General features: G+C 68.0%; 36 protein-coding genes, 2 pseudogenes and 2 riboswitches. Of the genes and pseudogenes, 19 read left to right on the forward strand and 19 right to left on the reverse strand.

Annotated elements, in window-relative coordinates; genetic code table 11:
• Window positions 1–208: 208 nt before the first annotated feature.
• Genes QH195_RS01800 through QH195_RS01810 form a run of 3 tightly spaced genes read right to left on the reverse strand, consistent with a single transcriptional unit; the run spans window position 209 to window position 3,074 of the window.
• Window positions 209–1,174, reverse strand: coding sequence for an alpha/beta hydrolase (locus tag QH195_RS01800; protein ID WP_280434098.1), 966 nt, complete (start codon window positions 1,172–1,174; stop codon window positions 209–211).
• A gap of 57 nt (window positions 1,175–1,231) precedes the next feature.
• Window positions 1,232–2,005 (reverse strand): alpha/beta fold hydrolase, encoded by a 774-nt coding sequence (locus QH195_RS01805; protein ID WP_280434099.1) that lies wholly within the window; start codon window positions 2,003–2,005, stop codon window positions 1,232–1,234.
• A gap of 52 nt (window positions 2,006–2,057) precedes the next feature.
• Window positions 2,058–3,074, reverse strand: coding sequence for a GlxA family transcriptional regulator (locus QH195_RS01810; RefSeq protein WP_280434100.1), 1,017 nt, complete (start codon window positions 3,072–3,074; stop codon window positions 2,058–2,060).
• Between the two features lie 77 nt (window positions 3,075–3,151).
• Here QH195_RS01810 and QH195_RS01815 point away from each other — a divergent pair, with 77 nt between their 5' ends.
• Window positions 3,152–3,745, forward strand: coding sequence for a TetR/AcrR family transcriptional regulator (locus tag QH195_RS01815; RefSeq protein ID WP_280434101.1), 594 nt, complete (start codon window positions 3,152–3,154; stop codon window positions 3,743–3,745).
• A 112-nt stretch (window positions 3,746–3,857) separates the two neighbouring features.
• Here the strand turns inward: QH195_RS01815 and cysC are convergent, their stop codons facing one another.
• Genes cysC through QH195_RS01830 form a run of 3 tightly spaced genes read right to left on the reverse strand, consistent with a single transcriptional unit; the run spans window position 3,858 to window position 7,572 of the window.
• Window positions 3,858–5,696, reverse strand: a complete 1,839-nt coding sequence (gene cysC / locus QH195_RS01820; RefSeq protein ID WP_280434102.1) for an adenylyl-sulfate kinase — start codon at window positions 5,694–5,696, stop codon at window positions 3,858–3,860.
• Window positions 5,696–6,628 carry a sulfate adenylyltransferase subunit CysD gene (cysD, locus tag QH195_RS01825; protein WP_280423008.1) on the reverse strand — a complete coding sequence of 311 codons (933 nt, stop codon included), beginning with the start codon at window positions 6,626–6,628 and terminating at the stop codon, window positions 5,696–5,698. The genes cysC and cysD overlap by 1 nt, the downstream gene beginning before the upstream one ends.
• A gap of 32 nt (window positions 6,629–6,660) precedes the next feature.
• The gene (locus tag QH195_RS01830) at window positions 6,661–7,572 is read right to left on the reverse strand and encodes a helix-turn-helix domain-containing protein (RefSeq protein ID WP_280423007.1); all 912 of its coding nucleotides are present in this window, start codon (window positions 7,570–7,572) and stop codon (window positions 6,661–6,663) included.
• A gap of 81 nt (window positions 7,573–7,653) precedes the next feature.
• On the opposite strand from QH195_RS01830, the gene QH195_RS01835 reads away from it, so the two are divergent.
• From QH195_RS01835 to QH195_RS01845, 3 genes are read left to right on the forward strand one after another with little or no spacing between them, the layout of a single operon-like run.
• Window positions 7,654–8,817 carry a hypothetical protein gene (locus tag QH195_RS01835; RefSeq protein WP_280434103.1) on the forward strand — a complete coding sequence of 388 codons (1,164 nt, stop codon included), beginning with the start codon at window positions 7,654–7,656 and terminating at the stop codon, window positions 8,815–8,817.
• Window positions 8,817–9,593, forward strand: a complete 777-nt coding sequence (locus QH195_RS01840) for an SDR family oxidoreductase (RefSeq protein ID WP_280423005.1) — start codon at window positions 8,817–8,819, stop codon at window positions 9,591–9,593. The genes QH195_RS01835 and QH195_RS01840 overlap by 1 nt, the downstream gene beginning before the upstream one ends.
• Before the next feature lie 14 nt (window positions 9,594–9,607).
• Window positions 9,608–10,780 carry a sulfotransferase family protein gene (locus tag QH195_RS01845; protein WP_280434104.1) on the forward strand — a complete coding sequence of 391 codons (1,173 nt, stop codon included), beginning with the start codon at window positions 9,608–9,610 and terminating at the stop codon, window positions 10,778–10,780.
• A gap of 134 nt (window positions 10,781–10,914) precedes the next feature.
• On the opposite strand, the gene QH195_RS01850 is transcribed toward QH195_RS01845, so the two are convergent.
• Window positions 10,915–11,583 (reverse strand): PaaI family thioesterase, encoded by a 669-nt coding sequence (locus tag QH195_RS01850; RefSeq protein WP_280434105.1) that lies wholly within the window; start codon window positions 11,581–11,583, stop codon window positions 10,915–10,917.
• Between the two features lie 220 nt (window positions 11,584–11,803).
• On the opposite strand from QH195_RS01850, the gene QH195_RS01855 reads away from it, so the two are divergent.
• The 3 genes from QH195_RS01855 to QH195_RS01865 all read left to right on the forward strand — a co-directional run bounded on the left by QH195_RS01855 (window position 11,804) and on the right by QH195_RS01865 (window position 14,597).
• Complete coding sequence (locus tag QH195_RS01855; protein ID WP_348536862.1) at window positions 11,804–12,262, forward strand: thioredoxin family protein; 459 nt, start codon at window positions 11,804–11,806, stop codon at window positions 12,260–12,262.
• Window positions 12,259–13,677: a serine/threonine-protein kinase gene (locus tag QH195_RS01860; RefSeq protein ID WP_280434106.1), complete on the forward strand. Its 1,419-nt coding sequence runs from the start codon at window positions 12,259–12,261 to the stop codon at window positions 13,675–13,677. Before QH195_RS01855 ends, QH195_RS01860 begins: the two co-directional genes overlap by 4 nt.
• A 98-nt stretch (window positions 13,678–13,775) precedes the next feature.
• Entirely contained in the window at window positions 13,776–14,597 is an 822-nt protein-coding gene (locus QH195_RS01865) for an IclR family transcriptional regulator (RefSeq protein WP_280423001.1), read from the forward strand.
• A 305-nt stretch (window positions 14,598–14,902) separates the two neighbouring features.
• Here the strand turns inward: QH195_RS01865 and QH195_RS01870 are convergent, their stop codons facing one another.
• The 3 genes from QH195_RS01870 to QH195_RS01880 form a co-directional block, all read right to left on the reverse strand.
• Entirely contained in the window at window positions 14,903–16,600 is a 1,698-nt protein-coding gene (locus QH195_RS01870; protein ID WP_280434107.1) for an FAD-binding dehydrogenase, read from the reverse strand.
• Window positions 16,601–16,669: 69 nt separating this feature from the next.
• On the reverse strand, window positions 16,670–17,353 hold the full coding sequence (locus QH195_RS01875) for a heme oxygenase (biliverdin-producing) (RefSeq protein WP_280434108.1): 684 nt from the start codon (window positions 17,351–17,353) through the stop codon (window positions 16,670–16,672).
• A gap of 136 nt (window positions 17,354–17,489) precedes the next feature.
• Window positions 17,490–19,574 (reverse strand): threonine/serine ThrE exporter family protein, encoded by a 2,085-nt coding sequence (locus QH195_RS01880; protein ID WP_280434109.1) that lies wholly within the window; start codon window positions 19,572–19,574, stop codon window positions 17,490–17,492.
• A 340-nt stretch (window positions 19,575–19,914) separates the two neighbouring features.
• Here QH195_RS01880 and QH195_RS01885 point away from each other — a divergent pair, with 340 nt between their 5' ends.
• Window positions 19,915–21,846: an acyl-CoA dehydrogenase gene (locus QH195_RS01885; protein ID WP_280434110.1), complete on the forward strand. Its 1,932-nt coding sequence runs from the start codon at window positions 19,915–19,917 to the stop codon at window positions 21,844–21,846.
• 75 nt (window positions 21,847–21,921) lie between these two features.
• On the opposite strand, the gene QH195_RS01890 is transcribed toward QH195_RS01885, so the two are convergent.
• The 3 genes from QH195_RS01890 to QH195_RS01900 all read right to left on the reverse strand — a co-directional run bounded on the left by QH195_RS01890 (window position 21,922) and on the right by QH195_RS01900 (window position 25,189).
• Window positions 21,922–22,689 (reverse strand): phosphatase PAP2 family protein, encoded by a 768-nt coding sequence (locus tag QH195_RS01890; protein ID WP_280434111.1) that lies wholly within the window; start codon window positions 22,687–22,689, stop codon window positions 21,922–21,924.
• A 138-nt stretch (window positions 22,690–22,827) separates the two neighbouring features.
• The gene (locus QH195_RS01895) at window positions 22,828–23,718 is read right to left on the reverse strand and encodes an NERD domain-containing protein (RefSeq protein WP_280434112.1); all 891 of its coding nucleotides are present in this window, start codon (window positions 23,716–23,718) and stop codon (window positions 22,828–22,830) included.
• A gap of 64 nt (window positions 23,719–23,782) precedes the next feature.
• Complete coding sequence (locus QH195_RS01900) at window positions 23,783–25,189, reverse strand: DUF2252 domain-containing protein (RefSeq protein WP_280434113.1); 1,407 nt, start codon at window positions 25,187–25,189, stop codon at window positions 23,783–23,785.
• A gap of 651 nt (window positions 25,190–25,840) precedes the next feature.
• Between QH195_RS01900 and QH195_RS01905 the strand changes: the two genes are divergently transcribed.
• The 7 genes from QH195_RS01905 to gcvP all read left to right on the forward strand — a co-directional run bounded on the left by QH195_RS01905 (window position 25,841) and on the right by gcvP (window position 33,015).
• On the forward strand, window positions 25,841–26,482 hold the full coding sequence (locus tag QH195_RS01905) for a CDP-alcohol phosphatidyltransferase family protein (protein ID WP_280434123.1): 642 nt from the start codon (window positions 25,841–25,843) through the stop codon (window positions 26,480–26,482).
• A gap of 42 nt (window positions 26,483–26,524) precedes the next feature.
• On the forward strand, window positions 26,525–26,923 hold the full coding sequence (gcvH, locus tag QH195_RS01910; protein ID WP_280434114.1) for a glycine cleavage system protein GcvH: 399 nt from the start codon (window positions 26,525–26,527) through the stop codon (window positions 26,921–26,923).
• Between the two features lie 150 nt (window positions 26,924–27,073).
• The gene (gene odhI / locus QH195_RS01915; protein WP_030520553.1) at window positions 27,074–27,559 is read left to right on the forward strand and encodes an oxoglutarate dehydrogenase inhibitor Odhl; all 486 of its coding nucleotides are present in this window, start codon (window positions 27,074–27,076) and stop codon (window positions 27,557–27,559) included.
• Between the two features lie 62 nt (window positions 27,560–27,621).
• A complete protein-coding gene (gene ftsR / locus QH195_RS01920) occupies window positions 27,622–28,425 on the forward strand; it encodes a transcriptional regulator FtsR (RefSeq protein WP_280425134.1) in 804 nt (267 codons plus the stop codon).
• 200 nt (window positions 28,426–28,625) lie between these two features.
• Entirely contained in the window at window positions 28,626–29,099 is a 474-nt protein-coding gene (locus tag QH195_RS01925; RefSeq protein ID WP_068037750.1) for a bifunctional nuclease family protein, read from the forward strand.
• Window positions 29,100–29,274: 175 nt separating this feature from the next.
• The gene (locus QH195_RS01930) at window positions 29,275–29,853 is read left to right on the forward strand and encodes a MerR family transcriptional regulator (RefSeq protein ID WP_280425140.1); all 579 of its coding nucleotides are present in this window, start codon (window positions 29,275–29,277) and stop codon (window positions 29,851–29,853) included.
• Between the two features lie 93 nt (window positions 29,854–29,946).
• A riboswitch (glycine riboswitch) is annotated at window positions 29,947–30,046 on the forward strand.
• 4 nt (window positions 30,047–30,050) lie between these two features.
• Window positions 30,051–30,146: riboswitch (glycine riboswitch) on the forward strand.
• A 52-nt stretch (window positions 30,147–30,198) separates the two neighbouring features.
• Entirely contained in the window at window positions 30,199–33,015 is a 2,817-nt protein-coding gene (gene gcvP, locus QH195_RS01935) for an aminomethyl-transferring glycine dehydrogenase (RefSeq protein WP_280434115.1), read from the forward strand.
• A gap of 431 nt (window positions 33,016–33,446) precedes the next feature.
• On the opposite strand, the gene QH195_RS01940 is transcribed toward gcvP, so the two are convergent.
• From QH195_RS01940 to QH195_RS01950, 3 genes are all read right to left on the reverse strand, one after another.
• Window positions 33,447–35,117, reverse strand: a complete 1,671-nt coding sequence (locus tag QH195_RS01940; protein WP_280434116.1) for a VWA domain-containing protein — start codon at window positions 35,115–35,117, stop codon at window positions 33,447–33,449.
• 200 nt (window positions 35,118–35,317) lie between these two features.
• Complete coding sequence (locus tag QH195_RS01945) at window positions 35,318–35,566, reverse strand: WhiB family transcriptional regulator (protein ID WP_033242055.1); 249 nt, start codon at window positions 35,564–35,566, stop codon at window positions 35,318–35,320.
• A 27-nt stretch (window positions 35,567–35,593) separates the two neighbouring features.
• The gene (locus QH195_RS01950) at window positions 35,594–36,142 is read right to left on the reverse strand and encodes an HNH endonuclease (RefSeq protein WP_280434117.1); all 549 of its coding nucleotides are present in this window, start codon (window positions 36,140–36,142) and stop codon (window positions 35,594–35,596) included.
• A 700-nt stretch (window positions 36,143–36,842) separates the two neighbouring features.
• On the opposite strand from QH195_RS01950, the gene QH195_RS01955 reads away from it, so the two are divergent.
• On the forward strand, window positions 36,843–39,020 hold the full coding sequence (locus QH195_RS01955; protein WP_280434118.1) for a malate synthase G: 2,178 nt from the start codon (window positions 36,843–36,845) through the stop codon (window positions 39,018–39,020).
• 594 nt (window positions 39,021–39,614) lie between these two features.
• On the opposite strand, the gene QH195_RS01960 is transcribed toward QH195_RS01955, so the two are convergent.
• A complete protein-coding gene (locus tag QH195_RS01960; RefSeq protein ID WP_280434119.1) occupies window positions 39,615–39,746 on the reverse strand; it encodes a hypothetical protein in 132 nt (43 codons plus the stop codon).
• Between the two features lie 517 nt (window positions 39,747–40,263).
• The gene (locus QH195_RS01970) at window positions 40,264–40,998 is read right to left on the reverse strand and encodes an SDR family NAD(P)-dependent oxidoreductase (RefSeq protein WP_280434120.1); all 735 of its coding nucleotides are present in this window, start codon (window positions 40,996–40,998) and stop codon (window positions 40,264–40,266) included.
• A gap of 113 nt (window positions 40,999–41,111) precedes the next feature.
• Between QH195_RS01970 and QH195_RS01975 the strand changes: the two genes are divergently transcribed.
• Window positions 41,112–41,759: a TetR/AcrR family transcriptional regulator gene (locus tag QH195_RS01975; protein ID WP_280434121.1), complete on the forward strand. Its 648-nt coding sequence runs from the start codon at window positions 41,112–41,114 to the stop codon at window positions 41,757–41,759.
• A gap of 302 nt (window positions 41,760–42,061) precedes the next feature.
• Here the strand turns inward: QH195_RS01975 and QH195_RS01980 are convergent, their stop codons facing one another.
• Entirely contained in the window at window positions 42,062–42,673 is a 612-nt protein-coding gene (locus tag QH195_RS01980) for a TetR/AcrR family transcriptional regulator (protein ID WP_280434122.1), read from the reverse strand.
• Between the two features lie 154 nt (window positions 42,674–42,827).
• Between QH195_RS01980 and QH195_RS01985 the strand changes: the two are divergent.
• Window positions 42,828–43,274 (forward strand): annotated as a pseudogene (locus QH195_RS01985) (pyridoxamine 5'-phosphate oxidase family protein); the annotation flags it as partial.
• A gap of 76 nt (window positions 43,275–43,350) precedes the next feature.
• A pseudogene (locus QH195_RS01990) lies at window positions 43,351–44,273 on the forward strand (amino acid permease); the annotation flags it as partial.

Consider the following 44,273-nt stretch of genomic DNA (forward strand, 5'->3'; position numbering starts at 1 on the left):
TGCGTGTTGGGGGGCTGGGGCGGGGGGCGGGGGGGGCGGCGCCCTCGCGGGGGGGGGGGGCCGCGCCCTCTGGCTCCCCCCCCCCCCCCCCCCCCCGTGGCCGGGGCGTCAGCGGCCGCGCCGCGCGAACGACCCGATGGCCGACGCGTCGCCGATCGCTGCGGAAAATCCGCCGCAATGGCTGCCGCGCCCCTCCCCTCGGGGCCGGTCAGACGGTGTGCAGTGCGTCCCGCAGCACCGAGACGGCCTGGGCGACCGCGGCCTTGGCGGCCTCGGTGCCGTGCATCGAGTTGACCATGACGAAGTCGTGGACGATCCCGCCGTAACGGGTCTGGATCACCGGTACTCCCGCGTCCCGGAGTTTGCCCGCGAACGCTTCACCCTCGTCGCGCAACACATCGGCCTCAGCGGTGATCACCAGTGCGGGCGGCAACCCGGTGAGCTGCTCGCGGGTGGCCCGTAGCGGGGATGCGGTGATCTGTGCGCGATCGGCTGCGCTGGTCGTGTACTGGTCCCAGAACCATTGCATGCCCTCGCGGGTGAGGAAATAGCCCTCGGCGAACTGCCGGTAGGAGCCGGTATCGAAGGCGGCATCGGTGACCGGATAGAAAAGAACCTGCTGGACGAAGGAGATATCGCCGCGTTCCTTGGCCATCAGTGTCAGCGCGATGGCCATATTGCCGCCTACGGAATCGCCCGCGACGGCCATCCGCGCCGGATCCAGCCCCTTGTCCGCGCCGTGCTCGCGCACCCACTGGGTCACCCGGTAGGACTGTTCGTTGGCGACCGGATAACGCACGTCGGGGGAGCGGTCGTATTCCGGGAAGACGACGGCCGCGCCGACCCCGACGGCGAGGTCGCGCACCAGCCGGTCGTGGGTGTGGGCGTCGCCGAAAACCCATCCCGCGCCGTGGGTGTAGACGATCACGGGCAGCGGGCCGGAAGTGCCGGGCGGGGTGACGATCCGCGCGCGTACCGAGCCGGTGGGTCCGCCTTCCACGGTGATCCACTCCTCGTCGACCTCGGGCTTGTCGATGGGCGCATCCTGGACCGAATCCACCGCCTTCCGCCCTTCTTCCGGCGGCAATTGGTAGAGGAACGGAGGTTGTGAGGTCGCGTCGACGAACTCCTGGGCGGCCTGCTCCAGGGAGATGTTGTGCGGATTGCCGGTCATTGTCGGTCTACCTTTCGAGAGTGGGTCGGGTGTGGTGCGGTGCCGGGGGAGGGGAGCTCAGGCGATTTCGCCGAGTGCGCCGGTGATGACCCGGACGACCTCGTCGGGATGGGTGTGCATGACCAGATGCGGCGCATCGATCTCCACGACCTCCCGTAGCGCGGCACGCCGATACCCGAATCGCTCGACCTCGGGATTGATGGTGTGGTCGGCCGCGGAGACAATGCCCCAGCCCGGCGTGGTCTTCCAGGCCGCGACAGCGGCGGGCTCACCGAAGGCGGCCGCCGACAGCGGCCGCTGGGAGACCGCCAGGGCCTGTGCAGTCAGGGGGTCGAGGCCCGCCGCGAAAACGGCCGGGAAGGCCGCGGGATCTACCCATACATCGGTGCCCGATTGGCCGGCCCCGGTGGAATAGGGCGTGTAGACGAGGTGCGCGGCCAGATCGGAATCCGGGAACCCGCCCTGCAATTGTCCGAGACTCTCGCCTTCTTCCAGCGCGTAACCGGAGACGTAGACCAGCCCGGCGACATTGTCCGACACTCCGGCGACCGTGATGACCGCGCCGCCGTAGGAGTGCCCGGCCAGCAGCACCGGGCCGTCGATCCGCTCGACGAAGGACGCTACGTAGGCCGCGTCGGCGGCCAGACTACGCCCGGCCACCGGAGGCGCGGCGACCCGATGGCCGGCCGCCAGCAACCGTTCGGTGACCGGCTGCCAGCTGGACGCGTCGGCGAACGCGCCGTGAACGAGAACGATGGTCGGTGCGGGGGACATCGGAAGCTCTTCTCTGTCGCTGTCGGCGGCGCCGTTCAGGGCGCCCGACAACAGCATCGTCGGGGCAACCTCGTTCGCGCCCCCCGTTACCGGCCGTGAAACCCCCCGATCAGGACGCGGCGGCGGATATCACGTCCGCGGTGGGCCTGCCCGTCCCGGTGGAGCGGAACCGCTGCTGATATTTGCGCGGTGAGATACCGAGCCGGGCCACGAACGCCCGCCGCAGCGCTTCGCTGTTGCCGTAACCGGCCGCCATCGCGGCCTCGGTCACGCTGTGGCCCGCGTGCAACAAATCGCGCGCGACGCCGAATCGGATGAAGGCGACGTACTCGGCGGGTGAGTGCTGGAGTTCGGCGCGGAACAGCCGGGTGAGGTGCCGGATGCTGACTCCGGCGTGGTCGGCGAGTGTCGCGACGGTATGCGAGTACGCGGGGTCCGCACAGATCAGATCGACCACCTTGCGCACCAGCGGACTGCGGGCCACTGGCCCGTTCAGTGATGCCGAGAACTGTGATTGGCCGCCGGCGCGCTGCATGTAGACCACCATCAGCTGGGCGACCCTGCGGGCGATATCCGCGCCGTGGTCCTCCTCGACGATCGCCAGGGCGAGGTCGATTCCCGCCGCGACACCGGCCGAGCTGTACAGATTGCCGTCCCGCACGAAGATCGCATCGGGTTCCACCACGGCGGCGGGGTAGCGACGGGTGAGGTCGGCGGCGAACTTCCAATGCGTGGTCGCGCGGCGGCCGTCCAGGAAGCCGAGCTCGGCGAGCACGAAGGCGCCGCTGCAGATCGAGGCGATGCGCCGGGAATGCCAGGCCAGGTGCCGTGCGGCCGCGGTCACCTCGGGTGTGACGAATGTCGAGGGCGGCAGTTCGCTGCCGGGGATCACGACGGTGTCGAACCGGCCCGCGTCGGCGGCCGCCGCGCTCACCTCGATACGCGCGCCGATCGAGGTCTGCACACCCTTGCCGTCGGGCGAGACCAGCACCACCTCGTATCCGGATATCGCCTGGTTGGCCTCGACGAACACTTCCGCCGGGCCCACGAAGTCGAGCGCTTTCACGCCGTCGAAGACCAGGATGCAGATACGCCTGGGGGGTGCTTCCCCACTGTCGGAGACCATGGCGAGAGTATTATGGAGCCACGCCTCCAGAACAAGCGGTGTGGGGGATCTCGCAGGACGATTGGTACGGTGAGCGAATGGGACGGCCACGACAGTTCGACGAGCCGCGCCTGTTGGACGCCGCTACAGAACTGTTCTGGTCGCGGGGATTCGACGATACGTCGGTGGGGGATGTCTCGGCGGCGACCGGTGTCGGCAACGGCAGTATCTATGCCGCGTACGGCAGCAAGCGGGGACTGTTCCTCGCGGCCTTCGAGGGCTACTGCGATCGGCGCGCCCGATTCGTACGCGATGTCGTGGTCGCCGCCCCCGGCTCCGCCCGCGACGCGATCCGCGCATTACTGCGCGCGGTGATCGACGATTGTGCCGCGCAACCGGATCGGCGCGGATGCCTGATGCTCAACAGCATCGCCCAGCTGGGGCAGCGGATACCGGAGGTCCTCGTCATCGGCCGGCGGACGACAGCGGCCATGGAACAGGGTGTGGCCGACGGGCTGGCCACTCGCCGGGATGCCGGCATCGATCCGGCCTCTCTCTCGGCGCACAGTGCGGGTGTTGTGGTGATGGCCCAGGGACTCATCCAGCTCAGCCGCCTCGGGACACCCACCGAGCGCCTACGAGAAATCGCCGACCTGTCCGGCGAATCGCTGCTGGGCGCCTCGGTCGGATAACCGCTCGACCGGCATGCCGGGATCGGGTGGGCGCCGGTGTTTTCGCCGTGCACGCAGGCAACCACGGGGTGTGCCGGGTCCGCAGGGGCCGAGCACACCCCGGCTTACCGGTTCAGGCGCTGTCCTCCCGCGCCAGTAGTGTCAGGATCGCCGCGGCCATAGTGGCCGGATCGCCGTCCTCCGGACGTAACACCAGGGCAGGGGTCTCGGGCGCCTCGTACGGGTCGTCGATACCGGTGAACCCCCGGACCTCGCCCGCCCGCGCCTTCGCGTACAGGCCCTTGGGGTCACGCGCCTCGCATACCTCGAGCGGAGTGTCGACAAAGATCTCCAGGAACGGGATACCGGCGGCCGCGTGTACCGCGCGTGCCCGTTCCCGGTCGTCGCGATAAGGGCTGATCAGCGAAACGATCGCGACAGTGCCCGATTCGGCGAACAATCGTGCCACCTCGCCGACCCGGCGGATGTTCTCGGTCCGGTCGGCAGCGGTGAAGCCCAGATCGGCGTTGAGACCGTGCCGCAGGTTGTCACCGTCGAGCAGGAACGCCGGCCGTCCGGCCGCCACCAGACGCCGTTCGAGCTCCACGGCCACCGAGGACTTACCCGATCCGGAGAGGCCGGTCAGCCAGACGGTGAGGCCCCGGGTGGCGCGCTCGGTCCGGCCGACCGCACTGGAATGCCAGACCACCCGCGAGGAGGGCAGGCTGGGTCCGGTGATCATCCCGCCACCGACGGTATCGCCGGTGGTCTCGTCGATGAGCAGGAAACTGCCGGTGGTCCGGTTGCGCCGGTAGGAATCGAACTGCAGCGCCTGGCGGGTGCGCAACTGGACCCGGCCGATCTCGTTGAGCGCGAGTACGGTCGCGTTCTCGTCGCGGTGCAGGGTGTTCACATCGAGGCGGTAGTCGAGCGAACGGATCTCGGCGGGCACGCTGCGTGTTGTGTGCCGGACGGTGTAGCTCGTGCCCGGGCGCATCTCGGTTTCGTCGCTGAACCAGCAGACCATCGCGTCCAGATCGCGGCCGGCATGCGGCCGGTTCGCGGGCCGGCACAGCATATCGCCGCGGCCGATATCGAGTTGGTCGGCGAGCGTGACCGTCACCGCCTGGGGCGGGAACGCCTCGGTGAGCGGAACCCCGCCGGGGCCCCAGATACCGGTCACCGTCGTGGTGAGACCGGACGGCAGGACCGTGATCTCGTCCCCCGCGGCCCAGACACCGCTGGCGACGGTACCGGCGTAGCCGCGAAAATCCGGTGTGTGGCTGCGGATCACGTACTGCACCGGCAGCCGGGCGTCGATGAGGTTGCGGTCCGAGGCGATATGTACCTCCTCGAGATGGTGCAGCAGCGGAGTGCCCTCGTACCACTCCATGCTGGTGCTGCGGTGCACGATATTGTCGCCGTGTAACGCCGACATCGGGATGAAGGTCAGATCCGCGATGTTCAGCCGCGACGCGAAACCGGCGAATTCCTCCCGGATCTCGGCGAACCGGTCCGCCGACCACCCCACCAGATCCATCTTGTTGACACACAGCACCAGATGCGGGACACCGAGCAGTGAGGCCAGGAAGGCATGGCGGCGGGTCTGTTCCACCACGCCGTACCGGGCGTCGACCAGGATCAGCGCCAGATCGGCGGTGGAAGCGCCGGTGACCATGTTCCGGGTGTACTGCACATGACCCGGAGTGTCGGCGATGATGAATTTGCGGCGGGGCGTGGCGAAATAGCGGTGGGCGACATCGATGGTGATGCCCTGTTCCCGTTCCGCGCGGAGACCATCGGTGAGCAGGGCGAGGTTCGGATAGTCCTCGCCGCGGTCGCGGCTGGTGCGCTCCACCGCGTCGAGCTGATCGGTGAACAGGGTTTTGGAATCGAACAGCAGCCGGCCGATCAGGGTCGATTTCCCGTCGTCGACGCTACCCGCCGTGGCCAGGCGCAGCAGGGTGCCCATCAGAAGTAACCCTCTCGTTTGCGATCTTCCATACCGGCCTCGGAGATCCGGTCGTCGGCGCGGGTCGCACCGCGTTCGGTGACCCGGGCGGTGGCGACCTCGTCCACCACTTCGGCCGGTGTCGCTGCGGTGGATTCCACACAGCCGGTGCAGGTGGCATCGCCCACGGTGCGGAAGCGGACCAGGGCCTCCCGTGGTTCCTCACCGTCGAGCAGCGTCAGGAACCGGGTGTGGGCCAGCAGCATCCCGTCGCGCTGGACCACCGGGCGGTGATGGGCGTAGTACAGCGACGGCAGCTCGATACCTTCGGCCGCGATATAGCTCCAGATATCGAGCTCGGTCCAGTTGGACAGCGGGAAGACCCGGATATGTTCGCCCGGACGATGTTTGCCGTTGTAGAGATTCCACAGCTCCGGGCGCTGCCGGCGCGGATCCCACTGGCCGTACTCGTCGCGGAAACTGAAGACCCGTTCCTTGGCGCGGGCCTTCTCCTCGTCTCGGCGGGCGCCGCCGAAGACGGCGTCGAACCGGCCCTCGCGCACACTGCGCAGCAGGGTGGCGGTCTGCAACCGGTTGCGACTGGCCCGGGGGCCGGTGTCCTCGGTGACCCGGCCGGCATCGATATCGTCCTGGACCCGGCCGACGAGCAGCCGTAGGCCGTGTTTCGCGACGACTTCGTCGCGGTAGGCGATCACCTCGTCGAAGTTGTGGCCGGTGTCGATGTGCAGGATCGGGAACGGTACCGGGGCCGGCCAGAACGCTTTGGTGGCCAGATGCAGCATCACCACCGAGTCCTTGCCGCCGGAGAACAGGAGAACGGGGCGTTCGAAGGTTGCGGCCACCTCCCGCAGGATGTGGACCGATTCGGCCTCGAGTGCGGCTTGGTGCGAGAGCTCGTAGGTGCCCGCCGCCGACTTCGTGTGCTGGCTCACGCTTAAAAACTAGAACACGTTTCTATGAACGGTCAATGGTGTTGTGGCCGCTGCCCACCCGCGGCCGCGGTGACCGCATCGGCCGCAGCGACCAGAGCGGTGCCGCGACGGGCGATTTCGGCCCCGGTGATCGAGGTGCCCACGTACATGGTGAGCACCAGTTGCTGGCGGCCGTCCGCGTCGTAGGTCGGCGCGGCCAGCAGGCTCACCGGATGCTCCTTACGCGGTCGCAGATCCGCCCCGAGATACACCCGCTCGCCGAGCGTGGTCACCAGTTCCGCGACCGCGGTGCGCAGCTCATCGGGCATTTCGTGGCCGCCGACCCCGGCCAGCATGGAGTACAGTTGCCGGCCCGCGCCGGTCATGCTCTCCACCAGATAGCCGCGCTCGCGGCATTCCGCCACGAGGCGGCGCAGCCGGGTCTCGTCCTGGTTGAGGGGGACCGTCGGCGGGGTCGCGAGCCAGGCGTCGAAGGCGGCGTCGCTGTCCCACAGCACGTACATCAGGCCGACCGGCGGTGCAAAACGATAGGTCGCTCCGACCCGCACCATGGCCGGGCCCGCGCTGTCCAGGACGCTGATCCGTTCGCCGACCACGGCGGACGCGGTGCAGGTGGTGGCATATTTCGCGCTTAGTCGTTCCAGTTCCGGGTGGGCGAGGCCGGCGATGGCGAAACTGTCCTGGGCGACCCGGCCCGCGGCGATGAGCGCGGGGCCCGGACCGTAGTCGCGGGTGCGCGGGTCGCGGGTGAGGTAGCCGGCGGCGGTGAGTTCGGTGAGGATGCCCAGGCAGGTCGGTTTGGCGAGGTCCAGGTCGCGGGCGATTTCCGAGAGCCCGGCGCGGCGTCCGCCCCGCGCGGTGAGGTAGTCGATCACCTGGATCACGCGCTGGGTGGGCGCCGAACGACGCCCCACTTCACGCACCTCCGCCGGGCCCGCTGCCATTGACCACTCCTAGAACAGGTTCTAATCTTCTCGATATAAGAATGTACCAGGGCGGTACATATATGGAACACCGGGAGTATCGTGCTGACTCAGCCGTTCGCGGACGCGATCGCCGCCGCCGAGGAAATCATCAAGAGTGCCCCGCATATCCGCACCGAACAGGATCTGGCCGAGGGCTACGACTACCTGGCCGGCAGTATCCGGGCCGCCATCCAGATGTCGTGGGCCTTCGAGAAGGACTTCCCGTTCTTCGTGAGCTCCACCGGGCCCTATACGAAGATGGGCCTGGACAACCCGGACACCCTCTACTGGCACGCCAATCTGCGCCCCGACGCGGAATACGTGGTCACCGGGACCCGCGGCACCACCCGGGACCTGAGCTTCCAGGTACTCAACGGCAACTACTCGCCGACCGAGGTGCCCGGCGGGGAAACCGCCTTCGACGACCGCTCCATCGATATCGCGGCCGACGGCACCTATGAACTGACGCTGGGACCCGGCACCGGCGGCCGCAACCATATCCAGCTCGCCGCCGATTCGACCATGCTCGCGGTGCGCGAGGTCTTCGGCGATTGGGCGAACGAGAAGGCCGGTACCGTCCGGATCCGCCGGGTCGAGACCGCCGGCACGGCGCCACCCGCGATCACCACCGATCTGATGGCCAAACGGTACGAAGTCGCCGGGAAGATGCTGGTCTCCCGGCTGAAGACCTTCCTGGCCTTCCCCGAGTGGTTCTATCTGAACCTGCCGGTCAACACCATGACCGAACCGCGGCGCACGCCCGGCGGACTGTCCACGCAGTTCTCCTCGGTCGGGCACTACGAACTCACCGGCGATCAGGTCATGATCCTGACCGTGCCGAAATCCGACGCTCCCTACCAGGGCTTCCAGCTCGGCAGTATGTGGTACCTGTCGCTGGACTACATCAACCACCAGACCAGCCTCAACGCCGACCAGGCGCAGGTGGACCCGGACGGCATGATCCGGCTGGTGATCAGCGAACGCGACCCCGGCCTGGTCAACTGGATCGAACGCACCGGCCACGACCGCGCCTATCTGCAGTTCCGCTGGCAGCGGCTGTCCCGCGAACTGAAACCCGAAGACGGGCCGACAGTGGAACTCGTATCGTTCGACGAACTGCCGGACCGGCTGCCCTACTACCAGGAGTCCCGGATCACCCCGCAGGACTGGCAGGCCCGGATCGCCGGCCGGCAGGCCGCGGTGGCGGAAAGGATGCTGGGCTGATGTTGCTGCGCGACAAAGTGGTCGTCGTCTCGGGTATCGGCCCCGGACTCGGCCAGGCCATCGCGGTGCAGAGCGCGAAGGCCGGCGCGAAAGTGGTGCTCGCCTCGCGTACCGAGAAACGGTTGCGCAAGGTCGCCGCCGAAATCGAGGAACTGGGCGGACGCGCGCTGGTGGTGCCCACCGATATCACCGACGACACGGCGGCACAGGAACTCGTACGGGCCACCCAGGACGAATTCGGCCGGGTGGACGCACTGGTGAACAACGCGTTCGCCATGCCGCCGATGGCCGACCTCGCCGATGTGGCGATCGACGACCTGCGCGCCAGTTTCGAAACCAACGTCTTCGCCGCACTACGCCTGACCCGACTGTTCGCGCCGGCCCTCGCCGAACGCAACGGGTCCGTGGTGATGATCAACTCGGCGGTCCTGCGGCACTCCCGGCAACCCTACGGCCCGTACAAGATGACCAAGACCACGTTGCTGGCACTGGCGCAGAGCCTGGCCACCGAGCTGGGACCCCGGGGTATCCGGGTGAATTCGGTGGCGCCGGGCTGGATCTGGGCCGACACCCTGAAATGGTATTTCGACTATCTGGCCAAGGAACGCGGGATCACGGCCGAGGAGGTCTACACGGAGACCGCCGCCGATATCGATCTGCGCCGGCTGCCCGAACCCGACGAAATCGCCGACGCCGTCGTCTTCTTCGCCTCCGAGATGTCCCGGGCCATCACCGGGACCTGTCTCGACGTCAACTGCGGCGAATTCCACCACTGAGGAGAAACCAGAAAATGATCGGCAGGGAAGACGTCGGCACGATCGACGATCTGCACGCCTCGGCCACCAAGGTGATCGGCCTGGACGATTTCGGCGCCGACGACTACCGCACCGGACTGTCGGTACTGCTGGAATCGTTCGAACGCGATGCCGAACTCACCCCGTTCGGCAACAAGGTCAACCGGGCGTTCCTGCGCGGCGCGCTCATCGCCCGCGCGTTGAGCGAAGCCGGCTGGAAACAGTATCCGCAGCACGCCGAGGTCGCGATCGAACGCCCGATCTTCGTCACCGGGCTTCCGCGCTCGGGCACCACGGCCGTGCATCGGCTGCTCACCGCCGATCCCGGACACCAGGGTCTGGAGATGTGGCTCACCGAGATGCCGCAGCCGCGCCCGCCGCGGGAGACCTGGGAGCAGAACCCGGTGTTCCAGCGCCTGCAGGCGGCCTACGAAAAGCACCACGTCGAGCATCCCGAGTTCATGGGCGTGCACCATATCTCGGCCGATCAGGTGGAGGAGTGCTGGCAGCTACTGCGGCAGTCGGCGATGTCGATCTCCTACGAATGCCTGGCCTACCTGCCGCGTTACTCCGAATGGCTGCGCGACCAGGACTGGACCCCTGCCTACGAACGCCACCGCCGGAATCTGCAGCTGATCGGGCTCAACGATCCGGGGCGCCGGTGGGTACTGAAGAATCCGAGCCATCTGTTCGCGCTCGACGCTCTGCTGGCCGTGTACCCCGATGCGCTGATCATCCAGATGCACCGGCAGCCGCGCACCATCGTGGCCTCGGTGTGCAGCCTGAACGAACAGGCCACGGACGGCTGGTCGGAGAAGTTCCGCGGTCCGGTGGTGGGGCAGGCGCAGCTCGAGCTGTGGTCGCGGGGTGCGCGGACGTTCCTCGCCGATCGGGCGAAACATCCCGCCGCGCAATTCTGCGATGTGTACTACGAGGATTTCGTCACCGACCCGCTCGCCACCGTCGAACGGATCTACGCGCATTTCGGAATCGAATTCACCGAGGCGGCACGCACACAGATGGCCGATCTGCACGGTGAATCCACCTCGGGCGCCGCCCGTCCCGCGCACAAGTACGCGCTGGCCGATTTCGGGCTCACTGCAGACCAGGTCGACGACGCGTTCGCTCCCTACCTGGCCCGGCACTATCCGGGCGGTAGCCGCAACTAGCCGAGTGCCGGACAGTGGGAGCCGGACCGGCACTCACTGTCCGGACATCCCGGCCGGGCTCAGGGCACCGCCCGGCTGCGCTGCTCGACCCGGCGATGTTGCGTGACGGGCCGCCGTATCTTCGCGCCCGAGTCTCAGGGCTGGCCGGGTTTCAGCACGATGAACAGGCCGTGGGCCTCGGCGCAGAGCAGGTCACCGTCGTGCAGGGTGGCCTTGATCCATACCTTGCGCCCCTCCTGCCGTTCGCCCCAGGCGTGCAGCTGCAGTTCCTTGTTCAGGGGCGTGATCGCCCGATAGTCGACGGTGAGTGAGGCCGTCCGGGTGACCGACCCGGAATACAGCGAACCGGCCAGACCCATCAGATCGTCGAAGCCCAGCGAGACGTATCCGCCGTGCGCCGCCGCGTTCCCGCCCAGATGGAAGGTCCGGTAGGTGATCCGGGCCCGGACACCGTCCGGTTTCGCGCGGTCCACGCGGTAGGGCGGCAGGGTCACATTGCCCCGCGACGGCAGGTCGAACCGAGTCCAGCCGGGCGCGTCCCATTCCTCGTGCACGTGGGTGGCGAGCCGGTCGTTGAGCTTTTCCAGGATGCCGGCCGCTTCCTGCACCAGATCGTCCGGCGGTACCGCCAGCCGCGCCCGGTCCATGAGGGTGCGGACCTGTTCGACGAAATCGCCGTAGTGGGGACCGCCGCGGCTGGTATCCACCGACCGGATCTGGTTCATCAGCTCCGACATCGGCCGGAACCCGCCTTCGTGATGCTCCGCGCTGGGGAGTGCGTTCCCGGCCTCGTCTTCGCTCATGAGAACACGTTATCGTTCGGGCTCGTGGCTGCGGCAGGCCGGGCCACTCCCGCCCGCCGGCGCACCGGCCGTTCTCGTGCTGCTCGAGCCGCGTAGGCTGCCCGGCAACGGTTGCCGGCGTACCTCTTCGCCGGGCGGCCGGCGCCCGTTCGTGGGAGGATTTCCCGACGGGGTGATACGCACGCGGGGCGGTCGGCTCGGGCCGCCGGGAGGACGACAGATGCCGACGACGCCACTGACCCAGCAGAACTTCCAGACGGTCGTGGCCGCCAACCATATTGTGCTGGTGGACTTCTGGGCGACCTGGTGCGGTTGGTGCACCCGATTCGCGCCGGTCTACGAGGCGTCCTCCGAAACACATCGCGATATCGTGCACGCCACGGTCGAGGCCGAGGCCGAACCCGCGCTGGCGGCGGCCGGGCAGGTCGACCGCTACCCGTGGATCATGGCATTCCGCGAAGGCACCCTGGTGCATTCGCAGGCCGGGTTCCTGCCCGCCGACCAGCTCGAGGAACTGGTCCAGCAGATCCGGTGGATGGATATGGAGACCTTCCGGCGCGAACACGGACAGCCGTCCCGCGGGGCGACGGTCCCGGCCGCGGCGGAATCCACGGCCGGCCGGGCCGGGCCCGCACCCGGGCCCCAGTCCTACGGCTGGCCCGGTCTGCGGCCCGCGTGAACGGCACACTCGAACCGGGTGCGGTATTCGCCGGCTACCGCATCGAACGGCTCCTCGGAACAGGCGGCATGGGACAGGTGTATCTGGCCCGCGACCGTGATCTGCCGCGTTCGGTCGCCCTGAAACTGCTGCACCCGGTCGCCGGGAACGATCAGGAGATCCGGGCCCGTTTTCTGCGCGAGGCCGATACCGTCGCGCGGCTCGCTCACCCGAATATCGTCGCCGTCTACGCTCGCGGGGAAGAACAGAACCGCCTCTGGATGGCGATGCAGTACATCGAGGGCACCGATGCCGCAGACGTCCTGCGTGACGGACCCGTCCGGCCCGACCACGCCGTGCGGATCATCGAAGAAACCGCGCGCGCCCTCGACCACGCGCATACCGCCGGAATCCTGCACCGCGATGTGAAACCCGCGAACATCCTGCTGGCCTGGGGCGAACACCAGCGCGTGTATCTCTCTGATTTCGGCATCGCCAAAGCACTCGACCGTTCCGGCGGGCTCACCCGCACCGGCGAGCTGTACGCGAGCTTCCACTACGCCGCGCCCGAATACTTCGAGATGCGACCCGATATCGATCGCCGTGCGGATGTGTACTCGCTGGGCTGCACGCTGTTCTACCTGCTTACCGGTCGATTGCCATACCCGGCGACCACCACCGGCGCACTGATCAACGCCCACCTCAATGCCCCGGTGCCGCGGCCGTCCGCGACCGATCCCCGGCTACCCCGCGGTTTCGACGGGGTGATCGCCAAGGCCATGGCGAAGAACCCGTACGAGCGTTTCGCCGACTGCGGTGGACTGGCGCTGGCCGCGCGCCGGGCGCTCACCGCACCGGCGGTCACCATGCCGGCGACCCTGTCCGTACCGCCGGCCGCGCCGCCCGCGCCGCCTCCGCCGCGCCTCCGCAGGCGGGTGCTGATCCCACTCGCCGCAGTGGTCGCCGTGGCGGTATTCGGTACGGCGGCCTGGCTCACCGGGTTCTCGCGCACCGGCGCCGCCGGCCCCGGCAGTCCACCGGCTCCCCCCGCGAATGCGAAAGCCGCCGCCGAACAGGCCGCCTGCGCCTACAGCACTCTTGTCGGCACCTACGACTACGCGGACCCGGCAGGCTGGGAACAGCAAGTGCAGGCCGGCGCCACCGGACAGTGGAAGAGTCAGGCCGAAACCGTCCTGCCGATGGCCCGGGTGCTCATCTCCTCCGATCCGGAGCATTCCCGGGTCGACGAGGCGACCTGCGTGGCGACGATGAGCGCGAATGACACCCGCGCCGAGGTCCGGGTACAGCTCACGACCCTCAACGCCGAACCCGGTGCCGCCGAGACACCCAGGGAACTCTCGGTGTCCACCGTGATGGAACTCGTCGACGGCCGGTGGCTGTGCAGCGTGTTCAATGCGCCGTTCCTGCCGGGGTGATCCGCTGTGAGGGTTTGCACACCGCTGGAACGGGGCATCGTCGATAGCGTCCGGTTCGCTACGCATAAGCTGGCCGGGCTGCACGATGGAGGTAAGTCTTGACGGTCGAGGTACTGGCCGACCCGGAACCGGGCGGGTCGTGGCAGGGCGGGCAACAGCCGGTCCGGCCGGCTCCACCGGTATCGATGATCGAGCGGATGACATTGATCCTGGACGCGTTCGCGCCTGCCACACCGGTGCTCACGCTGCACGATCTGGTGGAGCGCACCGGCTTGCCCCGGTCCACGGTGCACCGCATCCTCGATCAGATGATCCGGTTGCGCTGGCTCGCGCATTCGCCCGGGGGTTATCGCCTCGGCCTGCGCACGCTGGAACTGGGCGGACTGGCGGCCGGGCACAACGAACTGCGCGCAGTGATCGGTCCGCTACTGCACGAACTGTGCCAGCGGACCGCCTCGGTGGGACATCTCGGTGTCCTGGACGGCCGGGACGTGGTGTACCTGGACAAAACCGGTGGCCGTAACAGCGCCACCGTCCCCACCCGGGTCGGCGGCCGGTTGCCCGCGCACAGCACCGCCCTCGGTAAAGCGCTACTGGCCAGCCTGGATCCCGGCGTCGTGGAAACCTCGCTGCGGGAACAGCTTCCCCGGCTCACCGCCCGTACGATCGGGGACCGGCTGGAACTGCACCGGGAACTGGCCCGGATCCGCAGCCGCCAGGGGGTGGCCGTGGACAACGAGGAGGCGGTCACCGGAATCGGCTGTGTAGCAGTACCCGTGCGACGCCGGGGAGTGGCGGTGGCGGCCCTGTCGCTCGCCACGCGGATCGGTGCCGGACGCCCCGTCGTGGACACCGGCCTCCAAGCCCGGCAACTGGGTGCGCTGGCGGCCGAAGCGGGCCGGCTGCTCTCCCGCGAGTGAGGCCCGGAACCGTGCGGAACAGCCGCCACCCGCGCGTACTGGAGGTACGTGGGCAGCAATTCCTCTGGCGGTGGTGTCTCCACGGCGGGGGTCGTCCGGACACAACGCGGTTGGCTGAACTCGAACGAGCCCGGCACGGCCCGGGCGCTCCTCGACGCGGCCGTCCGGCGCGGCTGTTCGGCCGAAGGACGCTCAGCCGGTCCACGGGACGGCTGGGTACTCTTCGATGAGGCGCACGCGGAATCGACGGCAGCTCGACGACACGACGAGGCCCCGGGCCGGGATTGTCCGAGGTGACGGCCAGGTCAGGATTTTGTCAGTGACCGCGCGAGCGCACGGCCCGCGGCGCGGCCGGAAAAGATGCATCCGCCGAGGAACGTTCCTTCCAGCGCGTTGTAGCCGTGCAGGCCGCCGCCGCCGAATCCGGCGACCTCACCCGCGGCGTACAGCCCGGGGAAAGGAGTGCCGTCGGGGCGCATCACCCGGGAGTCCAGATCGGTTTGCAGGCCGCCGAGCGTTTTCCGGGTGAGGACATTGAGCCGGACCGCGATGAGCGGCCCGGCGGCCGGGTCGAGGATGCGGTGGGGTTTCGCCACCCGGGCGGTCTTGTCGCCGAAGAAGGTACGCGCGTTGTGGATCGCGGTCACCTGGGCATCCTTGCTGAACTTGTTGGTGATCTCCCGGTCGCGTGCGACGATCTGTCGTTCCATGTCCGCATGGTCGAGTTGCGGGCCGCGGGCGAGCGCGTTCATACCGTCCACCAGTTCGCGCAGACTGTCGGCGACCACGAAATCGATGCCGTGCTCTTTGAACGCCTCCACGGGGGCGGGCGCGCCCTTGGTGAACCTGCTGCGCACCGTGCTGAGCCGGTCCTTGCTGGTGATATCCGGGTTCTGCTCCGATCCCGAGAGCGCGAATTCCTTCTCGATGATGGCCTGGGTCAGCACGAACCACGAATAGTCGTGGCCGGTCGACAGAATGGCCTTCATCGTGGAGTTGGTATCGAAACCCGGGAAACACGGTGCCGGCAGCCGTTTACCGTTTGCGTCGAACCACAGCGACGACGGGCCGGGAATGATGCGGATCGCATGGTCGGGCCAGATCGGGTCCCAGTTGTTGACCCCCTCGGTGTAGTGCCACATACGGTCCCGGTTCACCAGGGCGGCGCCGGCGGATTCGGCGATACCGAGCATCCGGCCGTCCACATGAGCGGGAACCCCGGAGATCATGGTGCGCGGCGCGGGACCCAGCCGGTCGACCGGCCAGTTCCGCCGGATGAGATCGTGATTGTGACCGATACCGCCGGAGGTGACCACGACGGCGCCGGCCCGGAATTCGAAATCGTCCACCACGGTGTGTGAAGTGGCGACCCCGCGAGGTAGCTCCGTGGGTTCCAGCACACTGCCGCGGACCCCGGTGACCGCGCCGTCGTCGACGAGCAGGTCGTCGACCCGATGCCGGAACGCGAACCGCACCAGGCCGTTGCGCTCCGCCTCCAGGACCGGATTCAGGAAGACCTCGAGTACGCCGGGGCCCGTGCCCCAGGAGATATGGAACCGCGGCACCGAATTGCCGTGACCGTCGGCAAGCGCTCCACCGCGTTCGGCCCAGCCGACCAGGGGAGTGACCCGCAGGCCCAGGTCGTAGAGGTAGTCGCGTTTCTCGGTGGCCGCGAACCGTACATAGGCCTGCGCCCACTGCCGTGCCCAGTGGTCTTCGTCGTCGCGGTCGAATCCGGCCGAACCCAGCCAGTCCTGCAGGGCGAGTTCGTAGGAGTCGTGGATGCCGAGCCGCCGCTGTTCCGGGCTGTCCACGAAGAACAACCCGCCGAGCGACCAGAAGGCCTGCCCACCCAGATTGTTGCGGTTCTCCTGGTCGACGACGAGAACGCGATGCCCGGCCCTGGTCAGTTCGTAGGTGGCGACGAGTCCGGCCAATCCGGCGCCGACGACGATCACGGGAAACTCGTCGGAGGCCCGGTCACCGGGGGAGGTTTCGGACACGGTTCACCCTTCGCTCACGGTAGTTACCGGCGGGAAACTTATCAGACCCGTGGGAGGCCCGAGTGGAGTTCAGCCCGGACGTGGGACCGCGAATTCGGCGGCCAGTTCGGTGAACACCGCGCGATTCAATACGAAGGCCCGTTTACCCTCGTCCAGAATGCGGCGCTGTTCGAGTTCGTCGGCGCCGATACGGTCGAGCAGGGCACGGTATTCCCGTTTGAACGCCGCCGGATTACCGATACCGTCGAAAACGTAGAAGCGAACGCCGTCCCCGCGATGCGGCAGATCCCAGAGCTTTTCGGCATGCCCGCGGATCACCTGTCCGCCCGACAGATCGCCCAGGTACCGCGTGTAGTGGTGCGCGATATAGCCGCCCGGCCAGGTGCGAGCGCATTCTTCGATCCGCGCGGCGTAGGCGGCGGTGGCCGGGAGCGGATCCAGCTGTTCCCGCCAGCCGGGCCCGGTCAGATGTGCCAGATCACGTTCGAGCTCTGCCGTACGCGCGAGTTCCGGTTTGATGAACGGGCCCGCCACCGGATCGCCGGCGAGGGCGGCGCTGTGATCTTCCAGCGCCCGGTAGATGAACCAGAGTTGCGCGGTGTAGCGGCGGTAGGACTCGATGCCGAGTGTGCCGGCGAGCATCTCGGTGATGAAGGTCGAATTCTCCGCTTCCTCGTGCTCGCGCGCGGTGGCCTCCCGGATCCGGGTGGAAAAGGGGGCGGCCGGATCGGCGGTCTCGGTGGTCTCCGGCATCAACAAACCCTTCCTGCGAATACGGCGGCTGGCCGCCGCACGTCACGCCGCCGGCGACGGCGTGGCTTGCAGCACGCCGCCGCCGGCAGTCGGCAACCCGACGATACCGGGCGGGAACCGTCTGTGGGGATGCCCGTCAGTCGGCGTCGGAACGCCGGGACGCCGGTAGCGGCTCGGTCGGCACCGGGCCGGGTTCGCCCGCTCCCACGCCCACCGGCTCGGCCGTGGCGCCGACGCCGACCGGCTCCGGAGGGGTGAACGGTATCGCCGCGGTCGGCAGCATATCCTCGGCCATGCCCAGTGCGGCGGTGGGCAGTGCCAGCAGATCCGCGGGCAGTACCGGCATCTCGCGCATCTCCGGCGACGCCGCCGCAGCCGAGGTTTCGGACAGGTCCAGCGACTGCGCCGATACGGCCGAACTCAACGGTGCCGGATCCAGGTCGTGGGTCCAGACGTGGTAGTCCACCCCGGAGACCGTGGCCCGGCCGCGCGCGGGCGGTACCGGTCCCCGTGGTGCGGTGGGCCGCGGTGGCTGCGGGGCGACCGGAATGGGCGCCTGCGGCAGTTGCCCCGCGATCGGGAATCCCACCGGCATATCCGGTGGAGCCATGACCGCGGCGGGCGCGGCTCCCAGTACCGGGCCGTGTGCGCGGACCGGTGCGGCGGACCGGCGCTTGCCCAGGTTCACCGAGTACAGGCGTTTGGCGAGGTTCACCGACGGCAGCCGTTTGCGCGTGACCACCGGGCGCCGCAGGGCGCCGAACTTGCGCAGGATCGGCGGGCGGCGCACGGTCCGGTCGAACCATTCACCGAGGGTCACCCCACCGGCCAGCGCGCAGCCGATTCCGAACGCGGCCAGCAATTGGTCCGCGCCGCGGGTGATCTCGTCGTTGAGCATGCCGTACAGGCCGCGGTAGATACTCAGTCCGGGCAGCAGCGGGGTGATACCGGCGAGCGCTACGACCAGCGGCGGCGTGAGCGCCCGCCGGGCCAGCAGACCACCGACCATACCGATCACCACGGCCGCCGCACCGGCGGCGAGCACGGGCCCGAATCCGGCCGCCATCACCAGCAGGTAGCAGATGGTGCCCATGGCACCGCTTCCGGCGGCCGCGGCCAGTGCTCGTTTCTCCGCGTAGCAGGCGAGGCAGAATGCCAGTGCCGCGGTGGCGCCGGCGAAGACCTGTACCGGCAGATTGGTCAGCGCATGGCCGGGACCGAGATCCAGGGGCACCGTCGCGTCGAACATTTCGCCGACCCGCAGTGTGAGTGCGATACCGGCGATGATGCCGCCCGTCATCATCAGCAATTCGAGCATCCGCGCGCCCGCGGTGATCGGCGCCCCGGTGATCGCGTCCTGGACCGAGCCCACCAGGCTCAGCCCACTCAGCAGCACCGTGATCCCGGCCGCGATGATCAGCGTCGGACTCACCGAGATCCCCAGCGGTTCGGCGACGGCGGCCAGTACCACCGCCGGTGTGGCGGCGATGGCGCCGCCCACCAGGTGCTGGAAGAAGAACGGCAATCCGTATCGGTTGAGTGCGCGGTTGGTCCGGTCGATCAGAGCGGTCGTGACGAAGCTCAGGGCGACGACCAGTGCGCCACCGCCGAGCAGCAGCGAAATCGCCGCGGCCATCAGCGACCAGCCGAAGGTGGCGGTCCACCGTTTGTAGGGGTGCGGGGCCGTAGTGATCGCATCGAGGGCGGCGCGTGCTTCGGCCGGCGGCACGATCTCGCGGCGGATCCGGCGGGTGAGCCGATCCACCGCGGCCAGCCGGGTGAAGTCCAGGGAGCGGTACTGCACCACTCGCATGGAACTGACCGGGGGAAGTCGCCGGCCGCGATGCACCGAGATCCGGATGGCGTTGTAGGTGACCTCGACGTCGCATTCCGACAGACCGTAGGTGGCGACGATGAAACGCACCGTGGTCTCGGTATCGGTGACGGCGGAGCCCGAAGCCAGCACCACTTCGCCCATTCGGATGGCCAGATCCATCACTTCGGCCACGGCGGCGTCGTCGGTGAGGTCGATCGGCTGCAGCGGGGCGGGTGCGGAGACGATCGTATCGGCGGTGGCGGGGCGGTCGGCGACCAATTTCTTGATGGCACCGGTGATCACAGGCAAACGCAGGGGAGTACGCCGATGTTCGGCATAACCCGACGGGTCCGGAGAGATCTGTGGTGGGGAGGTCGCTCCTTCCAGGAATCCTTGCGCAGCCATAGCCGCGAAGGTAGTGGCCGAAGGGGTCTCTTATCCACCGAAAAATAGGTCGGATGAATGTGATCTTCGTTACGTACCGGTTTATTTCAGGTTCCAAATGGAAAAAGGGACGCGTTTGCCCAGCTGAGCGAGTTCTCACCCCGTGCGTCGGCCGGCGCCGCGCACGCGTTACGCACTCCCTCCCGATGCCCCCGGCGCATCGACGCCGACTGCGGTGCGGGCCTGGCTCAGTGGGGCGGGCATACCCGCTCCCGTCGTCACCATGTACGCCCGCGGGCACCGTGATCGTGTGCGGTTTGTCGCCGGGCTCCGCCCCGCCGCGGCCATTAGGGTCGAAGGCATGAGCACCGGCAGCACTGCGACAGCACAACAGTTACGGCAGGCACTGGACGGGCCGTGGGGCGAGGTCCGGGAAGAAGCCCGCACCCAGCTCGCGGACGGGCGGTTCGCCGGTGATCCCGACCTGGATCTCCCCGCCGCCCGCGCCCGGGTCCTGGACCAGATGCGCGCGATCGCGAAGCTCGGCCTCGCCGAAAGGGGGTTCCGGCGCGAGCACGGCGGTACCGGTGAGCCCGGCGCCGCCGTCGTCGGATTGGAGATGCTCGCCTACGCCGACCTCTCGCTCTGGGTGAAGTCCGGGGTGCAGTGGGGCCTGTTCGGCGGCGCCGTGGAAAACCTGGGTACCGAACGCCACAGCGATTACATCCGGCAGTTGATCACGCTGGACCTGCTCGGCTGTTTCGCGATGACCGAATCCGGGCACGGCAGCGATGTCGCGAATCTGGAGACCACCGCCACCTACGATCCGGCCACCGAAGAGTTCGTCATCCACACACCCACTCCCTCGGCGCGTAAGGACTACATCGGCGGCGCCGCCGAACACGCCCGGATGGCGGCGGTCTTCGCGCAGTTGCGGACACCGGCGGGCGAGCACGGAGTGCACTGCCTACTCGTCCCGATCCGGGATGAACAGGGCAACGATCTGCCCGGTGTCACCACCTCCGACTGCGGCCGCAAAGGTGGCCTGCCGGGGGTGGACAACGGCCGGATCGTCTTCGATCACGTGCGGATACCGCGCGAGAACCTGCTCAACCGCTACGGCGATGTCGCCCCCGACGGCACCTACAGCTCGGATATCGACAATCCCAGCCGGCGATTCTTCACCACGCTCGGCACTCTGGTCCGCGGCCGGGTGAGTGTCGGCGGCGCCGCGGCCGCCGGAGCCCGGGTGGCCTTGAGCATCGCGCTGCGCTACGCACTGAAGCGCCGCCAGTTCGGCAACCCCGACGACGGCGGGGAAACCTTGCTGCTGGACTACCGCATGCATCAGCGCAGGCTGCTGCCGCTGCTGGCCCGCTCCTACGCGCTGGCCTTCGCGCAGAACGATCTGGTCCGCCGGATGCATCTGGTGCAGACCGGCCAGGATATCGACCCGCATTCGCAGCGTGCCCTGGAGAAACGCGCCGCCGGTCTGAAGGTGGCGCAGACCCGGCACGCGACCCGCGCCATCCAGGAATGCCGGGAGGCCTGCGGCGGTGCCGGCTATCTCACGGAGAACCGCCTGGTCACGCTGAAAGCCGATACCGATGTGTTCACCACCTTCGAAGGCGACAATGTGGTGCTCACCCAGCTGGTCGCCAAGGAGATTCTCACCGCCTACGCCGATGAGGTGCGCGACCTGGATGCCCTCGGCTGGGTCCGCTTCGCGGCGACGATGGCCGGCGATGTGGTGCGCAAACGCTCCGGCGTGCGTCAGCTGATCCAGACCCTGCGCGACCGCGGCGGCGAAACCGTCGACGAGGGCGATCTCGGTAAACGCGCGACTCAGCTGCAGCTGTTCGCCGACCGCGAGGACTATCTCACCCGCACCGCCGCCCACCGGCTGCGCGCCCGCGCCGAGGAGACGGGACCGTTCGAGGCGTTCAACAACGCGCAGGACCATATCCTCGCGGCCGGATCCGCCCATATCGATCGTTTGGTTCTCGAGGCGTTCATCGAGGGCATCGCCGATATCGAGGACGAAGCGGCCCGCGCGCTCGCCGAAACCGTCTGTGATCTGTACGTGTACTCCGTACTGGAGGAGAATTCCGCCTGGTTCATCATGCACCGGTTCATCTCGGTGGAACGGGCCAAGGCCGTACGGCGCGGGGTGAACGAGCTGGTCGACCGCCTCCGCCCGGACGCCCTCACCCTGGTGGAAGCACTCGGTGTGCCGGAATCGATGCTGGACGCCGCCATGCTGGAGGACGCCAGCGTCTACGAACGGCACTAGCGGTTCCGGCTCGGCCCATGGACGCCGAGACGCGCCCCCGGTCGGTGAGCGGTCGCCGGGGGCCGGACGCACAGGTCAGCGTGGGCGCGGCCCGAACGTGCGGCGGATCCACACCGACGTCCAATAGAGGGCGATGGTCAGCGAGATTCCCGCGGCCGCTCCGCCGATGACATCGGTGGCATGGTGGTAGTCGAGTGCGATCATGCCCGCCGCTGCCGCACACCAGGCGGCCGTGGCGAGCGAGACGATCACCGCGCGGGCCCGCACCGAACGCAGCAGCAGGATCAATGCCGTGATCACCGATACGAGATGCACGGTATGTCCGCTCGGATATGCGAGATAGTCGTGCAGTGGCCGCCCCCACCAGGGTTTCAGCGCCCAGGTGTTCACGGCCACCGCGACCTCCGGCGCCAGGATCACGGTCGCCGTCTCCCACCAGCGGCGTTGCCAGGCGAACCACACCGCACCACCGCACAGCAACGCGAGCACGACTCCGGTATTGGTCGCCAGGGCGAGGACCTCGGCGACCCAGGGCCGTGGATCCAAGCGTGGGTCCACCCGTGCCCCGACCGCCAGATCGAGGGTGGTGGGCCCGCCACCGGGCGGGAACGACCACGGTAACGCCGCTGCCACCGCTCCCGCGGTCGTCGCGACGACTCCCGTGGTCACGGGCCCGGCGGTCTGCGGGGTCGCGGCGGCATCCGGATGCGGGCCCGCCGGTTCGTTCCCGGTGGCGGTGGACAGGTGTGCCGGTGGGCCCGGGCGGTTTCCGGCCGGACGGAGATTGTCTCCGGTGGGCCGGTCCGCGGGGTACGGGTTCGGCGCGCCGGGTGCGGTGCTCACGAGCCGACCCTAGCTACCGCGGTCGGCCACGGGGTAATCGTGCTGCCGCGACGGCTCGGCGCAACGATGCACAGGCGGCTCCGTCCGGTCGCGCCGATTCGTCCGCTGGGGTCCCTCGGCTCACCGATCTACCGCGGTTCAGCCGGGCCCGTAGGTCACGAACGCCGTGATCAGGAACCACACGACCCACGCGACCGCGACGAATATGCCGAGCGCGTACATCGCGCGCATGAAGGCCCGGCCGAAATCGATATCGCCGGTCTCTCTCGGATACAGGAGCCACGGGCTGTACCAGGGCGCGCGAAACCGGCGTGTTCCCGCGAGCCGTTCCATCTCGGCCAGATCCTCGGCGTATTGCTCCGCCTCCGCCTGAGCCGGGCTGCCGTGCCAGAGCGTGACGTCGATCGGGCCGAGGAAACCCTCGTCGATCAAGAGCTGGGGTGCGGGCAGGTACGGCAGGATACCCAGGCCGCGGAATGCGGCGGCCACATCGTTGGCGGTCCAGCGGTGTGATTCGCGTTCGGCGAGGACACCGAAATAGTGCCGGAGTCGGTCGGGGTCGTCACCGACGATGACATCGAAACTCGGATCCTGCACCTTCTGGTCGATCTGTACCGGCACCCGCTGGAACGGCACGATCAATGCGACACCGTGCACCACGCGCTGTCCGAGCCCCCGAGCGGCGAGCCAGTTCTGCATCGCGAAGGTGTGTTCGCGGGATCGTTCCAGTAGCGAACGGTCGTCGGCCGCTTCCAAGTCCGCGCGGACCCCGTTGAGCGTCGACCTGCCGGTGAGAGGGACGTGCAGAGTGCCGCCCTGATCGCTGCGCAGACCTGCCACATCGATGACAACGCAGCTCGTGGGCGTCCACACGACGGCATCGAAGTGGTGGGTCTCGTTGTCGTAGCGCAGATCGCAGTTGAGGGTCGCGACTCCGTGAGGGCTGTCGACGGTACCCCAGCCGCTGAGCCAATCGATCAGCGCCCGCTCGGCGAAACTATCGGTGCTGTCCTGTACCTGCACGAGCATGGTGACCGCCCTTCGCGTCCGAACCGAGACTCCTGCGGCGCCGAGCGCGGCGCACCCCTCGAAACTACCGGTCCGGCTCCTCCGCCGGAAGTTTCCCCGCCCGAACCGCGGCGACGAGTTCGTCGTGATCGGCTTCGGTACGGTCGGCGTAGCGCACCGCGAAATCGGCGACGGCTCCGTCGAAGTCGGCGTCGTCGCCGAGATAGCCGCTGATCAACCGGGGATCGAGGGACCGTGCGTGGGCGCGGGCCAGCAGGGCGCCGGCGAGCCGGCCGTAGTCGTCGAGATCGTGCGGTTCGAGTTCTTCCGGCGCTATACCGCCCTTGAGATTGCGGAACTGGCGGACGATGAACGGCAGCTCCCGGCTGCCACCGCCGGGTTGCGGAACCGCCATGGTGGTCCAGCCGAGTAGGATATCGGTTTCGGTCTGAACCAGCCTGGCGCCCTGGACGATTCGCTTACCTTCGTGTTTCGGCGCGGCGATTCCGAGCACCGGCGCCAAGGCCGAGGGCGCGGCCTGTTTGAGCTGTAGCACCAGTACCTCACCCGCATTCCCGTGCAGCAGAGCGACATAGCTGTGCAGCCCGACACTGCCGGTGCCGACGATCCGGAATGCGATATCGGCGACCGCGAACCTGCCCAGCAGTCCCTGCCGGGATTCGCGCAGGCTCGTTCCGTACCGTTCCAGCGCATCGATGGCCGCATCCTCGACCTCCTGCGCCACGGTGGTGAGGATCGGCGGATCACTGACGAAACGGTGACTTTCGATACCGGTTTCGTGATCGTCGATATGTGTCCACTTGCGAACGATCTTCTCGCTGTTGTTCTTACGCGCCTTCTTGGCGGCTTTTTTGAAATTGTCGAGCAGATCGTCGGCTTCGACGCGATCCAGAATCGATTCGTCGGCCAAGGCCGACCACGAGGTCAAGAACGGTCGCTGCGCCAGGGCCGCGGCCGTACGCCGGTAGCTGCGCGCGGCATCGGCCGCGGCGGTACGGCATTCGTCTTCGTCCGCACCGCCGGCCCGTCCGGCCAGGACCAGGCTGGCCGCCAGCCGTTCCAGATCCCATTCCCACGGCCCGGGCACGGTTTCGTCGAAATCGTTGATATCCATGACGATCTCGCCGCGCGAGGTGCCGTACAGACCGAAGTTCGCCGCATGCGCGTCACCGCAGAGCTGGGCGTGGAACCCGGTATCCGGGCTCCCCGCCAGATCGCCGGCCATCAGACCCGCCGCGCCCCGGTAGAACGCGAACGGCGACGCCATCATCCGGCCGATGCGCAACGGAACCAGATGCTCGAGCCGGCCCTTGTTGGTGGTCTCGACGAATTCGACGACCGACGGCCGCCCGTCGGTGCGGATCGCGCGGTCGCGGGCGGTGCTCGGTACCCGGTCGCGCACCGCCCGGCCGCGGGCCAGCACGTCCTCGGCGGGGATATACGAGCGCAAGGGGATACGACTGTTCGACACCGGGTAACCGTACCCACGGTTCGGGCGGCCCGCGCCGGGCAGCGCGGCGCGATTCGGTATGCCGTACCCGGTGCCACCGTCCGAGGGACGGTTCGGCGATCGGCAGGTACACGGGGCCCGGCGTAACGGCTCGGTGGTTGTGCCCGGCCGGATGTCGCCGCCGGGGCCTGCGCAAGCCGCGTTCAGCACCGTCCCGGCGGTCTCTCGCCACCGGCCGATACCGGCTTCTCGGCGGGTATCCGGTGCGCACGTCGCCGCGGTGCCCGGTTCGGCGTGGCACCCGGTAATGGTGAGCGGCCATGGCGCGTTCGCGGTGTGACAGGCCCGGGCGGCCGACCTCCGATCGGCCGGGTCGACCGCCGCGGGTTGCCGCTGTCAGGGCCCGAGTGGCGGCTCGACCGGAGGCGCCGCCGGGGGCCGAGCCGACGGGCCGGACAGAAGAAGCCGGCGCGGAACGGCGCCTACCGAGATGATCTTTCTCTCACTCGTACCGACAGTCCGCAGTGTTCGCCTGTCGTTACGTCACCTCGGGTCGCGCGGGGGTCGCGCTGGCATCGGCAGAGGTCGTGCGGTAAGCACTGGCATGTGACGAGTGATTCGGGAACCGGCGGATCCGAGACCACGGCCGCGGACCGCGGATCCCGTGGTGCCCTGACAGCGGTGCTGTCCGATCGGCTGCTCACGGTCCCCAATGTGCTGAGCGTACTGCGGTTGATCGGGGTCCCGGTATTCCTCTGGTTGCTGCTCGTCGAGCGGGCCGACGGCTGGGCGTTCGCCCTGCTGATCGTGAGCGGCCTGACCGATTTCCTGGACGGCAAACTCGCCCGGTTGCTCGACCAGTCGTCACGGCTGGGTGCGCTGCTGGACCCGTTCGTCGACCGCCTCTACCTGGTGACCACGCTCGCCGCGTTCGTCGCCCGCGGTCTCATGCCCTGGTGGGTGGCGGCGCTGCTGATCGGCCGTGATCTGGTGCTCACACTCACGCTTCCGGTGTACCGCCGCCGCGCTCTCGACCCGCCCGAGGTCATCTATCTGGGTAAGGCCGCCACCTTCGCGCTCATGTCGGCATTGCCCTGGTTGCTGGCCGGACAGATGGACTGGGCAGGCGACGGTTTCGGCAGGGCCTTCGGTGGGGCACTGCTCATCTGGGGCACCGCGGTCTACGTGTGGACCGGCCTGTTGTACCTCGGCCGCGCGATCGCCGTCGCGCGTACGGTGCCCCGCACCCCGCCGCGCCCCGGCGGCGCACCCGGTCGGGACACCGGCGCGGCAGACCCCGGCGGGCTCGCATAGAGTTGCTGCATCGTGCACGACGACACGAGGAAAGGACACCATGTGAACCGGGCTCCGGAGGACCTGCGCTACACCGCCGAACACGAATGGGTACGGCGGATCGAACCCACTCGGGTCCGGGTGGGAATCACCGACTACGCGCAGTCGCAACTCGGTGACGTCGTGTTCGTTCAGTTGCCCGAAACCGGTGCCGACGTTGCCGCCGGGGACGGCATCGCCGAGGTCGAATCGACCAAGAGCGTTTCCGACATCTACGCTCCCCTGAGCGCGAAAGTCGTTGCGGTGAACCAGGAATTGGAGGCGAAGCCGGAAACGCTGAACACCGATCCCTACGGTGGCGGGTGGTTGTTCGAACTCGAGGTGGACAGTGCCTCGGCACTGGACTCGAGTCTCGGGGAACTGCTCGATGCCGCAGGTTATCAAGGAGTTATCGGGGGCTGATCCAGCCTTCCCGGTTCTACCTGCACGGGCACGGCCCGGCAGGGTACGGTCAATGCCAACGGATGTGCCGCCCGGAGTCGGGGCCGCCGAGCCACGTCGCACCGCGGCATCTGCCTGCATGGTTTATGAGGTTCGAGGAGGAGAGAAACGGTGAGCGAGAACAAAGACCCGGGTTACGGGGAGACCGCGGCCGAGACGACGTCGGTCTTCCGCGCGGATTTCCTGAACGAGGTCGACGCATCGCGCTCCGGCGAGCCGACCGGCGAACAGCCGGTGCAGGGTGTCGAAGGTCTTCCGGTCGGAGCGGCGCTGCTGGTGGTCAAACGTGGTCCGAACGCGGGTTCGCGATTCCTGCTGGATCAGCCGACCACCTCGGCCGGTCGCCATCCCGACAGCGATATCTTCCTCGACGATGTCACCGTCAGCCGCCGCCATGCCGAGTTCCGGCAGGACGAGGATTCCTTCCAGGTCGTGGATGTGGGCAGCCTGAACGGCACCTATGTCAACCGGGAGCCGGTGGATTCCTCGGAACTGCAGAACGGTGACGAGGTACAGATCGGCAAGTTCCGGCTGGTGTTCCTCACCGGCCCGCGGACGCAGGAGGCCGGTTCGGCCGCCGGGGCCGGTAGTTTGTGAACAAGTGATGATCGGTGCGCCGATCCGGGTGATCGGCGCTTCGGCATGAAAGACTCGAGGTCATGACAGGCGCGGCGCAGCAGTGGGCGCACGGAGGGATGTCGATCGGCTCCGTGCTCGATCTGCTGCGGCCGGATTTTCCGGATATCACCATCTCCAAGATCCGATTCCTGGAAGCGGAGGGGCTGATCCGCCCGGAACGCACCCCCTCGGGTTACCGCCGATTCTCGGTGGCCGATTGTGAGCGCCTCCGGTTCGTACTGACCGCGCAGCGCGACCAGTACCTGCCGCTGAAGGTGATCAAGGAACAACTCGAGGCGATCGACAGCGGAGCCGCGACGCTCGGGGTGCGCGAGGCCCGTGCGCGGGCGCGCACCGCCCGTCCGGAGGCGGGGCAGGATATGGCGGACGAGGGTGCGACGACACCGCGGCCGCCGCGCCGGTTGGCGGTCCAGCCCGGCCGGATCACCGCCGACGAACTCGAATTCGATCACGAGATCCGGGTAACCCGCGAGGATCTGCTCGACCAGGCCGGTATCGACGATAAATTCCTTACGGATCTGATCCGGGCGAATCTGATCACTCCGGGGCCCGCCGGTTTCTTCGACGCCGACGCGGTGACTTTGGCCACTACGGCCAAGGCGATGGCCGAATTCGGTTTGGAGGCCCGGCATCTGCGTGCGTTCAAGCTCGCCGCGGACCGGGAGGCGGCGCTGGTCGCGCAGATCGCCGCACCGATCGCGAAGAGCCGCGATGCCGGCGCTCGCGCGCGGGCGGAGGAGACCGTGCGGGAACTCGCCGCACTGTCGCTCACCTTGCACGCGAGCCTGGTAAAGGCCTCGGTGCGCAACTCACTGGGCGGCTGAATCACCCGCGCTGTGCGCCGCCGTCGGCGGCGTTATCGGCCTGACCTGCGGCGAAATCGCCGGCGCCTACGCCGGTGGCAACACACCGATTCCGGAGCCCGTGTGCCATCGCGGCGGCGCCGGGAATTCGCCTAGACTCGTGGTACGGCGAGCCCTGCATCGGCGAGGGCGGGCGGCCGGGGAGTATGGGAGGCAGTGCGATGAGCGAAATGCGCGTGATCGGCATCCGGGTCGAGCAGCCACAGAACCAGCCCGTCCTGCTGCTGCGGGAGGCCAGCGGTGAGCGGTATCTGCCCATCTGGATAGGGCAGGCGGAGGCCACGGCGATTGTGCTCGAGCAGGAGGGTGTCACCCCGGTCCGTCCGCTCACCCACGATCTGATCAAGATTCTGATCGCCGATCTGGGGCACACCCTCGAAGAGGTCCATATCGTGGATCTCAAGGAGGGCACCTTCTACGCGGATCTGGTGTTCGAGAACGAGGTGCGGATATCGGCGCGTCCCTCCGATTCGGTGGCCATCGCGCTGCGCGTGGGCTGCCCGATCTATGCGGCGGAATCCGTGCTCGAGGAAGCCGGTCTGGTGATGCCCGACGAACGCGAGGACGAAGTCGAAAAGTTCAAGGAGTTCCTCGAGTCGGTATCCCCGGACGATTTCAAAGCGACCGACAGTTGAGTTTTCCGAATATTTTCTAGACCTCAACTACAGGTCGAGACTGTTACCGCGCGTCGCGTTTGGATCGGCACCTCTGCAGCCGAGAGAATGGGAAGAGTAGCCTCGTACTCGACGCCGGGCCGTCGGGTATGGGCACAGATCGGCGGAGCAAGGGAGTAGTTCAGTGGCAGAGCATATGCGGGATATGCGGTCGGAAGTGGGCCCGCCTCGGCGCTACGAAATACAACCCGGATTGTTCCCCGACGATTCGGTCCCCGACGACCTGGTCGGATACCGGGTGCCGACGGCATGTCAGGTCGCCGGTATCACCTACCGGCAATTGGACTACTGGGCGCGGACCGGTCTGGTCAAACCATCCATTCGCGGCGCCGCCGGGTCGGGTAGCCAGCGGTTGTATTCCTTCAAAGACATCCTGGTCCTGAAAATCGTGAAACGTCTGCTCGATGCCGGTATTTCGCTGCAGAACATCCGCATCGCGGTCGATCATCTGCGCAGCCGCGGCGTACAGGATCTGGCGAATATCACCCTGTTCTCCGACGGCACCTCGGTCTACGAGTGCACCTCGCCGGAAGAGGTCGTCGATTTACTGCAGGGCGGTCAGGGGGTGTTCGGGATCGCGGTCAACAGTGCGATGCGCGAGCTCACCGGCGCCATCGCGGCTTTTCCCGCCGAACGCGCGGCGGAGTCCACCGATCGGCCCGAGGACGAATTATCCTTTCGGCGCAAAGCACGCATGACCCGGAAAACCGGGTAGCAGCCTCCGTCTCCACCGGCACGGGTGCGGCCGACGACACATTCAGGGTGAGTTCCCGTCCGGCCCGGTCGCCGGGCTAAGATAACCGGGCGCCGTAGCCGTGCGGGAGAGTCCCGGGTCCGCTGAGGTCCCGGGCGCCGAAGGAGCAGCACCTCCCCGTCAATCTCTCAGGCACCAGGACCGTACGGGAACCGGCGCCTCTGGAAAGTGGTGGCTGCGGGCCGCCCGCCCAAGGTGAAAGGCGCTCGGTCCCATGGCCCGGCCGCCGAAGCTCTCAGGCGCCGCGACAGAGGGGGAGGGTCCTGTGTCGGCCCCTACGGCCGGCCGCCCTACCAGGGAGCCGTGGTGACCCAGAGCTTCGCAGACCGGCATATCGGACCCGACGGCGCCGGGTTCGCGCATATCCTCGCCGAGATCGGTATCGCGTCCGCCGATGAACTCGCCGCGGCCGCGCTGCCCGCCGCGATTCGTGACACCTACCCTCCTACGGGCGATACCGATCCCCTCGCGGGCCTGCCACCGGCCGCGACCGAGCACGAGGTGCTGGCCGAACTGGCCGCGCTCGCGGCGACCGACACAGTGGCCACCTCGATGATCGGGCTCGGCTACTACGACACCCTGACCCCGCCCGTTCTGGTGCGCAATCTGCTGGAGAACCCGGCCTGGTACACCGCCTACACGCCCTACCAGCCCGAGATCAGCCAGGGCCGGCTCGAAGCGCTGCTCAATTTCCAGACCATGGTGACCGACCTGACCGGTTTGGACGTGGCGAACGCGTCCATGCTGGACGAGGCCACCGCGGCGGCCGAGGCGATGACGTTGATGCACCGGGCCGGTCGCGGCCGCGGGACCCGCCTGGTGGTCGACCGTGATCTCTTCCCGCAGACGCGCACCGTGCTGACCACCCGCGCCGAACCGCTCGGCATCGAGCTCGTGGAGACCGATCTGGCCGGCGACGGGTTGCCCGACGGCGAGTTCTTCGGCGTCTTGCTGCAGTTGCCGGGTGCTTCCGGGCGCGTGGTGGACTGGACCGACATCATCGCGCAGGCCCATGAGCGCGGTGCGCTGGTGGCCGCCGGCGCCGATCTGCTCGCCCTCACCCTGATCACCCCGCCGGGGGAGCAGGGGGCCGATATCTGCTTCGGTACCACGCAACGATTCGGCGTGCCCATGGGGTTCGGTGGCCCCCATGCCGGCTATCTCGCGGTCCGCACCGCCCACGCCCGCCAGTTGCCCGGCCGCCTGGTCGGGGTGTCCAAGGACGCCGACGGCGCCCCGGCCTACCGGCTCGCCCTGCAGACCCGGGAACAGCATATTCGCCGGGAGAAGGCCACCTCCAACATCTGCACCGCGCAGGTGCTGCTGGCGATCGTCGCCGCAATGTATGCCTGCTACCACGGTGCCGACGGATTGCGAGATATCGCGCGGCGGGTGCACGGTCATGCCGAACGGCTCGCGGCGGCGCTGGGTGAGGCCGTCGTCCACGACAAGTATTTCGATACCGTCCTGGCCCGCGTGCCCGGCCATGCCGAGAGCGTGGTCGCCAAGGCCGCCGCCCGAGGGATCAATCTGCGCCTGGTGGATGACGACCACGTCGCCGTCGCCTGTGACGAAGCGACCACCGAGGACCATATCGCCGCGGTGCTGGATGCGTTCGGTGTCGCGCCCGCCGAACCCGTCTGCGCGGGTATCGCCGATCGCACCTCGGAGTTCCTCACCCACCCGGCGTTCACCCGCTACCACACCGAAACGGCCATGTTGCGGTACCTGCGGGCGCTGTCGGACAAGGACATCGCGCTGGACCGCAGTATGATTCCGCTCGGCTCCTGCACCATGAAACTCAATGCCACCGCGGAGATGGAGCCGATCACCTGGCCCGGCTTCGCCCGGTTGCATCCGTACGCACCGGCCACCGACGTGCCCGGCCTGCTGCGGGTGATCGACGACCTGGAGCGGTGGCTGGCCGAGATCACCGGATACGACTCGGTGAGCCTGCAGCCCAACGCAGGCAGCCAGGGGGAGTACGCGGGTCTGCTGGCCATCCGGCGCTACCACCGGGACCGCGGCGATACCGGGCGCGATACCTGCCTCATTCCGTCCAGCGCCCACGGCACCAACGCGGCTTCCGCGGCCATGGCGGGGCTGCGTGTGGAAGTGGTGAAATGCCGGGACAACGGTGATGTCGATCTCGATGATCTACGCGCCAAAATCGCCGACCACGCCGACCGGCTGGCCTGCATCATGATCACCTACCCCTCCACGCACGGCGTGTACGAGCACGAGATCGCCGACCTGTGTGCGCTGGTCCACGACGCCGGCGGCCAGGTCTACGTCGACGGCGCGAACCTGAACGCGCTGGTCGGGCTGGCCCGGCCGGGCCGGTTCGGCGGTGATGTCAGCCATCTCAATCTGCACAAGACGTTCTGCATCCCGCACGGCGGCGGCGGTCCCGGTGTCGGGCCGGTCGCGGTGCGTTCGCATCTGGCCCCGTACCTGCCCGGGGACCCACTGATCACCGATTCGCACGCCGTCTCGGCGGCGAACTACGGTTCGGCCTCGATCCTGCCGATCACCTGGGCCTATATCCGGATGATGGGGGCGGACGGTCTGCGCCGCGCCACGCTCACCGCGATCGCGTCGGCGAACTATCTGGCCCGCCGGCTGGGGGAGCACTATCCGGTCCTCTACACGGGCGCAAACGAGATGGTCGCCCACGAATGCATCCTGGACCTGCGTGAGATCACCAAACGTACCGGCGTCACCGTCGACGATGTGGCCAAACGGCTGGCCGACTACGGATTCCACGCACCCACCATGAGCTTCCCCGTGGCGGGCACGCTGATGGTGGAGCCCACCGAGAGCGAGGATCTCGCCGAACTCGACGAGTTCGCCGAGGCGATGATCGCCATCCGCCGGGAGATCGACCGGGTTGCCGCGGGGGAATGGCCGGTGGACGACAACCCGCTGCGCAACGCCCCCCACACGGCGGCCTGCCTGGTCGCCGACTGGGACCACCCGTACAGCCGGGAGACCGCGGTGTACCCGCGCGGGGTCACGCATACCCGGGCCAAAGTATGGCCCGCGGTGCGGCGGATCGACGGTGCGTTCGGCGACCGCAACCTGGTGTGCACCTGCCCACCGCTCGACGCCTACAGCGACTGAACGAGCTGATTCGCGGACGCCGACCGAGTACCGTCCCGGCATCGAGAGTTCGGCTGCACGGTCGCCGAGGTTCGCACTCCCGGGACTCCGGCCGGTCGGCGTTCGGTTACCCCGGCCGGCCCGGTGCCGTACCGGCGGTTCGATCAACCGTCGGCGGTGCGGGTTCGTGCGCGGAGGACGGTGCTTCCGGGAGTCCCCGGCCGGCGTACTCTGTGGCGCGTTCCGGGTAGAACTGCCGTGTAGCAACTCCGTGTGCCGATCACGCGGCCGGCCGCGTGATCGGTATGCGCCACCCGGTGTGTGCCGACGGTAGTGGGCAGGGGACCCACTACTGCTACTGCGGAGAGCTGAAGTTTTTCGCCGCGGCGATACCCGGGAGCTGGGCCGCGCACTCCGGGGTGCTGGCGGCGACCCATGACCGCGTCCTTGGGTCAGGGAGTGGTCAGCGCGCTGACCATGGCCGTCCCGAATTCGAGATCGTTACTGGTGGGCAGGACCTTGTAGGTGCCTCCGGTGCGTTCGGCGAGGGCGCTCAGGGTATCGGCGCCCACGCCACCGACGACGATCACATCGATGCGGACCGGGGTCTGCGGGCTGCCCGCGTCCTCGATGGCCGCCGACAGGTCGGCACCGGTGAGGGCGGAACCGTCGTCCGGGCCGTCGGTGACCAGCAGGATCGAATTGGTGCGGTCGGCGGCGTAGTTCTCGATCGCGCTGCGGTAGGCGGCGAGCAGCGCCGGGTAGCACTCGTCGGTATTCGCGGCCGCCGCCTCGATATCGCCCAGCGAACCCATGAGCGTGCCCCGGTGCTCGTCGGTGAGCGGAGCGGTATCGACGACCACGTCGTACGGGTTGCCGTCCCCGGTGCCCGCGCCGAATGTCCAGATTCCCAGACCGAATTCGGGTGGCATGACGTTGACCGTGGAGGCGAGGGCGCCGACGGCATTGGTCAGCCGGCTCTGTTCACCGTCGGTGGTCGCCATCGACGCCGAAACGTCCACGAGGGCTGTCGCGTGCACCCCGAGGACCGGATTGTCGAGGACTGTGCGGAGCCGGTCCAGCGCGGCCCGCGGCGGAGCGGGGACAGGCTCGGCCGGTGGGACGGCGAAACCGGCGGCGACCAGATCACGCTGCTGTTCCGGTTTGCGCAGATATTCGGCGAACAGGCCCGCGATCAGGTTCTCGGCCTTGTCCACCCAGGGCCCGGACATCAACGCGGCCGGATAGTCGGCCACCGGTGCCGCGCCGGCCGGCAGGTAGTACGTGGCGCCGGGGTTCGCCGCGAGCAACCGCTGGGTCACCGGCACCGCGTGGACCGCGGCCTCGGCCGGTGCGGCCGCCGACAGCGCCGTGATCGCCGCCGAGGTGTCCGTGATCTCCGGCGCGGCGGCCGCCAGCGCCGATACCGCGGAAATTGCCTGCCCGCCGGTCGCCGCTTCCTCGGTCAGCGGCTCGGTTCCGGAGATCGCGCCCGCCACCGCGGCGGCCACCGCCAGCGCGGTGTCGCCCGGTGGCAGCGCCAGCTGCAGGCCGTTCCAGCCCGGTAGTCCGATGGCTTCGAGCGAACCCTGTTGCAGCCGGGGTAGATCGGCCCAGGAGGTCTGGGTGGCCGCGAGCGCGTGACGCAGCACTTCGGGAACGGCCAGCACGATCGGGCTGGCCGCGATGGAGCGCGGAGTGCCCTCGATCAGGCCGGGCACCCGCATCGATTCGATCTGCCTGCTCGATACCGGAATCCACAGTGCCGGCCGGGGTCCGAGCACGGGATTCCAGGTGGCATCGGAAGTGAAGGCAGCGACCAGGTCCGCGGCCGGCCGCTCGGTGACCACCACCTCCGCGCAATGGTCGAGGACCACCGGCCGGGTCTCGTTGTAGCGGGCCGCGATAGTACGCACCGGATCGGCGATCTCCGGGTCGACGGTGACATCGAGGACGGCGCGACCCTCCGCGCAGGTGCCGCCGGCCGTTGTGCCGCCCGCCGAATCCGGGCCTAGTTGCCACCAGCCGACGACGACCGCGAGCAGGGCCACGACCACCACCGCGGTGATCACCGGCCCCTTGCTGATTTCCCGGGAAGAGCCGGTGCTGCGATGGGTACCCACGGCCAGTCAGTGTAAGGAGCCGAACGCGTTTGTGGCGCCACGGACGGAGGGTCCGGACACGGCTGGGATACGCCTCGGGTCCGTAGCGACCGAGACAAGCCGCGCGCGGGGCCCGGCCGACGGGTGTGAAGTCGGTCGAGAGACCCGGACCCGCGACGCTGGAGGCGGCGCAATCAGCACCGCCCCCAGTGGCGCACCCGTTATTCGCGGATCATCTTTCCCCGGTCGAATTCGTGCCCGCCCCACACCCCGGACTGTCCGGTCCGTTCGGCGAAGCCGCGGCAGTCCGGCCGGATCGGGCACCGGCCGCAGACAGCACGCGCGTACTCGAAGTCCTGCGATGGATACGGAAACCACGCCTCGTGGTTCGGGTCGCCGCGACAGGCGGCGCGGTGCCAGCCGTGGCTGTCGGATATCGGCAGCAGATCTGCCAGCACTTCGACGGTCATATCGATCCCCTCCTCTCGCGGATCGGTTCAAGATGTCGCGGCCAGGTGCTTCCACACCCGCCGCTGTTCACGGGCCAGCGGTTGCGGCGCCCGGGGTTCCCAGAGCAACCGCATCCCCGCCTCTTCCGGAGTGCGGTCGGCCTTGCCGGTATTGCAGGGCACACAGCAGGCGATCAAGTTCTCCCAGGTGTTGGGCCCGCCCCGGCTGCGCGGCCGGATGTGGTCGACGGTCGGCGCCCAGTCACCGCAGTAGCCGCACCGGTTCCCGTCCCGCCGCAGCACCCCGGCATGGGTGGCGCGGCTACCCGGCGACCGGACGGCCATATGGGCCAGGTATCGGTAGCGCACCAGCCGGATGGTCTCGGGCAGCATGATCTCCGTGTGCCGGGACCGGATCGGGAAATACGGCCGGCGGACCACGACCGATTCGGCGATACCGCTGATCAGCAGCACCACCGCGCGATCGGCGGTGACCCGGTCCAGTGCCTCGTAGCTGGCATTGAGCACCAGCACTCGACTGTGTATCCAATTGTCCGGCGTAAGGGTCACCGGTTCGGTGACAGCGGGGATCGGCATGGGAATCACCAGGTTTCGACAGCCGGGAACACCCGGACTTCAACAGGGGAGAATGCGAACGCGTCAGCGACGCTGCGGGAGGAGCCGGTCGATCGGCGAATCGCCGCTGGTTTTCGGCTGCCGCGGCTGTTCGGTGTTCATCGGCCGGACCGGCATCACGGCACACTGCCGCGACTCTGCGCTCGAACCGATACCGCTGTACATCGGTGCGATGGGATACAAGACCACTCCTCCCTCCGGGAAATCGTCGGCCGACCCTGTGGCGACCGGGTGGAATACATGGTGGCACAGGGCCGTAGCGGTTGTCGGCTCATTTTTTTTCGCGGTCTGCGGATCCGGGGCCGCCCGAGAGGTCGCCTGAGTCCGTGTGGGACGGCAGCGGGGAGGGATCGCGACGGGCATGGGACGCCGCCGGCGGTCGTGTTCGGCGATAATCCTGCTCCGTCCGGAGAGTCTGCGGCGACACTCCGGCGTCCGCCGTTACTGTTCCGCTGGCCTCCGGTGGGCGGGGGCCCGCCCCTGGTCTGGAGCGTCGGAGCGGGGAGCGGAAGAGTGAAGGCCAGGGGTCGGCAGGCCCCGGCCCTGCGACGCCGGAGGCGGCGCAGGCAAACGCAGCTCACCCGGCGGTCGAAGCGGCACTACCGGTCGGTAACATAAACATCGACTTTCCACCCGGTATTCGCGGAAGTGAGGCACGTAGATGACAGAGCGGAAAAAGGTCGGCGGGCTCGAGGTTGCCACCGTTCTCCACGACTTCGTAGAGAACGAGGCGCTGCCCGGCACCGGCGTCGATTCCGCCGCGTTCTGGGCCGGCGCCGAGCGGATCATCAATGAATTCGCTCCGCGCAACCGGGCCCTGCTGGCCGAACGCGACGAAATCCAGGGCAAGCTCGACGCCTGGCACAGCGAGCACCCGGGCGCGAACTACGACCGCTCGGCCTATAAGCAGTTCCTGGCCGAGATCGGTTATCTGCGTCCCGAACCCGCGGATTTCACGATCGGCACCACCGGTGTCGACGACGAGATCAGCAGCACGGCCGGTCCGCAGCTGGTCGTACCGGTCAGCAACGCCCGCTTCGCCATCAATGCCGCGAACGCGCGCTGGGGTTCGCTCTACGATGCGCTCTACGGCACCGACGCCATCCCGGAGACCGGCGGCGCGGAAAAGGGCTCCGGCTACAACAAGGTGCGCGGTGACAAGGTCATCGAATGGGCGCGCAATTTCCTCGACGACGCCGTCACCCTGATCACCGGCTCGCATATCGGGTCCACCTCCTACGCCATCGTCGACGGCGAGCTCGAGGTCGGTCTGGAGGACGGCACCACGATCGGTCTGGCCGACGCCGGGCAGCTGGTCGGCTATATCGGCGATCCGGCCGCGCCCAGCGCGATCCTGCTGAAGCACAACGGCCTGCACATCGAGATCCAGATCGATCCCGAATCGCCCATCGGCAGCACCGATACCGCCGGTGTCAAGGATGTCGTGATCGAATCCGCGGTCACCACGATCATGGACTTCGAGGATTCGGTCGCCGCGGTCGACGCCGACGACAAAACCCTGTGCTACCGCAACTGGCTGGGCCTGATGAAGGGCGACCTCGCCGAAGAGGTCACGAAGAACGGCAAAACCTTCACCCGCACCATGAACCCGGACCGCGTCTACACCGCACTCGACGGTTCCGAACTGGCGCTGCACGGCCGCTCGCTGCTGTTCGTCCGTAACGTCGGCCATCTGATGACCAGCGACGCGATCCTCGACGCCGAGGGCAACGAGGTGCCCGAGGGCATTCTGGACGGCATCATCACCTCCCTGATCGCCAAGCATTCGCTGCGCGACGATGTGGCGCTGACCAACAGCCGCACCGGGTCGGTGTACATCGTGAAGCCGAAGATGCACGGCCCGGACGAGGTCGCTTTCACCAACGACCTGTTCGCCGCGGTCGAGGATGTGCTAGAGCTGCCGCGCAACACCCTCAAGGTCGGCATCATGGACGAGGAACGCCGCACCACGGTGAACCTGAAGGCCTGCATCAATGCCGCCGCGGACCGGGTGGTGTTCATCAACACCGGCTTCCTGGACCGTACCGGCGACGAGATCCACACCTCGATGCTGGCCGGCCCGATGATCCGCAAGGCCGAGATGAAGACCCAGCGCTGGATCCTGGCCTACGAGGACTGGAACGTCGATACCGGTATCGCCGCGGGTCTGCCCGGTAAGGCGCAGATCGGCAAGGGTATGTGGGCCATGCCGGACCTGATGGCCGGGATGCTCGAACAGAAGATCGGCCATCCGAAGGCCGGCGCGACCACCGCCTGGGTGCCGTCGCCGACCGCCGCCACTCTGCACGCCACCCACTACCACCTGGTGGACGTGTTCAAGCGGCAGGCCGAGATCGCCAAGGGCGGGGCACGCGCGAGCGTCGACGAGATCCTGGAGATCCCGCTGGCGGCCGATACGAACTGGAGCGAGGAGGAGAAACAGCAGGAGCTGGACAACAACTCGCAGTCGATCCTCGGCTATGTGGTGCGCTGGATCGATCAGGGCGTGGGCTGCTCCAAGGTCCCCGACATCTCCGATATCGGGCTCATGGAAGACCGTGCCACCCTGCGTATCTCCAGCCAGCTCATGGCTAACTGGCTGCGCCACGGTGTGGTCACCACCGATCAGGTGATCGCCAGCCTGGAGCGGATGGCGCCGGTGGTCGACCGCCAGAACGCCGGTGACCCGAACTACCGGCCGATGGCACCGGATTTCGCCGGAAGCGTCGCCTTCCAGGCCGCGAAGGATCTGATCCTGGAGGGCACCACGCAACCCAACGGTTACACCGAGCCGATCCTGCACCGCCGCCGCCGCGAGGCCAAGGCCGCATGCAAGTGAGTGATGTTCAGTGGTTGAAAAGTAGCTTCTGACAGCTCTTTTCGAACTGAGGCCCCTCACCTGGAACACCGGGTGAGGGGCCTCTTCAATCACTGGCGATCAGCTTGGATACTGGCCCGTCACGCTCAAAACGGTCACAAAAACGGTCACACGCGGGGCAGGTCGCCGATGTCGGAAAGTGCTGTCCTACCAGCGCTGATGGGTGCCGCCATCTTTGATGAGTACGGTCGTGGCGTAACGAGAGCGCGAGACCTAGGGGGGCGGCCGACGGTGCGTAGCTCGGATACAGTGGATCGGCCGCTGCGTCAGTGGCCACCGGAATGAGGTCCGAGCGTCAACCGCTTCCGCGACCCGCATGGCCGCGCAACTCAGCGAGCATGTTCTTCTTCCGGTGTGTTCTCGACCCGAGGCCGACGAATTCTGGTGGAAGCCAATCTTTGGCAATCTTCCGAATGGGGGGTGCTGCCGGGTTTCGGGACACTCTGGAGCGGCTTTCGCGCGGAAAGGAACCGATCAGCACCTATTCGCAGGACCCAGCCGATATCGTCGCCGCGATGCACCGGCACCGGGTGACCCCTGTCGCATACGGCAGCATCACCTCAGACGCCATGAGACCTGGATGATGCCGAGCAGGGCTGTCCCTCCCGAGACGTGCTGCGTGGCCTCGCCGAGTACGGCGAAGATCACCAGGACGACACACCAGGCCGCGGCGTGCCGTAGATCCACAAACGTACCTGTCCGTCCATCGGCGTAGCACCACGCTCTGTGCCGTCTCGGGCGCGAAGACAGCGACGGCCGCCCCGGCAACCGCCACGGTGGGTGAGATCACGACCGGTTCGCCGGACGATCGACGGCCGCCGCGCTCACCGTCTCAGCCCTGGCGGGCGCTCACACACCTGCACGGTGGCGTGCGTGTAGTTCTGCCAGGCGCAGTGCGGCGAAGGTCACCGCGACCGCCACGAAACCGGCGACCGTTAAGAGCCAGTTGATGTCCACGGCAGGTTGCCAGCGCACCCGGCCGTCGGCGACCGCGTAGGCGCCGACGGGCTTGGCGCCGACACCGAAGCTACCGCCGACGGTGACTATCCATAGGCTAGGGCGGCAGGCCCGGGCGCCTCACCTGTCATTGGTCATGAACGCGTAGGCCCAAGGCAATACCCGCCACTCGGTCGCTCGAGTGTTGACCGGTGGATCCGGTCGAGTTCGGCGGCGGCGCTGCGGCGAAGTAGTGGGTCGGTCTACTTCACACCTGTGTGAGGCCGCCGTCGACGGGCAGTTCGGCGCCGGTGATGTAGCTGGACTCCGCCGATGCGAGAAACACTGCCGTCGTAGCGACGTCGGCTTCGGTGCCCAGTCGGCCGGCGGGAATCGCCGCCAGCGCCTGAGATTTGAATTGCGAAGGCAACGTCTCGAACGAGGGGGTGCGAATCGCGCCGGGGCTGAGGACATTGACGCGGATGCGCCGCTCTTTCAAATCGGTGGTCCACGTGCGTGCGAATGATCGCAGTGCGGCTTTACTTGCCGCGTAAACCGTGCTTCCGGGGCTGCCCTGGACCGCGGCCGCCGATCCGTTGAGGATGATCGAAGCGCCGTCGGTCATCAGTGGCAGTAGCTTCTGCACGGTGAAGAAGGTGCCTCGGACGTTGACGCCGAAGACTTCGTCGAAGGACTTCTCGGTCACCGCACCCAGTGGTTCATCGAAAGTGTGATTGCCGGCGCTCGCGAACAGTACGTCGACCCGGCCGCTTCGCTCGGTGACGGCCTCGACCAGACGGTCGAGGTCCTCGAGGTTGCTCACATCGCCTTGTACTCCGGTGGCGTTGCGGCCGATTGTGGCGACGGCCTCGTCCAATTTGTCTCTGCGCCGTCCAGTGATGATGACGTGCGCGCCTTCCTCGGCGAACAGCCGGGCGGTCGTGAACGCCATTCCGACCGTGCCGCCGGTGACGACTGCTGTCTTGTCGTTGAGCTTGAGCATGGTGGCCTTTCCGAGTGCCGATGATTCGGTGGTCTCGGAGGTGAGGTTAACACCAAAATGAGGCTCCCCTCGACTTATGGTGAGGGGGGCCTCGACTTTGGTAAGATTGTGGCATGCCGGCCGTCGAACCCTCTTTGTCGTCCCGCCGGGACGCACGCCTCAATCGCGAGCAGTTGATCGCACATGCCAGGACTGCCTTCGCCGAACAAGGTGCGATGGCTTCGCTCGAAGGGATCGCGCGAAGTTCCGATCGTGCGATCGGAACTCTCTACCGGCACTTTCCTCGCCGCATAGACTTGCTGGTGGCCGTCTACGGAGCGCATCTGCAGAAATTCCTCGACGATATCGAGGCCGGGATGGACTCGGCCGATCCGTGGGACGGGTTCTGCGCCTTCCTGCGCGTGCTGTGCTCGGCCCAAGTGGGCGATCGCGGCTTCTGCGACTTCGTATCGAAGCGTTTCCCTGATGACGAGCGCACCGAAGCTCTGCACAACCGCCTCTGCGGACTTGCCGAGCGAGTTCTTACCCGAGCGCAGGAAGCGGGCGTTGTGCGCCTGGATGTCACCACTGCCGATCTCGTCATGCTGCTCTGGGCGAGTAGCAGGGTCGCCGAGGTCACCGATGGTATCGCGCCCCGGGCGTGGCGGCGAAACCTGGACTTGGTGCTCGACGGCTTCCGTGTTACCGACGGGCACGACCTTCCGGAACCGCCGCTCGACGATACGCGGCTCTATCGGGTGATGGCCCGCCTGAACGGGTAGTACTCGGGGGTATCGCGACATGCCATGAACGGTGGTGCTCTACGGCCCCGCCGCCCAACGCTGTTTTTCTTCCCGACGAGGTGACGCGATGGCCGACCGGGATCGGCACGGGCGTGAACCGGCTCGCCGGTTTCGGCGAACCCCTCGGTGGGGAATGGGCCGCGTTCCCGCAGGATCGGCACCACGGTTTCGGTGAAGATCTCCGGTCCGCCGGGGTGGTCACCCTCGCCGCGGACCTGATCGCCCGGACACCAATCCCGGAGCGCAGCGGGTGGGGGCTCGGGACGCTCCCAGTGTGTCGATCAGGCTTCGTGCGTTTCCGTGCCGGTGGCGCGCAGGGCGCGCAGGGTGGTGTCGGTCACATGGTCGAGGTAGTGCGGCTCGGCCGGTGCCTGTCGTACGACCATGCGCCAGTAGATGAGGGCGGCCACGAGGTCTTGGGCCATTTCCATATCGGTGTCCGCTGGGAGATCACCCCGGTCGATTGCCCGCGTCAGGAGTGAGCGCAGGTGGGCGCGCCGTGGCTTCGCCAGCGACACGGAGATCGCTTCGGCGAGCGCGGGTGTCCGGTGTGCTTCGGCAATCAGATCCGGGATGATCTTGGCGTAGGGCTCCGAGGCGAGCCAGGCTGCCATCGACTCCGCGGCAGCGCGCATATCCCGGCGGAGGTCGCCGGTCTCGGTGACGTCCGCCATGGGGACGCTGATATCGGCGAGCACTGCGAGCACCATGTCCTGTTTGGTGGGCCAGCGACGGTACAGGGCACTTTTGCTGGTGCCCGCTCTTTTGGCGACGCCTTCCATCGACAGCCGGGCGTAGCTGCGCTCGACGAGCTCGGCGAGGACGGCCTTGATGATCGCCGCGGTGACGTCTGGCTTGAGAACGGCTGCTCCGGATGGTGCGCGCTGGGTCATATTGATCACCCTAGCCTATGGACGGGACGGTACCGGCCGCTCTATGGTACATGGACGGGACGCAACCGTCTCGTCCGTTCCATTGGAGAAGCTCATGACGTTCAGCTCCCCAGAATCCCCCCGAGTTGTGGGCGATGGTTCACTCGCGGCCCGCCTGGCCCGGTCGGACGGGCTCCACCCGCCCCGTTCGCTCTCCGGTGCCGAGCAGGAGCGGTTTCTGGCCGAGGCGCATATCGCCGTACTGTCCGTCGACGCCGGCCCGGGCCGGCCTCCGATGAGCATCCCGCTCTGGTACGACTACGACCCGGGCGGTGACATCGTGGTCAACACCTCGGTCTCCAGCCGGAAGGCCCGACTCATCCGCACCGCGGGCGTCGTCACGCTCGCGGTGCAGCGCGCGGCCCCACCGTACCGGTACGTCGTCGTCGAGGGCCGGGTGGTGGACGACATCCATCCGGCACCGATCGCGGTTCGGCGGGATATCGCTCGGCGCTACCTCAGTGCGGAAGGCGCGGATGCGGCGGTCGACCGGTACGACCCCGACGACCAGGTGTTGTTCGTTATCCGACCGCAGCGTTGGTACTCGGCCGACTTCTCGGGCGCATCCACCCCCGCGGCCGACGATCCGCTCGGGCCGGCCGGTCCCGCACGTCCCGTCCACGACACCGGAGCCCGTCATGGCCGGTGATGCCCTTTCCGAGCAGAGTCCCGTCGACGCCGATACGCCACGCCTGCGGCGCGGCACGGTGACCACAGCGGGGATGATCTTCCTGGTGGTGGCGGCCACGGCGCCGCTCACCGCGCTGAGCTCCAATATCTCCATCAGCATCGGTCTCGGCGCGGGTACCGAGACCGTGGGCTATCTGGTTCTCGTGGGTGCGCTGCTGGCACTCTTCGCCGTCGGTTACCTGGTACTGGCCCGGTATGTCGTCGAACCGAGCGCGTTCGCGGCATTCGTGACATTCGGTCTCGGTAGGCGTCTCGGCTCCGCCGCCGCCTTCGTCGCGGCGCTCGCGTACGGCCTCGCGTCGACGGCGATGGTCGCGGCCACGGGGTACTTCGCCGAGCTGGCGCTGGCCTCGTACCTCGGGTCCTCGCCCCCCTGGTTCGTCCTGTCGGCGGTGGCGCTGGGTGTCGTCGCGGTCCTCGGCGTGCGCGGGCTCGATATCGCCCAGTGGGTGACGGCTCTGCTCTGCACGGCGCAATTCGTCATCATCGTCGTGCTGTTCGTGGCTGTGCTGGTCCAGCGACCGGCATCCGCGTGGTCGCCCGTCGGGCTGCTCCCGACCGAACCCTTCTCGGGCGCCGCCTCGCTGACGCTGGTGTTCTGCTTGGTCTGTTTCGGTGGCTACGAGGCCACCGCCGTGTACGGCGAGGAAGCGCAGGCCCCGCGGCAGAGTATTCGCCGGGCGACTTTCGGTGCGCTGGGGCTGCTGCTGGTCGTCTTCGCGATCGGGACCTGGACTCTGCAGGCCGCTCACGATGATGTGGTCGGAGCGGCGGGGGGGGGGGGGGGGGGGGCGGGGGGGGGGGGGGGGGCCGCCCGCGGCCGCGGGGGGGGGGGGGCGGGCGCCGGGGGGGGGGGGGGGGGGGGGGGGGG

Source organism: Nocardia carnea (assembly GCF_029868855.1).
Taxonomy (GTDB): Bacteria; Actinomycetota; Actinomycetes; order Mycobacteriales; family Mycobacteriaceae; genus Nocardia; species Nocardia carnea_A.

What these genes read in the sequence shown, in the direction of transcription:
- QH195_RS01800 (WP_280434098.1), bottom strand. Translation starts at nt 1,174, where the DNA reads ATGACCGGCAATCCGCACAACATCTCCCTGGAGCAGGCCGCCCAGGAG.
- QH195_RS01805 (WP_280434099.1), bottom strand. Translation starts at nt 2,005, where the DNA reads ATGCTGTTGTCGGGCGCCCTGAACGGCGCCGCCGACAGCGACAGAGAA.
- QH195_RS01810 (WP_280434100.1), bottom strand. Translation starts at nt 3,074, where the DNA reads ATGGTCTCCGACAGTGGGGAAGCACCCCCCAGGCGTATCTGCATCCTG.
- QH195_RS01815 (WP_280434101.1), top strand. Translation starts at nt 3,152, where the DNA reads ATGGGACGGCCACGACAGTTCGACGAGCCGCGCCTGTTGGACGCCGCT.
- cysC (WP_280434102.1), bottom strand. Translation starts at nt 5,696, where the DNA reads ATGGGCACCCTGCTGCGCCTGGCCACGGCGGGTAGCGTCGACGACGGG.
- QH195_RS01830 (WP_280423007.1), bottom strand. Translation starts at nt 7,572, where the DNA reads ATGGCAGCGGGCCCGGCGGAGGTGCGTGAAGTGGGGCGTCGTTCGGCG.
- QH195_RS01840 (WP_280423005.1), top strand. Translation starts at nt 8,817, where the DNA reads ATGTTGCTGCGCGACAAAGTGGTCGTCGTCTCGGGTATCGGCCCCGGA.
- QH195_RS01845 (WP_280434104.1), top strand. Translation starts at nt 9,608, where the DNA reads ATGATCGGCAGGGAAGACGTCGGCACGATCGACGATCTGCACGCCTCG.
- QH195_RS01850 (WP_280434105.1), bottom strand. Translation starts at nt 11,583, where the DNA reads ATGAGCGAAGACGAGGCCGGGAACGCACTCCCCAGCGCGGAGCATCAC.
- QH195_RS01855 (WP_348536862.1), top strand. Translation starts at nt 11,804, where the DNA reads ATGCCGACGACGCCACTGACCCAGCAGAACTTCCAGACGGTCGTGGCC.
- QH195_RS01875 (WP_280434108.1), bottom strand. Translation starts at nt 17,353, where the DNA reads ATGCCGGAGACCACCGAGACCGCCGATCCGGCCGCCCCCTTTTCCACC.
- QH195_RS01880 (WP_280434109.1), bottom strand. Translation starts at nt 19,574, where the DNA reads ATGGCTGCGCAAGGATTCCTGGAAGGAGCGACCTCCCCACCACAGATC.
- QH195_RS01885 (WP_280434110.1), top strand. Translation starts at nt 19,915, where the DNA reads ATGAGCACCGGCAGCACTGCGACAGCACAACAGTTACGGCAGGCACTG.
- QH195_RS01895 (WP_280434112.1), bottom strand. Translation starts at nt 23,718, where the DNA reads ATGCTCGTGCAGGTACAGGACAGCACCGATAGTTTCGCCGAGCGGGCG.
- ftsR (WP_280425134.1), top strand. Translation starts at nt 27,622, where the DNA reads ATGACAGGCGCGGCGCAGCAGTGGGCGCACGGAGGGATGTCGATCGGC.
- QH195_RS01925 (WP_068037750.1), top strand. Translation starts at nt 28,626, where the DNA reads ATGAGCGAAATGCGCGTGATCGGCATCCGGGTCGAGCAGCCACAGAAC.
- QH195_RS01930 (WP_280425140.1), top strand. Translation starts at nt 29,275, where the DNA reads ATGCGGGATATGCGGTCGGAAGTGGGCCCGCCTCGGCGCTACGAAATA.
- QH195_RS01945 (WP_033242055.1), bottom strand. Translation starts at nt 35,566, where the DNA reads ATGACCGTCGAAGTGCTGGCAGATCTGCTGCCGATATCCGACAGCCAC.
- QH195_RS01950 (WP_280434117.1), bottom strand. Translation starts at nt 36,142, where the DNA reads ATGCCGATCCCCGCTGTCACCGAACCGGTGACCCTTACGCCGGACAAT.
- QH195_RS01955 (WP_280434118.1), top strand. Translation starts at nt 36,843, where the DNA reads ATGACAGAGCGGAAAAAGGTCGGCGGGCTCGAGGTTGCCACCGTTCTC.
- QH195_RS01970 (WP_280434120.1), bottom strand. Translation starts at nt 40,998, where the DNA reads ATGCTCAAGCTCAACGACAAGACAGCAGTCGTCACCGGCGGCACGGTC.
- QH195_RS01975 (WP_280434121.1), top strand. Translation starts at nt 41,112, where the DNA reads ATGCCGGCCGTCGAACCCTCTTTGTCGTCCCGCCGGGACGCACGCCTC.
- QH195_RS01980 (WP_280434122.1), bottom strand. Translation starts at nt 42,673, where the DNA reads ATGACCCAGCGCGCACCATCCGGAGCAGCCGTTCTCAAGCCAGACGTC.